We start from the raw sequence: 47897 nt of genomic DNA, 5'->3' as shown, positions 1-47897 counted from the left end.
ATAAACTGAAGCTAAAGGTCAACTACGAGAAGTCGAAGTATGATCGTCCTTGGAACAGAACGTTTCTCGGCTTTAGTTTCATGATGTCAGAGAAGAACCTGAAGGTTCGACTGGCTAAACAAACGGTGAAGAAAGTAAAGAAACGAATCAGGGAAATGACCTCGAGAAAATTACCGATACCCATGGAACTCCGAATAAATAAGTTAAAGCAATACCTTAGAGGGTGGATGGGGTATTTCGCACTCATTGATACTCCGAACGTATTGAAGAATTTAGATTCATGGATTCGAAGAAGACTCAGGATGTGTCTATGGAAACAATGGAAGTTGCCAAGAACCAGAGTGAGAAAACTCAAAGGACTAGGCGTCCCATTTGGAAAAGCATATGAATGGGGAAATAGCAGAAAGGGTTATTGGCGCATTGCGCATAGCCCTATTCTAGACAAAACCCTTAATAATGCTTATTGGCAACATCAAGGGTTAGAAAATCTATATGAACGATATACAAAACTGCGTCAGACTTAAACTGAACCGCCGTATACCGAACGGTACGTACGGTGGTGTGAGAGGTCGGAGGCTAGGCGCCTCCTCCTACTCGATTTTTTCCGGACCCTAAATTAGTTTTCTGCCAATATATTTGAGTGGGTGGGGAGTGATGAGTATGCAAGACTCCTTTCTTACAAGACCAGTGTTTTACATTCTCTTTCAAATTCAATTATGTTAATATTAGAAGTTGCAACAGCAACATTTGAAGCGATATTTAAAAGAGAGTCCATCATAGATACAAAACATGGAAGGTGAAACCATGATTTATTTTGACAATAGCGCAACAACAAAACCATATCCCGAAGTAATCGAATCGTTCGTAAAGGTTTCTTCGGATTATTTTGGCAACCCTTCTTCACTGCACGGACTTGGCGTACAATCCGAAAAGCTTCTTTCTGCTGCGAGAAAGCAGATCGCAGATTTATTAAAGGTGAAGAGCTCGGAAATATATTTCACATCCGGAGGAACGGAAGGGAATAATCTTGCCATTAAAGGAGCCGCCCATTCTCAGGGAAATCGGGGCAAACACATCATCACGACAGCGATTGAACATCCTTCCGTTGAAGATGCATGCGAATCATTGACGAAAATGGGTTATGAAATCACATATCTGCCTGTTAACGAATTTGGGCAAATTGAATTAACTGATCTTAAGAATGCAATGAGGGAAGATACCGTTTTAGTGTCCGTCATGCATGTTAATAATGAGGTTGGCTCCATACAACCAGTAGTTGAAATAGGAAAAGTGTTAAAGCAATATCCACACGTGCTCTTTCATGTAGATAATGTGCAGGGGGCAGGCAAAGTTTCATTATCATTACGTGATGCAAATGTGGATTTATGTACAATTTCAGGACACAAGGTACACGGCTTGAAAGGGACAGGCATCCTTTATATTCGTGAAGGCGTTCGGATCGATCCGCTATTCCACGGTGGAAATCAAGAAACGAAACTCAGAAGCGGCACCGAAAATGTCGCGGGAATCGTCTCTCTTTCGAAAGCTTTTCGTATTAGTATGAACAATCAATTGCTGTATCATGATAAGCTGCAGCAAATCAAACAATATTTATATAAAGGGTTGAACGAAATGGACGGGGTGATGGTTAACACTCCTGAGGAAGGTGCAGCCCATATTTTGAATTTTTCCGTTCCGGGACTCAAATCAGAGGTATTGCTGCATGCTCTTGAATCGGATGGAATATATGTTTCGACGACAAGTGCATGTTCTTCGAAAAAAAGGACGGTAAGCAAAACGGTGGATGCGATGTTCCATAATCAAGCCCGTTCCGAGAGTGTCATCCGGATCAGTACTACCTATGGGAATGAGATGGAAGAAGCGAAGCAAGTTCTGGCGGCGATACAGAAAATAGTCGCTAAATTAGAAAAAATAATGAGGGTTGCTAAATGAAATTCGATCATATAATTATTCGTTATGGAGAGATCTCCACGAAAAAAAGAAACCGCAAAGGCTTTGTTGACAAAATGAAGGCACATATCCGCTGGAGTTTAAAGGATATTGAAGGCGTAGTCCTTACAGCCAACCGGGAGCGGATGTACGTTCTTTTGAATGGGGTGGATCATAAGCCTGTCATAGACCGATTGAAAGGTATTTTTGGGATTCAGTCTTTAAGCCCTGCGATAAAAATCGAGCGTGATTTAGAAGTGATGAAAACGGCAGCGTTATATTACCTTAATCACACGCTTGAAGATGTAAGCACGTTTAAAATCACGACAAAACGCGCGGATAAGGATTTCCCATATAATACCGATGAAATTAACAGGGCACTCGGCGGTCATTTGCTTCGAAATACGGAAGATTTAAAAGTGGATGTAAAGAACCCGGATTTGAACCTGTTGGTTGAAGTGAGACGCGAAGCCGTGTATTTGACGGGTGAAATCATCCAGGGGGCAGGCGGGCTTCCATTCGGATCGAGCGGAAAGGCAATGCTGATGCTTTCTGGCGGGATTGATAGCCCTGTTGCGGGGTTCCTTTCAATGAAACGCGGATTGGACGTAGAAGCGATCCATTTTTACAGCCCTCCCTTCACAAGTGAGCGTTCTCGTCAAAAGGTCATTGATCTGGCGGGCAAGCTTGCTGAAATAAATGGAAGCATGAAAGTGCATATTGTTCCATTTACGGAAATTCAATTACTGATTCAAAAACAGATTCCGGAAAACTACTCCATGACGACAACTCGTCGTTTGATGATGAGAGTCGCCGATCGAATCCGTGAAAAAGAAGAAGCGATGGCACTCATTACAGGCGAAAGCCTTGGGCAGGTAGCGAGCCAGACGATGAGCAGCATGTTTGCCATCAATGAAGTGACGAATACACCGATCCTGCGTCCATTGATCACCATGGATAAAACGGAAATCATCAAAATTGCCAGAGAGCTTGATACTTTTGAAATATCCAATCTGCCGTACGAAGATTGTTGTACGGTCTTTACGCCGGCAAGCCCAAAAACGAAACCGAAACGTGAAAAAGTCAATTTCTATGAAAGCTTCGTCGACTTTGAATCATTGATTGAAAAAGCGGTTTCCGATACCGAAATATTGACGGTTAGACCGGGACATACATTCAATAAAGATGAGGCTATGGATGACTTATTTTAATTCCTGTAATTACCAATAAAATTTTGCGAATGAAGCCATGTGTTTTAACACATTCTATAATCACAAGGAGGTGAAAAACACATGGCAAACAACAACAGCTCAAACGAATTATTGGTACCTGGAGTAGAACAAGCTCTACAACAAATGAAATACGAAATTGCAACAGAATTCGGCGTACAACTTGGTGCCGATACAACATCTCGCGCTAACGGTTCAGTTGGTGGAGAAATCACAAAACGCCTTGTTCAAATGGCTGAACAACAATTAGGCGGAGGATTTAACCGTTAATTTAATAAATATGGCTACAGAGAGCAGGTTTATAACCTGCTCTCTTTATTTATTTGTAAAAATACATAGAAATATTAGAGAAGTATCTTGTATAATGAGTAGGTACTAAGAGTTCATAATTGGAGGGGAAGAAAATGAAGCGTGAAGATTTATTAGCTCCGGAACATTACAACTTAGTGAGTGAAATGGAACGTTTTGCAAAAAATCCAGAAAAGGTTGCGGTACTTTGGGAGAACGAATCCGGAGATAAAAAGCAACTTACATATGAAAATTTATTAAAAAGTGCAAATAAAATCGGAAATGCCTTCAAGAAAAAAGGACTGGGAAAAGGGGATACGGTCCTGATCATCATTCCTCGTCTAGTGGAAGCTTATCAGGTTTATTTAGCCGCATTGAAAATAGGCATGATTGTCATTCCATGCTCCGAGATGCTTCGGGCAAAGGACTTGCAGTATCGTATTAATCACGGTGATGTTAAAGGGATAATCAGTTATCATGAATATACACATGAATTGGATGAAGTAGAGGGGGCGGCAAGCCTTCTGAAATTCTCGATCGGAAAACGAATGGAAAATTGGCTTGATTTGAATGAGCTTGCCGATGCGGAATCGGATCAGCTGTCCATGGCCGCCACGAAGAGTGAGGATATGGCATTCTTATCTTATACTTCCGGAACGACAGGAAACCCAAAAGGGGTCGTCCATACACATGGCTGGGCTTATGCCCATTTGAAAACGTCTGCTGCAAACTGGCTGGGCATCAGTGAAGGGGATGTGGTTTGGGCAACGGCAGGTCCGGGGTGGCAAAAGTGGATCTGGAGTCCGTTCTTGGCTGTTCTTGGAACGGGAGCAACCGGTCTTGCCTATCATGGGAAGTTCGAGGCCAAGAAATATCTTCAGCTTCTGCAGGATTATAAAGTGAATGCGTTATGCTGTACACCAACCGAGTACCGATTGATGGCCAAGGTGGATAACCTTGATGACTATGATTTATCCCATCTTCATAGTGCTGTATCAGCGGGCGAGCCATTAAATCAAAAAGTGTTCGAGGTGTTTAAAAATCATTTCCATATCGAAGTCCGCGATGGATATGGACAAACCGAAAATACCCTTTTGGTAGGTGTCACAAAAGGCATGGCAATTAAGCTGGGCTCCATGGGCAAACCGACTCCAGGCAACCATGTTGAAATCATTGATGATTCCGGCAATCCTTGCTCTCCTGGTGTAGTGGGGGACATTGCCGTGCACGTCGATACGCCTGCTCTCTTTAAAGAATACTTTAAAGATCCCGAGCGGACATCGAAGCAATTCCGCGGTGATTATTATGTCACCGGCGATCAGGCGAAAAAGGATGAAGATGGTTATTTCTGGTTTGAAGGTCGTTCTGATGATATCATCATCAGCTCAGGGTATACCATTGGACCGTTTGAAGTGGAAGATGCACTCGTTAAGCATCCATATGTGAAAGAGTGTGCCGTTATAGCCAGCCCTGATGAAATAAGGGGGAATGTGGTTAAGGCGTATGTTGTCTTAATGGATGATATCGATCCATCAAGCCAGGACTTGATCAAGACCCTCCAATTGCACGTAAAAGAATTGACGGCTCCATATAAATATCCAAGGAAAATAGAATTTTTAGAAGAGCTTCCCAAAACAACATCCGGTAAAATCAAACGGGTGGATTTACGGAAAAGGGAAGAAGCACTCCTTAACAATTGATCGAAAGCATTACCGTCAGCCCCCAAGGCTGGCGTTTTTTTATATAACAAGGGGCTTGCATAAAAGCATAAATATGTGAATTCGTGATATGAGATGGTACACTTACTGCATATCTGTACAGTAACAATCATTTAATAAGGAGTGTAAAGCCAGAATGGGAACGTTATGGTTCAATGGGTCGATTTATACGATGATTAAAGAAAACGATCGAGTGGAGGCAGTCTTCACTGAAAAGGGGGTAATTGTCGATACCGGCAGCCCTGACTATTTAAAAAATGAATATGCAGGCAATATTTCCAGGGAAATCGACTTAAAAGGACAAACGATGCTGCCTGGGTTAGTGGATAGTCACCTCCATTTGGTCGGGCATGGTGAACGATTGCTTCGTCTAGACCTCTCTTTGATGGATAGCAGGGAGTCCATATTGAGTTCCTTGAAAGAAAGATGCGCAATGACACCGGCTGGAAAGTGGATTGTCGCTGAGGGTTGGAATGAAAACGAATGGCCTAGTCCTGAATTGATATTGCGTGATGAGCTTGATGCGATATCGACAGAGCATCCCATCGTATTGAAAAGAATATGCCGTCATGCCTTGGTGGTTAATTCTTGCGCCCTTAAAGAAGCTAATATTAAAGAGGATACGAAAGAACCGCCAGGCGGGGTTATCTGCCGTTATCCTGATGGAAGGTTAAATGGTTTATTTAAGGAGAACCAGGCGCAGAACCTTATTTTAGACAGCCTACCCGGCATTGACCAGGAGTATATCGAAAACGCGCTTACAGAGGCGATACAGGACGCCTATAAGGTAGGATTGACTGGCGGGCATACAGAAGACCTCCATTATTACAATGGCTTCATGCCGACTTATCAGGCGTTTAAATCTGTCATCGAGGACCGGAATATGGTCTTTCGCGCCAATTTACTCGTCCATCATGGAGCGTTTGAAGAGATGCTGGCAGCAGGCGGTCGTTATCAAGAAGGTACGCGATATATCAAATTCGACAGCATGAAGATATTTACTGACGGCTCCTTAGGAGGCCATACAGCCCTGTTGAGCGAACCATATGTAGATCAAAAAGATACGAATGGCGTGGCGATATTCACCGAAATGGAACTTCAGGAATGGGTGCAAAAAGCAAGGCAGGTTGGAATGCCGATTGCTGTCCATGCCATTGGTGATCTTGCTTTTGAATATGTCTTGAATGCAATGGAAGCTCTCCCTCCAAAAGAGGGACTGAGGGATCGGCTCATCCATGCACAAATTGTCCGGCCGGAACTGTTGGAGCGCGCGGCAAAACTACCAGTCATCTTTGATATCCAACCAGGTTTCGTACCTTCCGATTTTCCGTGGGTGGAAGAAAAGGTTCCGGCAAATCTATTGGAATCCTCCTACGCCTGGAAAACATATTTGAATATGGGAATTATTTGTGCGGGAGGATCAGATGCTCCGATTGAGCCGTTAAATCCAATTTTGGGCATTCATGCTGCCGTCACAAGGACGAAAATCAACAGTGAGGATGGCCATGTATATGGCTTGGATGAAAGACTTTCCGTATATGAGGCATTCGCACTTTATACAAAAGGGAGTGCCGCAGCAATAGGTCAAGAAAAACGTCGTGGTCAGATCATTAAAGGGCATGATGCGGATTTTACCATTTTTGATCTTGATGTCTTTGCAGTTGAGCCAGATGATCTGCTAAAAGCTGAGGCGGTCATGACAATCATTGATGACAGAATCGTGTATGATAAAAAATAACAATTGCAAAAAAAGAAATGGGTATGCAAAATAGTTAGATGGATTTCGATAAAGGAATGTAATTAGAAAGAAGGCAGGTTATGAAAGTGGATGAACAAAAAGAAGGGGCAATTTATGCCGCCCTTTCTTATATGATGTGGGGAGTTGTTCCGATTTACTGGAAGTTTCTTCAGGGAGTCGGTGCAACAGAGATTTTAGCGCAGAGGGTATTATGGTCTTTCGTCTTCATGCTGGTTTTATTGATGTTCATGAAAAAATGGCAATCCTTCGTGGATTATGTCAAAAACATATTGGGAAATCCCAAACTCTTTGCGGCATTACTTACGGCTTCGCTGCTCGTTACAGCCAATTGGGGAGTGTTCATCTGGGCCGTTAATTCAGGACGAATCCTTGACACGAGCCTAGGTTATTATATCAATCCGCTAGTCAGTGTATTATTGGGAGTGATTGTCTTAAAAGAAAAATTGAGCGGAGCCCAGATCTTGTCGTTCCTGCTTGCGGGGATCGGAGTCTTGATCCTTGGCATTCATTTCGGCACCATTCCTTGGGTCTCTCTCGTCTTGGCCATGACCTTTGGATTATATGGTTTGGCAAAAAAAATGATCAAGGCCGAATCAGCGATAGGGCTGACGCTCGAAACGATGATGGTAACGCCTCTTGCCCTGGGTTACCTCATATATTTGATGACGCAATCAGACATGCAATTCTTTACGGCGGGAAGCACAGGCTTGCTGTTGGTCGGCGGTGGGATTGTCACGGCTTTACCTCTTTTATATTTTGCGAAGGGGGCGGAGAAAATCCCGCTATCGATGCTTGGCATTTTTCAGTATATCGCTCCGACCTTATCCTTATTTATCGGTGTATTTGTTTATCATGAGAGCTTTACCAAAGCACATCTTTTAGCCTTTTTGTTCATATGGTCAGCCTTGGCCGTTTATACGCTATCCATTACAAAATGGGGGCAGGCAAGTGCCCGCAGGTTTAAAGGTAAAAGGAATATTGGTGCGTGAATAAGAAAAAATGCTTGGCGGATCTATCCGCCAAGCAATTTTTTTATGACGAAATTCAAAGAAAACGGGTTTACATTACGTAAACTGCCAGGGTCATGAAAGGTAAAGCGTTTGACCTATTTCAGATACAATCAAATCGGAGAGGCTACTGGGACTGTGCACGGGGGTTACTCGGGGGATATTGGTTTGGAATGGACGATAGTAGGAACTATCCAAGCTAATAATATGCTGGGTCAGGAATGCTGATATGCTGGCATTCGGCTTTCTATTGCCATTTAATTCATCGATGATTCCCTGTGAATTGGTAATCCCAATCCCGTGGCCATAAAATTGGTTTTGTCCTAATAATATGGCATTTTCCCCTTGCCATTCAGGAGTGTCCTCATCGTGATCCGGGTTTTTGAAGTAAAGATTATCCCCCGGTAAATAATCTCTTCCTTTATGGACAAGCAGAGCCATATTCTTTGGAGGGTGCCAGTCATATAGAAATAGGTCTTTAAAAAGATAGTCAAAATCCCTCGGACCGATTAAATCCAAAATCGCCTTTAAAAAAGTGACGACTATTGCTGTACCGCATTCGAAAGCGTATAGCCTTCCATTCAAGAAGATGTCTACAATTGCAACATGTGGAGGAACCCTTGGCAGAAGGGTGAAGGTGCCATTCTTTGAAAGGTGCCAATATTGTTTATTGGATAGCGATTCCTCAAGTGTTGAAAATTCTGCATGACTATTTTCTAACGAAATGGCCGCCTCTATGACTCGAAGCCTCAGTTGTATCTCGAATTCAAGCTCACCCAAGCTCGCATATTCATAAACGTTTGGATACCCCGCCAGCAAATGGAGAATTTCCAGCGATTTAGCGGATTGTATGACTGGTTGGATTTGACTGACATCTAATACTTTGTTATTAATCTTTATCATGATCATATCCACCTTTTGCTTATTAAGTTAAGGATTTATAAAACCAGTACACTGAATTGTCTACAGGTAATGCTCATTATATGAATACCTGCACGGAAATGACTATTTGAAACGTGCCATGCACCGTTACAAATGAATGATAATCGACTTGATCCATACATGTATAAGGATATCTACATTTTTTAAGATGCGTTGCTGGATTTCCCAAACTGCTAGGAAACCTTTCCAATTAGTGAGAAGAAGCAAATTAGTATTCCCTTTTCGGTCTGAATTGATATAATGAGAGAGAAAAGTTCATATGTGCGAGAAATGTAGGGGGGCCAGTATTGCTGGCTGAGATTGCGTCCTTTAGATGCTGACTCTTTGAACCTGATCTGGATGATGCCAGCGGAGGAAACATACATATTATTACTGTCTTTCTGTTTTTGTATGTTAACGTCCGAATTCATCTTCGGGCGTTTTTTGTTTTTTATTTGAATAGAACCTGGCGTCCGTTATAGTTCCGGCATATCGATCTTATATAATGTGTAGGAGGGTAAAGTCTTGAGAAAATTTTTGCCACTGGTAACTTCGTTGTTCCTTTTAGCTGGATGTGGTGCAGGCGGAACGAATGAAAAAGAAGAAGCATCTAAAAATGAAAACCATAAAGAATTAAAAAAAGTATCGGTCGTGCTGGATTGGACACCGAATACAAACCATACAGGATTGTATGTAGCAAAGGAAAAAGGATATTTTAAAGAACAAGGTCTGGATGTGGAAATTATCATGCCTGGTGAAGCTGGTGCTGATAAGCTCGTTGCTTCAGGGAAATCTGAATTTGGCGTGGGCTACCAGGAGGGAATCACGCAGGCTCGTGTGCAGGGCGTGCCAATTGTTTCGCTAGCTGCCGTCATCCAGCATAATACCTCAGGTTTCGCTTCCCCTGAGTCAAAAAACATTAAAACTCCCAAGGATTTTGAAGGGAAAACGTATGGTGGCTGGGGTTCTCCAGTTGAAAAGGCCATTCTTGATTCACTCATGAAAAAAGATAATGCGGATGTAAATAAAGTGGATATAGTGAACACAGGGGACACAGATTTTTTCACTTCAGTTAAAAGGGATATAGATTTCGCCTGGATTTATTATGGGTGGACAGGTATCGAGGCCGAGTTGAGAAATGAAAAGCTGAATATGGTTTACTTAACCGAATACTCTGATAAGCTTGATTACTATACGCCTGTTTTGACCACAAATGAAAAGCTGATTAAAGAAGATCCTGAAACCGTTAAAGCATTTGTTCATGCAGCTTCGAAAGGGTACCAGTTTGCGATTAAGAATCCCGATGATGCAGCAGACATGTTAATTAAGGCTGCACCGGATCTTGATGCTAAACTAGTGAAGAAAAGCCAAGAGTGGCTTGCAACCAAGTATCAGGATGATGCTCCGCGTTGGGGTGAACAAAAGCTTGAAATTTGGAAGAATTACAGTGATTGGATGGCTGAAAATAAGCTTCTCGAAGGTGATTTCGATCCTGAAAAGGCATTTACCAATGAATTTTTACCAAAATAGGAGGAAAAAAAATGGCCAATTCATTAATTAGTATACAAATTATCCCTAAAGGGGAAAATGTCATCCCTATGGTCGATGAAGCAATCAAGATCATTGATGAATCAGGTGTCAAATATGAGGTTCACCCGCTTGAAACAACAATGGAGGGTGAGCTTTCCGAACTTTTCGCCGTGATAGAAAAAATGAATGTAAGAATGATTGAAATAGGATCGCCGAATGTCATTTCCCAAGTGAAAATATTATATCAGCCGAGCGGAATTACCATGGATACGTTAACGGAGAAATATCGGGCATGATCGGAAGGATAATTTGGAAGAAGGGGGCTCCCTTCTTTCTTTTATTATTGTTGCTGATAGTATGGGAATCAGTGACAGTCTTATTAAAAGTTGAAGAATGGCTGCTTCCTGCTCCATCAGCCATTTTGACTGAAGGAATTGAATCGTTTCACAATCTTTCGGGACATCTGATATCAACTACTGAGCTTGCGTTAACCGGTTTTTTTATAGGAAGCTGCATCGGCTTATTAATTGCGGCAATCTTACACCTGTTTCCTGGTGTAAAAGAGGCGGTTTATCCCCTGCTCATACTATCACAAAATATTCCAATCATTGTTCTGGCACCGCTTTTAGTGATCTGGTTTGGTTTTGGAATGCTGCCAAAGCTAATTGTGATTTCTCTCGTGTGTTTTTTTCCAGTTGCCGTTGCTTCATTAGACGGGTTTCGCCAGACACCATATGAACTTAAGCATTATTTCAAGATGATGGGGGCGGGGAGAAACCAGTTATTTTGGAAGCTGGAGCTTCCTCATTCGATTCCGTTCATTTTCTCAGGATTGAAAATTTCGGCAACATATAGTGTAATGGGTGCGGTTATTTCGGAATGGCTTGGAGCTAAATCGGGGATCGGCGTTTATATGACGCTAGCTTCCTCTGCATTCAGGACAGATCGGGTGTTTGTTTCCATTTTCCTCATTATGGGAATGAGCCTTCTCTTTTTTGGAATCATTAACTTACTGGAGAAATACTTTGTTTCATGGAAGAGAAAGGAGGGTGAAAAGGATGAAGCTGGAAATTAAAGATGTCTCCTATTCTTTCGATGGTAAACAAAATATTTTAGAGAATATACATTTCCATGTAGGTGATGGGGAGTTTGTCACGATCCTTGGACCATCCGGTAGCGGTAAAAGTACATTGTTCCACTTGATCGGGGGCATTTTGAAGCCGAATCAGGGCATCATTTCGCTTGATAGTAAAAAAATAAATGGCTTAAAAGGCCATATAAGCTATATGCCCCAACAGCCTTCCCTTTTACCTTGGAGAACGGTATTGGAAAATGTCTTGCTTGGAAGTGAATTGGCTGGCATTAGAGACAAAGAGATGGCAAAAGCCCTTTTGGTGAAAGCGGGATTGGAAGAGTATGAGAAAGCATATCCGCATGAATTATCTGGAGGCATGAAGCAAAGAGCCGCATTTATTCGAAGTATCTTAAGTCCACAGGAATTGATGTGTCTGGATGAACCTTTTTCTGCATTGGATGAACTGACAAGATTGCAAATGCAAAAATGGCTGATGTCTGTTTGGGAAGAAAATCGGAGATCGGTGCTTTTTGTTACTCATAGCATTGATGAAGCGGTTTTCCTTTCCGATAGAATATATGTGTTATCAGCAAAACCCGCTACTGTCATAAAAGAGGTTGTTGTTCCATTTCCAAGGCCAAGAAGGGAAGAACAGCTCCTTAGTGATGAATTTTTTAATTTGAAGAGAGAACTATATGCAGCACTAAAGCCGACTGTTACTACGTAAGGAAGGAGAAAATGAAACATGAAAATCATCGATAGCCATATCCATTTGGATAGGTATGATGAATGGAAGCAGAAGCAGATCCTTATGGATATGGAAAAGGTTCATTTGGAATCTTTGCTAACTGTTTCCATGAATTTGACTTCTTCCATAAACAATTATCATCTTTCACTCAAAGATTCACGAATTAAGCCGGCCTTTGGTTTTCATCCCGAGCAGCCACTCCCAAGTAAAGAAGAAATGGAAGATTTACTGAGTTGGATGCGGAAACATCACCACGATATGTTTGCTGTAGGTGAGGTTGGGCTGCCCTATTACTTAAGGCAGGAAAATCCCAATATGGATACGTCAGAGTATATAGAATTACTGGAGAGGTTCTTGGTGTTAGCTAAAGAAATCGAAAAACCGGTTATTCTTCATGCCGTCCATAATGATGCATCTATTGTTTGTGATCTGTTGGAAAAACATCAAATCACAAAGGCACATTTTCATTGGTTTAAAGGTGATATCCACACAATCGAAAGAATGGCCAAAAACGGTTACCTCATTTCAGTCACACCTGATGTATGTTATGAAAGAGAAATACAGGAGTTGGTTTCTGTATACCCACTTAAGCAAATGATGATTGAAACGGATGGCCCATGGCCGTTTGAAGGGGTTTTCAAAGGGAAATGGACACATCCGGGCATGATGCATGACAGTGTGCGTCAAATTGCTTCAATTAAAGGCTTAGCCATTGAAATTGTGTATGAAATCCTTTATCAAAATACAAAAGATTTTTATAGTTTATAAAAAGGTACCAGATAGTAGATCTGGTACCTTTTTAGTATTTTTTATAGAAAGGTTCTTTTTACCTTTTCCCAAAAGGAATTGTCCTTAAGCTTAACGGTTTTGATGACTTTACCGCTTAATCGGACCTGGATCTTCTCGACATGACTGATGCTCAAGGCTTCATTGTCCATTCCGATGATTGGATAGCTTGGCCCATTTTGCTCCAGGTGGACGTTCAACGTCTTATCTCCGCTTAGTATGAAAGAAGAGCCTAGCGTCCGATATGTATTGTTATTGATTGAAGCGAGCTCGCTCACTTGAAAGCATGGGAGAAGGGGGTCCACAACGGCCCCATTGACCGATTTATTATAGGCGGTGCTTCCGGTCGGAGTAGCAATGATAATTCCGTCCCCGCGAAAAGTTTCAAAGTGAAGTTGGTCAATGAAAATATCCATGATGAACGTCTTGGTGATGGAAGTCCGGATACTGAGTTCGTTGAGCGCAAAAAAGGATGGTTGACCGTCCAATTGTATATCGATGGTAGGATATTTACGAACCTCGATTTGCTCTCTTGTCATGGCATCGATCATTTTGTCCGTGTCTTCCAAGTGGAAATCGCAATACATATTCAAGTTTCCTGTGGTGGAAATGCCAGCATATAAACAGTCATCCCTGAATCCGGTTTTTCGGACAGCCTGTAAGAATGTCCCGTCATCACCAATACTTACGATAATGTTGGCTTCTGTGAAATTTTGGACGATTTCATATGAATGTTGCTTTGCCAACTCGGCTAGACGTTTCACCTTGTTTTGCATTTCTGAATTTGAAGCATGGAAAAAATAAATGTTTCTTCGACTCTTCATCATGATCCCCCCTAGTATGAATAGTGGTGAAAAGGCTTTCTTTTATTTCCATAAGAGAAAGCCGACAGTACAAAGAATAGCTGCATTGCGAACAATATTATATGACTTAGTCTATCATGGAATGAAGGACTATTGTTAACCGTTTGGGGACGCGTTGTCGAAAGGAAAAACCGACATTGAAAAGGCTTGGAGAACAGGCGAATCTAAAGGACTTACTCATAAACAGATCAGTAACGAGATTGTGAAAGCGATAGGGACAGTATGTTCTGTATTGTTAGAGAAACAATATTTTAAAGGTGTTACCATGACCGGCGGCGATACAGCCAAGCAAATATGCAATCTATGGGATGTAAAAGGATTCGAATTGCTAGATGAACTGGAAATAGGAGTCCCTATCTCCAAGTTCTTGGGTAATGACGCTATTTATGTCGTTACGAAAGCAGGCGGCTTTGGTACAGAGGACGTATTTATACATGCGATGAGAAAGTTGAAAGGGGAGAATTCTTGATGAGACCCATTATTGGAATTACCATGGGAGATGCCGCGGGAATCGGACCAGAAATTATCGTAAAGGCATTGGGACATGAAGAGGTGTATGAACAGTGCAGGCCGCTTATTATCGGAGATGCAAAAATAATAGAAAAGGTAAAGCCTATCGTAGGCTATGCGGGGATTGTACATTCCATAAAGGACCCTTCTGAGGCGAAGTATGAGTTCGGTTCGATAGATGTTCTGGATTTGGACATCCTTCCGTTTGGAGAGGTTTCCGCTCTAGCGGGAGACGGCGCATTTCAATACTTGGCAAAGGCCATCGACTTGGCGAAGGAAAAGAAAATCGATTCGATCTGTACCGCCCCTTTGAATAAAGAAGCGCTCCACAAAGGAGGACATATGTATCCGGGGCATACTGAGATTCTTGCTGACCTTACGGATACAGAAGACTTTTCGATGATGTTAACTACCCCCAACTTAAAGGTCATTCATTTGACGACACATATGGGACTGATTGAAGCAATCGAAAGCATTAATCCTGAGCGGACGTACAAAGTGATCAAGCTTGCACATGAAACACTGACAAAAGCGGGTTTCAAAAATCCTAGCATCGCTGTATGCGGGATAAACCCTCATGCAGGGGAAAACGGTTTATTCGGAAATGGTGAAGAAGAAGAGAAACTAATGCCCGGAATAGAAAGGGCACAGAATGAGGGAGTCAATGTAACAGGGCCGCTTCCTGCAGATACATTGTTCTTCAGGGCTGGCCGTGGAGATTTTGATATTGTCATTGCCTGTTATCATGACCAGGGACATGCTCCAATCAAGGTTATGGGAATTGAGGCTGGGGTCAATATTACCGTAGGGCTGAAAGGCGGAATTATCAGAACTTCCGTAGATCATGGCACAGCCTTTGATATCGCTGGGAAGAACATCGCTGATGAAAAAAGCATGCTTGCGGCCATTCAGTCAGCCATTGAATTAGCTCCAAAGAAATAAATGTAGAAGCTGCCGGGATGAATTCCGGCAGCTTTTTCTATTTATGCCATGGAAGAGCAAAACATGCCTATATGATTGAAAACAATCCGGAACATCGTTTGACATCTCTGAATTTGAAGTATGGAAAAAATAAATATTTCTTCTGTACATCATAATCCCTCTAAGTATGAATAATGATGAAAGGGCCTTCTTTTTTCTTTATAAGGGAAAGTCGATATGACAAAGTTAACTACACATTTCCAATTAGGGTATTATTTGCTACAATTTTAGATGTCTTGGTTTATCATGGAATGAAACATTTTTGTTATTAGTTCGTATGGTAAGAAGGATACATATATTTAAGGGGGAAAACAGATGAATGGAAAGCGTTGGGCAGCACTTGGAATCGCAGCCGTTTTATTTTTTGTCTCTATTGCTGTAGGGACGGCTACGACTCTATTTACAGCCGATACGGAAAATATTATTGATGATTTATTTGCTTCCGAAAGTGCATTTTACGAGGAAGTCATAGAAGGTGAAGATTTCTCTAATATTATTGCCGTATTTGATGTGGAGGGCACGATTCAAGATACTGGAGAAGCATCATTACTTAGTTCAGCAACATATAATCATCGTGCCTTCATGGATAAGCTGAAGATGGCAGAAGAAAATGATGATATTAAAGGAATCATCCTACGGGTGAATTCTCCTGGCGGCGGTGTCGTCGAAAGTGCAGAGATCTATGACAAAATCCTAGATATAAAAAAAGTGAAAAAACCTGTCTATGTTTCCATGGGGTCAATGGCGGCTTCAGGTGGATATTATATTTCTGCACCGGCCGATAAGATATACGCTAGCCCAGAAACGATGACAGGTTCACTTGGCGTCATCATGCATGGGTATAATTACGAGAAGTTAGCTGAGAAGTATGGTGTTGAGTTCGAAACGATCAAAAGCGGGCCACACAAAGATATTATGAGTCCGACCCGGGAAATGACTGGAGAAGAACGTAAAATACTGCAAGATATGATTGATAATTCTTATGATCAATTTGTAAAAGTCATTGCAGATGGACGCGGTATGACGGAGAAGGAAGTAAGGAAAATTGCCGATGGCCGTATTTATGATGGGCGTCAGGCGAAAGAAAACCATCTAATCGATGATTTCGGCCATTTGGATGATGTCATTGCCGCGATGAAAACGGATATCGGTAATAAAGATGCTCAAGTTATCCGTTATACAGATGAGGCAGGTTTCGGTTCGTTATTCAGTATGGGAGCGCAAAAAATGTTGGGAAATGATGTGGAAACGGCGGTCTTGACAAAAATCCTTTCCTCCTCAAATTCTCCACGCTTAATGTATTTGTATGCGGAATAGGGGGGCTGAAGGATGACGGAACGAAATGAAAACAATGAACAAATCGCTTCATCCAATCTAATGGCTGATCATGAGGTTCCCGTTCAGCAGGAATTTCCACATGCCGAGAAGACCGTGGATGATGGGGAAGTCAAGGGCGTTTATTTTGCTGGTTTTTGGATGAGATTTTGGGCTTATTTAGCGGATCTGTTGATTATCGGTAGTTTGAATCGTATATTGATTCATCCTATCTTTAAGTTTTATGAAGGAACAGATGACCTTTGGTTTTCCGCAGAGGGCTTTTTAACAGGAATCGTATTCTTCTTATACTTTGTTTTGATGACCAAGTTCTTGAACCAAACCCTTGGCAAAATGATTTTTGGACTGAAAGTCGTTGCATTGAAGGAAGAAACAAAAACCATTTCATGGGGTACGGTATTGTTCAGGGAGCTGATTGGCCGCTATATCTCAAAAATCACATGGATTGGCTATCTTTTGGCAGGCCTATTACCGAAGAAACAGGCTTTGCATGATGTCTTCGCAGACACAAGTGTGGTTTTGATCCGTAGATGATTTCTTTCATTTATAAATCTGTAAGAGCGTGATTTTTGCTCTTGCAGGTTTATTTTTTTTTGCATATGCCGATAATAATAGGCTGAAAGGATGTGGATGCATGAAGTGGCTTTTGTTGATTATGGGTATCCTCATTTTGGTGCTGCTTCTACTTATTTTCACTAAAGTAAGAGTGTACATTGATCTCAAACGTGTCCAAAAAAATGACCTAATACATATTAAATTATCAGCTTGGTATGGACTTTTTCACTATACTTTCAAAGTGCCGGTCATTAAAAAGGATGATGATTCGGCAGCGATAGTAGTAAAGCAAGAACAAGGAATTAAGGAAGAAGAAAAAAAAGAAGAAATGAAAAAAATCACTCCCGAAGATTTACGTAATGAATTCGCTGACATGAAGGAAATCCTTCATCATATCATCGGTTTTCATCGGATTGTCCGTCATTTCACAGGGAAAGTGCAAGTTAAAAAATTCGCTTGGCACAGTATGGTTGGTACTAAAAACGCCGCACACACCGGCATGTTAACTGGAGTATGTTGGGCACTTAAAGGTTCCATCATCGGTTTGTTAACTACCTATTTCAACTTCAGGATCATGCCCTCTTATTCCATAACTCCCGACTTTCATCGATGGCAGGCCAATACGACGATTTCATGCATATTACAATTTAGAATCGGGCAAGCTATGGTGACTGGAATAAAACTGCTTCGTTATTGGAAGGGCGGAAAGGCAAACTTCAAGTCCAGGAAATTAGCGAGGCTATCAGGTGATTCCAATAAACAATCGTTCTAGAGTGGAGGAATTTAGATGTCAGATCATCCGATCCAAGGATTAATGAAAGAAGCGATGGAAAATCTGAAAGAAATGGTCGATGTGAACACGATCATCGGAGATCCGGTGGAAACTCCGGATGGAAGCGTCATTTTAACCGTATCCAAAGTCGGGTTTGGTTTTGCAGCCGGTGGAAGCGAATTTGTGATCGATGGAAACCATCAAGGACAGCAAGGTGAGTCTAAGCAGCCATTTGGCGGCGGTAGCGGTGGTGGGGTCTCCATAACACCAATTGCCTTTTTGATTGTCGGTTCCCATGGCGTGAAAATGATCCATCTTGATGAAGGAACACACCTTCTCGAAAGAATGATGGATTTAGCTCCTCAGGTTGTAGATAAGATTCAATCCATGCTAGCCAAGAAAGACAAAAATCAAAATCAAGCTGGCAGTCAAGCAGCCACAATGAGATACCAAGAACCTAAACAGGATTTAGATTTCTAACTGCGACTCGGCATCCGCCGAGTTTTCTTTTTGCTGAAATATCCAAACTATTGAAAGAGACATGAACACAAACATTTTTCCCAATTCAATTAATTGCAAAATTCCGGTAAAACAAATATGATTATCCTTGTACATATAGCAGAAAAGGGAGGAATTTTTTAATGGCTTCAGTAACATTTAAAAACAACCCGATCACTTTAGTGGGACAAGAACTAAAAGTTGGGAACAAAGCACCTGATTTTACAGTATTGGCAAATGACTTATCGCCGGTTACATTAAGCGACTCTAAAGGTTCTGTCCGCATTATAAGCGTGGTTCCATCCGTGGATACAGGTGTTTGTGATGCACAGACACGTAAATTCAATGAAGAAGCGGCAAAATTGGATAATGTGAAAGTCCTGACGATCAGTAACGATCTTCCTTTCGCGCAAAAACGCTGGTGTGCTGCTAGCGGCTTGGACAATGTTCAAGTTCTTTCAGATCACCGTGACCTTTCTTTCGGTGAAGCTTATGGTGTAGTCATGCAGGAACTTCGCCTATTGGCGCGCTCTGTATTCGTAGTGAACAGCTCCGATGAAATCACATATGTAGAATACGTGAGTGAAGGCACTAACCATCCAAATTACGAAGGTGCAATCGAAGCGGCAAAAGCGGCAAAATAAGAGGCGAATTCTAAGAAACCGGGCGCAATCTGCCCGGTTTTTTGTTTTAGACGTTGTAAACGGATGTTGTTGATTTTCTTGATTAATCTTCAATGGAGCTTTAGTTATATTAATCTTTGAGTGTCGAACAATACAGTTCGTTTCTAATATACCGTTTTTTATTCATTAATATGCTGAAGTTAGTTATGGCTCTAAACTCGGACCATTTAGTGGTAATACAATCTTGCCAGACCACTCTTGACCATTAGGTGTACCAACTCTTATATCAATTTCATTAGGCCACGACGGCATTTGTCTTGGATATGGTCCTGGATGAGACCCCGCTTGTTGCCCTGCTCGATATCCATCTCGATACCCTTGTCGATACCCTTGCCGATATCCTTGGCGAAACCCTTGTTGGAACCCTTGTTGTTGTCTGTTAAGTTCATCATCTGACTGTATACCATGCTGCTGATTTATCGGATTAACCGGCCCATGATAGTATTGATTTTCATTATCCATATAATCACCACCTCATGTATGGTATTCTGTTTGGGAATTCAGTGAGCCTTTCCAAGTAATAAAAAATAAAGGGCAACAGCCCTGTATTTTGAGCCAAGTTCAACTGACCGTCGAGCTTCAAATGTAGTGCTAACTGACAAAGGTCAAAGTTTATTTATAGAAATCTTTCCTCAACAAGTTGAAGTAAAATCCGAAAATTCGTCTTATAGATAATGAGGGAAAAATACAGGTAACAGATCTTCTCAAAATGCTTGGTTTTGGTGCTAGTCAGATTAATAATTGCAAATTATTAAAAGAGTTTGGGACCATCTAAGATTGCGAACTGCTTAATCATAAATTAAATTTCAAAAGTAAAAGAAATTTAGAATCTTTATTAGTATCATCCAAAGTACACCCCCAACCACCTATTTATCCGCACTAGTAAATGAACAAATTTACCTTTTATTTAATCGTGGTTGAAAATTTTGAAAAAAGAGCTTATATGCGGACTTTCAAATTGGAAAACAGTACGTTAAACAAACGAAGAATCATCAGCAGGACGTACGGCTTGTATCTCTTACTTCTTACCTTTAAAATAAGGGCAGAAGCAAACAGGAGGAATTAATAAGTGAAGTCTACCCCAGTTGAACAATTATTTTATGAATTTGATGAAACAGCCCAAATATTACAAAGTGAACTCTCTTGCACATATCTGGATGCCCTAGGTGAAACGGGAGAGAATTTCTTCCAAGGGAAAGTCCTGCAGGAGGAAATTAGTGAAGTATCGAAGAAAAGGTTAATGAAACATTATGCAGACTTTTCACTCGAGAAATATGAGAAGGAAGCAATCCGTAAAGCCTATCAGCTTGCCATATTAAAAGGCATGCAGCAGAGCGTACAACCGAATCACCAAATGACCCCTGATGCAGTCGGCATGTTCGTCAGCTATTTAGTCGGTAAATTCGCCAAGGATCAAAAAGAGTTAGTCATGCTCGATCCTGCGGTAGGAACGGGGAATTTGCTATTTGCAATCTTGAATCAACTTCCTGATAAAAATATCGCTTCATATGGTGTCGAAATTGATGAAACCTTGATCAAGCTTGCATATGCAGGGGCGAACCTACAAGAACACCCGCTGCAATTCTTCAATCAGGACAGTCTGGAGCCGCTTTTCATCGATCCTTCGGATGTTGTGGTCAGTGATTTGCCGATTGGTTATTACCCGAATGATGTACGTGCAGCAGATTATGAATTGAAGGCCGAAAAAGGACATTCGTATGCACACCATTTGTTTATTGAGCAAAGTGTTAAACATGTGAAGGATGGCGGACATCTTTTCTTCATCGTCCCTAATAACTTGTTCGTCTCAGAAGAAGCGCAGAAACTCAATGATTTCCTGAAAAAACATACACATATCCAAGGGATGGTGCAACTGCCGCTTTCCATGTTTAAAAGTGAAGCGGCTGCGAAAAGTATCCTGATCCTTCAAAAGAAGAAAGAGGGGATCGAAGCACCGAAAAAGGCACTGCTCGTTCAACTTCCAAAGCTCTCGGATTTCGATGCAACAAGGTCTGTCATGCAACAGATGGACGATTGGTTTAAAGAGGAAAAATAGTAAATGAAAGCTGATGCCATTCGCATTGGCTTTCATTTTTTTTGTAAGAGTGATTATTTTTCATTTGGTTGTCATTCTTTACCATGATAAGATTGTACAATACACTGCGCGTTATTCGTTGAGATGATCATAGTTTGTTTGACTAGCTTTGAGTAAAGGAGCAGGATGGATGTCAAAAATCATGGCTATTAATGCAGGCAGCTCTTCATTGAAGTTTCAGCTTTTTGAGATGCCAAGTGAACAAGTGATTACAAAAGGTCTTGTAGAAAGAATCGGCTGGAAAAATTCCACATTTACTTTGAGTGTCAAAGGCGAAAAAGTTTCTAAAACGTCCCATATACCCAATCATGAAGTGGCTGTTGGACTTTTGTTGAAAAAGCTGATTGACCACCGCATCATTGACTCCTTTGAAGATTTGGACGGCGTAGGGCATCGTGTGGTGCATGGTGGTGAGGTGTTCAGTGACTCGGTCATGATCACGGAGGACGTGATAGAGCAAATCGATAAACTTTCAGAGTTGGCACCCCTTCATAATCCCGCGAATAGCACGGGAATCAAAGCCTTCAGGCAAATACTTGGTGATGTTCCGGCAGTTGCTGTTTTCGACACTGCCTTTCATCAAACGATGGCTGCAGGTTCATATTTGTATAGCTTACCTTTTGAATATTATGAAAAATACGGAATAAGGAAGTATGGCTTCCATGGTACTTCACATAAATATGTGTCACAGCGGGGGGCAAAAATGATCGGCCGGCCGATTGAGCAGCTTCGTTTGATATCTTGCCATTTAGGAAATGGTGCAAGCATTACGGCAATAAAGGGTGGTAAGTCAGTTGATACATCAATGGGATTTACACCGTTGGCCGGTGTTACAATGGGTACGCGTTCAGGCAACATCGATCCGGCGCTGATTCCTTATATCATGGAAAAAACGGGGAAAACAGCTGATGAAGTGCTGGATGTCTTGAATAAGGAAAGCGGCATGCTAGCCCTTTCCGGATTTTCCAGCGACCTGCGCGATATCCAAGTGGAAGCGGATAAAGGCAATGAACGGGCTGTACTTGCACTTGAGGTTTTTGCAGATCGGATTCACAAGTATATAGGTTCCTATTCAGCTAAAATGGGGGGAGTGGATGGCATCATTTTTACAGCCGGCATCGGTGAAAACAGTCAAACCATTAGAGGTCGTATCTTGGAGGGACTGGAATTCATGGGCGTTTATTGGGATAAGGATCTTAATCGCACCACTGGTAAGGAAGCGTTCATCAATGCACCTTATTCCCCAGTGAAAGTGATGGTCATCCCTACTAATGAAGAAATCATGATTGCCAGGGATACCATGGAGGTAGCTTTAAGAGGGAAATGAGAAAACATGCCTTCCTGATTTTTCTTAGAAAAATCTCCTTACATGATTTATGACTTCGGTAAGGGGATCTTTACTAGGATTGAATTATATTATTGTATAAAGTTGATGCAGATGATTGACCTTCAAGCCCCCTTCATATGGCTTTTTTTTTTGGATATCATACCAAGTGAGCTATGGCCTTGAAACACAGGAACAGCATCATCTATTCTTGAAAAGTCCTCCTCTATGGTATACTTAAGGGAGAATCCACCAATTCTGTACATAGGAGGCTTGATGCATGGAATTCACGAATCGGGAAATCAAAATTTGGAATGAAATTAGTGAATGGCAAGAAAATCTTTATCAATATGAGCCAACGGATCTGGCAGCATTGTATGATAAATGGTTAGAGCAGGGTTTTGCGCTGCTTCCAGAAAACGTCCAACAACAGTTTTTTGATAAGCTTGATACATGGCTTTTTCATTTGCATGCCATGGTCCAAAGCTCACAAGTTCAAATAGATGCAAGAGAGCGGATTTTAGCATCTGCGCGGGTGTTTAATGAAGATATCGAAATGCTTAGTGACTTGAATCTCTTATCGATCGACCAGTTGAATTACATAGCGAACCAGCATATAGCTAAGCATCGTTTATATTCATTTGCACAAGGAGGGATAAGCGGATCAGGAGGCCTTCTCCTGTTAGGGAGTGATATTCCGGCCATGACGGTCATCAATGTCCGGACGGTACAGCTGATTGCGATGTCATATGGTATTGAGGTGAATACGCCTTTTGAAATGATGTTGGCTCTTAAGGTTTTCAATGCAGGTGCGATGCCAAAGAGACTCCAAGGAATAGCTTGGGAAGAATTGATCCGGGAAGTCCAGACCGCTGAAGATGACTATTTTTATCTGGGAATTGATGAACTGACAAATCCTTCCTGGATGGAACAGCCACTGAAGCAACTGTTGAAGGCCATATCCATTACTGTTTTTCGAAAAAAACTGGTTCAGGGCATTCCATTCATTAGCATGGCCATCGGGGCTGGGGCCAATTATCAAATGACCCGGAATGTCAGTGAATTTGCCCAGAAGTTCTATCAATATCGGTATTTACAGTTGAAGAAGGTTAATGAAGAATGAGTGTCAAGAATCATAAACAAGCCATCACGGAGGCAATTCGCTGCATGGTGATAACCGTTAGCGATACTCGTGATGAAGAAACGGATAAAAGCGGTGCGCTGATGATGGAATTATTGAAGTCGAATGGGCATGAAGTGACGGAATATGAAATTGTGAAAGATGAAAGAGAAGCGATTCAAGAAGCGGTTAAAGCAGGCTGCAATAGCAACAAGGTCGATGTCATATTGACTAATGGAGGGACTGGCATCGCCAAAAGGGATGTAACGATCGAGGCGGTTAAAGAATTGATGACAAAGGAAATTCCCGGTTTTGGCGAGGTTTTCCGTATGCTCAGCTATCAAGAGGACATCGGTTCGGCAGCCATTCTATCCAGGGCCATCGCCGGAGTCGTGAAGGACAAGGCGGTTTTTTCCACCCCAGGCTCATCAGGTGCGGTTCGGCTTGCGATGAATAAATTGATTCTCCCGGAGTTGGGACATGTCATTGGTGAACTTCGAAAGGATTTATAAGGGGGATGCAAAAAAAAAGCCACAGTTTAAAACTGTGGCTTTTTTTTGCATGGAATAGGCCTTAATTATGCATCTTTTCACTCACGCCTTGATTGGCCCGATACCAAAGCCACAAGTCATTGATGATGGAAGCAAGTTCCGCAATTTCGGAATTGAACTGACATGATTTTGCGAAATTACTCTCATCGGAGAGCTGAAGCTGCTTTCGGTTTATCATGGATTCCAGTTCCTTGATGCGGTCTGGGATGCCCCCCCGGATATTCTCCCAGTGCACAAGTATTTGCTGTTGCTCGCCTTTTGTATATTCATCCCACTCCAGGCGCAGATCAGGAATGGGGATGCCAAGCCGTTCATCATAGGTAAATTGCTCTTTCATATTCCCTCCGCTTTTCGATTTTTCATACTCATAGTTTACTATATTTTAGTGGCTGTATACAATATATGAAATTCCCCGACAAATTAACATATTATTTAGCTAAATCTTTAAAATACCCCTTGTATTCCTTTTATAAAAATGATAAAGTACTAATCATAGAATGAATAAAAATAACAACAGATGAATTTTTATTCACATGAAAGGGACGATGAAAATGGCAAATCAAAAAGTGGTTTTAGCATATTCCGGAGGTTTGGATACTTCCGTTGCAATTAAATGGTTACAAGATCAAGGGTACGAAGTTGTGGCATGCTGCTTGGATGTCGGAGAAGGAAAAGATTTAGATTTCATTAAAGAAAAAGCGATAACAGTTGGTGCGGTTAGTTCATATGTGATTGATGCGAAAGATGAATTCGCTGATGAATTCGCATTGACGGCTCTTCAGGCACATACTTTGTATGAAGGAAAATATCCATTGGTATCAGCTTTATCACGTCCGCTGATCGCTAAAAAATTAGTGGAAGTGGCTGAAGCGGAAAATGCGGTAGCTGTTGCACACGGTTGTACGGGAAAAGGAAATGACCAAGTGCGTTTCGAAGTATCCATTTCAGCTTTGAATCCTAATTTAGAGGTTCTTGCACCTGTTCGTGACTGGAAATGGTCTCGTGAAGAGGAGATTGAATATGCAGCGGAAAATGGAATTCCTGTTCCAATCGGCTTGGCGAGCCCATTCTCTATTGACCAAAACCTTTGGGGAAGAAGCAACGAATGTGGAATCCTGGAAGATCCGTGGGCAGCTCCACCAGAAGATGCTTATGATTTGACTGCAAGTCTTGAAAACACGCCGGATACGGCTGACATCATTGAAATTGGATTTGAACAAGGTGTACCGGTTACATTGAATGACAAAAACTATAAATTGGCTGATCTGATTGTTGAATTGAATGAGATTGCAGGTAAGCACGGAGTTGGACGTATCGACCACGTGGAAAATAGATTAGTAGGAATCAAATCTCGTGAAGTCTATGAAGCTCCTGGGGCGATGACATTGATCGCTGCACATAAAGAACTTGAAGATATCACGCTTGTAAAAGAACTGGCTCACTTCAAACCAGTGATCGAGAAGAAAATGACTGAATTGATTTATGAAGGTCTTTGGTTCTCTCCGCTTCAAAAAGCATTGGCCGCTTTCTTGAAAGAAACGCAAGTGAATGTAACGGGTACAGTTCGTGTGAAACTATTCAAAGGTCATGCGATCGTGGAAGGAAGAAAGTCCGAGTACTCCCTATATGATGAAAAATTGGCCACTTATACAAAAGCTGACGAATTCGATCATGATGCAGCAGTTGGATTCATTAAGTTATGGGGACTTCCAACGAAAGTGAACAGCATGGTCAATAACAAGAAGGTGACAGTGTGAGTAGCAAGCTTTGGGGAGGAAGGTTCACGAAGTCTGCAGAAGAATGGGTAGACGAGTTTGGAGCCTCCATATCCTTTGACCAGGAACTTGTCCTTGAAGATATTCAAGGGAGTTTAGCTCATGTAACCATGTTAAAGCAATGCAGCATTTTACCTGAAGAAGATGCGGATCAGATTATTGCAGGTCTGAAAAGTTTACAGGAAAAAGCTGAAAAGGGTGAGTTGACTTTTAAGGTTGAGATGGAGGATATCCATCTTAACCTGGAAAGCATGCTTATAGACGAAATTGGACCAGTAGGCGGAAAGCTTCATACAGGAAGAAGCCGTAATGACCAAGTTGCAACAGATCTTCATCTATATATGCGGAACCAAACGAAAGTGATTCAAGAACTCATCAATGACTTGCAAGAAGCGATTTTGGGACAAGCGAAGAAAAATGTGGAAACACTAATTCCAGGTTATACACATTTACAGCGGGCACAACCAATCTCTTTTGCCCATCATTTAATGGCTTATTTTTGGATGCTTGAGCGTGATAAGCAACGCTTCACCGAGAGCTTCAAAAGAATTAATATTTCTCCACTGGGTGCTGGGGCATTAGCTGGGACGACTTTCCCGATTGACCGTGCTCTTAGTGCCGAACTATTAGGTTTTGATGGTATTTACGAAAATAGCCTTGATGCGGTAAGTGATCGTGACTTTGCCATTGAATTCATGAGCAACAGTGCAACCATGATGATGCATTTATCCCGTTTCAGCGAAGAAATCATACTTTGGTCAAGTCAGGAATTCCAATTCGTTGAATTGGATGATGCATTTTCAACGGGAAGCAGTATCATGCCGCAGAAGAAAAACCCCGATATGGCGGAATTGATCCGTGGGAAAACTGGAAGGGTTTATGGTAATTTAACAGGGTTATTGACTGTGTTAAAAGGACTGCCGCTTGCTTATAACAAAGATATGCAAGAAGATAAAGAAGGCGTTTTTGATACAGTTAAGACCATTGTTGGTTCGCTTAAGATATTTGCCGGCATGATTACAACAATGAAAGTGAAAACGGACGTCATGGAAAAAGCAACAAAAAATGATTTCTCGAATGCGACGGAATTAGCTGATTATCTAGCTTCAAAGGGAATGCCATTCCGTAAGGCACACGAAGTTGTTGGGAAACTTGTATTGTACTGTGTTCAGAATGGTTGCTATTTGGTAGATCTGAGCATCGAACAATTCCAGGAAGCTTCCGAGTTGTTTGCCGATGATATCTACGATGCATTAAATCCTTACGAAGCCGTTAAGCGCCGTAATAGTGCTGGCGGTACAGGTTTTGCACAAGTTCAGCTGGCGATTGAAAAGGCGGAAAAACTGGTAAGTAAATAATCATAAAAAAGCTCGTTCACCAATTTGGCGAACGAGTTTTTTTGATTATTTTTTATCCAATTTCGTACGCACGATGATTACATCACAGTTTGAATGGCGAACGATGCCTTCCGACACGCTGCCGATCAGGAAACGTTCGACTGCATTAAGGCCTGTTGCACCACATACAATTAGATCGATTGAATGTTTTTTCGCTAAATCTCTTGGGATTTGAACTTTGGGAGAACCATATGCCACTTCCGTTTGGACGTTTGCAATCCCAGATGCAATGGCGTCCGTTCTATACTTTTCCAATAGCTCGTTGGCAAAGGTATCAGAACGCTCACTGAGTGTCATATCATACGCTTCAATAGTAGGGAAATTCCTGGTGTCAACGATGTGTGCAAGCACAAGGGTCGCATCACTGAGTTTTGCCAAATAGATTGCCTTTTTTAAGGCCCATTCCGCCTCTTCTGAACCGTCCACTGCTACTAGAATATTTTTATAATCTATACTATTCATCGTGTATCTCCTCCTTCTATTCCATGCCTATTATACTACAATTTACCATATGGCTCTTATTTCAATTATAACAAATTAGCAAATGTTTTATCCTATGGATAGAAATATTGATTGAAATATTGTTTCATGATAGCGAACTTGTTATGACGAGGTCCACCGTTTCTTTCATTTAACTAGAGGGACCTTTTTTTTTGAGTGCTTCAAAATTATTAATGTAAGGAGTGTATCACCCACATTATTCCAGTTGTATTTTTCCTATTGTTTCAATGGATTTCCTTGAATGATACCGATTTACATAATAAAAGGATAACCCCGTCTCAAGTGAGGACGGGGTTATCCGAGTTCATTATCATTTTATGATTTGCAGGCTCTTCGGATATTTGGTCAAAACTTCACAGCCGGTATCGGTGATTAATAGATCATCTTCAATCCTGACACCTGCAACATTTGGAACATATATACCAGGTTCGATTGTATAAACCATTCCCGATTGAAGTTCAAGGGAATTCGTTTCGGTCAAGGAAGGGTATTCATGGACACTGATCCCAAGTCCGTGGCCGAGCCTATGAGGGAAGAATTCACCGTATCCTTTATTCCTTATGATGTTTCTGGCGGTCAAATCAATCTCGGAGCAGGAAACACCAGGTTTACTGGCCATAACGGCCGCTTCTTGTGCCCTAAGTACAGTTTCATATATATCTGCCTGTTTATCATTGATGTCTCCGTAAGCAACGGTTCTAGTGATGTCAGAGCAGTACCCTTCATGAACGACGCCTAAGTCAAAGAGGACTAGGTCGCCACGCTGTACTTTCGTATTTCCTGGTGTACCATGAGGGGAGGCGCCATTTTTGCCAGTCAGGACCATCGTAGAGAATGACATTTGGCTGACTCCGGCCTTTTTCAATTCAAATTCAATCGCTGCAAGGATTTCCATTTCCGTTTTACCTTCACGGATTTCGCTGACACCAACTTCAATTGCAAAATCGGCAAGTCTGCATGCTTCACGAATTTTGACCATTTCATCTTCCGACTTGATCATTCGCATCTCTTGGAGTTTTTCTTCTGCTGAAACGAGTTTTGGCTCTTCGAAGTGATGTTGCACTTGTTCATAGCGTTCTACGTTCATATGCTCTTTTTCAATGGCCATTTTATTAATCGTTAACCCGCGTTTCACGACTGCTTGCTTAACTTTTTCCCATGGATTTTCAATATCGGTGTAACCGATGATATCGCCGTTCCATCCAGCCTGTTTAGCATCTGGAACTTCCATTTGCGGGCAGACCAGGAATGGGTCGGCATTTGCAAAAACGGCCAGTGCAAGCAATCTTTCATGAGGGTCACTAAAAAATCCGCTTAAATAGAAAATGCTCTCCGTGGATGTAAGTAATGCGGCTTCCGCCTCATTGGCCTGAAGCCAATTTTGTAGTTCTGTCAAACGTTCATTCATGACGATACCTCCAGTAATAAGATATAATTACCTTAGCAATATTTAAAAGCATAGTAAATGGGAAAGTTCTAAGTTAGATTAATGATACTAAAAATTAGTGGGTATGCGAAAGGAGCATAAGAAATGAAAGTATCTTTTCATGGACATGCAATTGTAAAAGTCGAAACGAGTGGTAAAACGATTTTATTCGATCCGTTCATTACTGGAAACGAACTAACCGATTTGAAGGTGGAAGACGTAAAACCGGATGTGATCATCTTAACACACGGTCATAATGACCACGTCGGTGACACGGTTGAATTGGCTAAGAAACATGATGCACTTGTCATTGGCGTCGCAGAGATAGCTGACTACCTTGGTTCTCAAGGGGTTCGAACACACGGGATGAGCATCGGCGGAGCTTTCGAGTTCGAATTTGGAAAAGTGAAACTGACGCCTGCTTTCCATGGAACGGGATTCAGTACTGAGGATGGACAAATCATTTATTTAGGGATGCCTGCCGGCGTGTTACTTACAATAGAAGGGAAAACCATCTATCATGCAGGGGATACAGCGGTATTTTCCGATATGAAACTGATCGGGGAGCGACATCCGATTGATCTTGCATTTTTGCCAATCGGCGACAATTACACCATGGGGCCGGAAGACGCGGCACTTGCAGCGAAATTCCTTCAAGCTAAACAAGTTGTGCCGATTCATTACAATACTTTTCCTGTCATCAAACAGGATCCTAACCAATTCATTGACCTGCTTGAACAGGGAAATGGACTAATCATGGAAGCCGGAGATGAAATAGACTTATAAAAGCGGGAGCCTATGGGGCTCCCGTCAGACTGTAGACGAAACTCGATGATTATGGAGTTTGTCTACATTTTTTTTAGGTTTGTAAAATTTGACCGTTGATTTCCCGTCCAGGCACTCGCTTTCCGCGGGCAGTCCGACCTCGGCGCTTTTGCGCCTGCGGGGTCTCCCTTAGACGCGTATCTCCCGCAGGAGTCTCTCACACCCGTTCCAATCCACTCTGCATTAAAACGAAGATAGAACCTGTTGTTTTTCCAATTCAACTGCTTCCTGTTCTTCTTGCAATCTACAATCTACCTGTACAGTGAGTTTTTCGATTCTCCCCAAAAGTGTCATCCATATTTTTGAGATTCATTGGGATATATTTTGAACTTCTTTATTATCTGTTTGTTTAGAATCATTTTCCTCTGCCACTTTATCACCTGCTGCAGAACGCCAGCTATAGTTAGGGCGCTCAAAGCAACTATTATTGAAAGGATAAGTCTATTCAAAACTTTCCCTACTTAAGTATATCGAGTAAATATAACCCTCTTGAATGAAAGAGAATCAATACAAAGTGGATGTATCGGCAAGTAAATCTCATTCATTCAGTTCAGTCTTTTTTCCTTTCACAGGCATAAAATGAATAAATGGATAAAGGGGGGATTTGGATGAAACAGAGGTTATTACTATGTTTGCTTTTATGTGGTGTGATGCTGTATTATGCGGTGCCGCGCTTGTCGTTGGAAAGCGGCGGTTTGGAGAGCTTGTTTGCAGGTTCCTGGTTATTGTTTGCGTTGTTGGCGGTAGCTGGAAACCTGACGGGGATTCTATATTCTCCAAAAAAACACAAGGTAAAAAGACCGCTTGAACACAAAAGGTTGCGTCAACATTAGTAGTTGTTTGATAAACTGGGCTCTTTGACCTTATAATGGGGAATAGGAATACCGTGAAAAGGGTGAAGCGCTTGGCTACAAAGCATGAACAAATATTAAAACATATCGATGGGCTCCCTGTTGGCGAAAAGATTTCCGTCCGTCAAATTGCGAAAGCATTGAATGTTAGTGAAGGTACGGCGTACCGGGCAATTAAAGAAGCGGAGAACCAGGGCTACGTGAGCTCCATTGAGCGGGTAGGCACGATTCGCATTGAGAAAAAGAAAAAAGAGAATATTGAAAAGCTAACGTTTGCTGAGGTAGTTAATATTGTGGACGGACAAGTTCTGGGTGGGAAAACCGGACTGCATAAGACATTAAATAAATTCGTCATCGGGGCGATGAAGCTGGATGCCATGATGAGATATACAGGTGCAGGAAATCTGCTGATCGTCGGGAACCGTACTCAGGCCCATGAGAACGCGTTAAAAGCAGGTGCAGCGGTGTTGATCACCGGGGGGTTCGATACGGAAGAGCCTGTTAAAAGGTTAGCCGATGAATTGGAGATGCCAGTCATTTCAACAAGTTACGATACCTTTACCGTCGCAACGATGATCAATCGGGCGATCTATGATCAATTGATTAAAAAGGAAATCTTGCTGGTGGAGGATATTTTGACACCTGTTCAGGAAACGACCTTTTTAACAATCGGTGACCGGGTTCAGACTTGGCATGAACTCAATCAGGAATCAGGGCATAGCCGTTTCCCTGTTGTCGATGACAATATGAAGGTTCAAGGAATGGTCACATCAAAAGATATCATTGGTCAGGAAGAGTTGACGCTCATTGAAAAGGTCATGACGAAAAATCCAATGACTGTAGGCGATAAAACGAGTGTTGCATCATCTGCCCATATGATGGTTTGGGAAGGCATCGAGTTGATCCCTGTCGTTAATGACAGCCATATCCTAAAGGGGATCGTGAGCAGGCAGGATGTACTGAAGGCACTTCAAATGAGTCAAAGGCAGCCTCAGGTAGGCGAAACGATCGATGATACGATCACAAGCCAGCTTGTGATGACATCGAATCGTGGGAAGGGCGAGGAAGTGTATAACTATGGTGTCACTCCGCAAATGACCAATTATCTTGGAACCATTTCCAGCGGTGTGTTCACGACATTGGTTACCGATTCAGCGAACCGGGCACTTCGAAGCTATAAGCGCGGTGACTTGGTCGTGGAAAATATGATGATTTATTTCATCAAGCCAGTCCAGATCGATAGTACACTCGAAATCCATCCTCGTGTCCTTGATGTAGGGCGTAAATTCGGAAAAGTGGATGTCGAGGTATATAACCAAGGCAAGCTTGTCGGCAAGGCGATGTTAACTTGCCAATTGCTTGACAGATCATGAAAAATGAATAAATCAAAAAGGATAATCGAAATTCGATTATCCTTTTTGATTTGCGGCCTCTTCGATCGCATGCGGCAGGTAAAACTTATACATTTTATAGCCTCCCCAAACGCTGAATAGGCCAACAGAGATGAAAACGGCAGCGATGATATAAGTGGTGGTCGTGTGGAAGAGAAAAAGCTGATTGATTCCGAATAGTGCGACAAACGCACCAAGGGCAATGGAAGATTTCCCGGAAATCCACTTTTTCTCCATCGGCATTTTGGTGCGTACCGATTTAATTTTATAAAACAGATAGACCCCTAGTGAAAGAACAATCAAGGTGACAAGAATAGGCATCGTTTAAAATTCCCCCAATTTAACATATGTACCTTTTTATTGTAGCGGGAATTGAAATAGAATGCCACAGTAAACAAGATGAGTCTTCCTATTTCCCCAATTTTTTGATTAAATGAAATATATCATCTTTATTAGGCACGATACTACATATGTGGAGGGAGATCTATATGAAAGCTGAAATCTTAGCAGAAATAAAGCGTTATGATACTATCATTCTCCATCGTCATGTTCGTCCAGACCCGGACGCTTATGGTTCACAGGGGGGATTGGCAGAAATCCTGAAAGCATCTTTCCCTGAAAAGCGAATATTCACGGTTGGAAGAGAAGAACCATCATTGAATTACTTAAGAAGGCTCGATGAAATTTCGGATGAAACCTACCAAGGTGCTTTGGTCATCGTTTGTGATACCGCGAATACTGACCGGATTTGTGATGTACGGTATAAGACCGGGGATAAAGTGATTAAGATTGATCATCATCCGAATGAAGATCCATATGGAGATATGCGTTGGGTTGATACATCAGCAAGTTCCACTAGTGAAATGATTTATGATTTATACCAGTTTGGTAAAGAACAAGGCTTGAAGATGAGTGATGAAGCGGCGCGTCTTCTTTATGCAGGCATCGTTGGCGATACAGGACGTTTCCTATTCCAAAGTACGACTGAAAAGACATTTGCCTATGCTAGTGAATTGATTCACTATTCGTTTTCCCGCCCGCAGTTATATCAGGAGATGTATGATGTCAATGAAAGCATTGTCCGGTTGAATGGCTATGTATTGCAGCATTTCGAAATCCTCCCAAATGGAACGGGGAAAATGATCATAACGAAAGATATACTTGAAAAATTCCATGCCTCGACATCTGAGGCGTCTCAACTCGTTTCCTCGCTCGGTTCGATTAAAAATGTTAAATCATGGGTCTTTTTCATAGAAGAGGATAAAGAAATCCGTGTCCGATTCCGTTCTAAAGGTCCAATCATCAATACGATTGCCCGGAAATATAACGGCGGCGGCCATCCGCTTGCGGCAGGAGCTTCCATACACTCTTGGGATGAAGTGGATAATATCCTTGCTGATATGGAAGAGTTGAATAAAGCGGAATGAAAAACAGTAAATAGTTTTGTTGCATGATTTAAAGACCAAATCGTATATGATTTGGTCTTTAAATTTGGTGGAAAATTAAAAGGGCATTACCATATCGTCTACATTTAAGAAGTAGTCCTTTTCAGTTTGAGTTCAATGTTCATTTTTGTATAATACATGATTTCAACGACTTCAAGTTGATAACGCTTTTTATTGATGGTCACGATTTTATTTTCAATCGATTTTTTCAATAGCGACTTTCCGTTATATACGCTAACGACATCTTTGGCGAGAAGTGAGGAAAGGTCGTCCTCTATCACATCCTCTGCTTCGGCAATACTGAGCCGATCGAGGCTGTATTTTTCATTCGTAATGGTTACTTCAACTTCTTGAATTGTTAAGATCTCTTCGTTTTTCTGATTTAACTTTTTATAATCCTGCTCCCAAATGGAGATTTCTTCGTTTAGATCCTTAATCTCCTCTCTTTGTTCATGAAGGGTCCGGATCTGCTTTTCTTGCTGGACCCCATACATATAAAAGAAAATCACCCAGCTGAGCAATCCGCCTAGTGCAGCCCCGGCAAAAAAACGCTGCCAGGTGGGTGCCCGGTGATAAGGGGGAATCCTCATGATGAGATATGCTCCTGCGTGAACCAGTTGATGATCAGTGCTCCTGTCTGTGCACCGCCAAGTGCAGAAAGAATCAATAGGACCTGTTTGACGATATCCTTCGTTTCTCCGTGGAAAATACCGCGTTCGAAATTATAGACCATATCAAATGTACCCCCGATGGCAGCGACAATCGCCCAAATACGCAGGCTGTCCGATAGCCGGAACACAGTCGTCATCGGGGCTTGTCCCGTAAAAAAAGCGGCGAGGCCCCCAATTAACGAGCCGCCAAGCAAAACGCCAAGCGATATGAAAAAGCTGTTGAGAAAGGCTGGAACAAAGGCTTCATTCATGTATCATCATCCTTTTTAGCTTGATATTCTTCTATTCTATTTATATGGGACGTGCAGAGGTATTATGATAGTCGGCGGAAATCAGGGTGGGAAATTGCATTGGTAATGAGAACATATTTTCTTTTTTTGAAATAAACACTATAATGAAAAGAAACATGCCTTACAAAGGTGGGAGAAAAAACGTGTATACTCATCTCCATATTCAGAGCGGATACAGCCTGCTTACAAGTACGGTGAAGATCACTGAACTTGTGGCCAAAGCGAAAGCGGATGGCTGTACAAGTCTTGCCTTAACCGATCGAAATGTTATGTACGGTTCGGTCTATTTTTATAAAGAATGCAAGAGACAGGGAATAAAGCCGATCATCGGCATTCTTGCAGATGTCCTGGATGAACAGGAAAATGCACATGGACTTCTGTTATTAGCAAAAAATCTACAAGGATATCAAAACCTGCTTAAAATAAGCAGTGCCATAAAAACGAAATCTCCGTCAGGCATACCGATGAACTGGCTCAAAGCCTATTCCAAGGGATTGATAGCAATCACACCGGGAGCAGAGGGACAAATAGAACTGCTTTTGAGGGAAGAAAGGCCGGAGGAAGCCAAACAGGCAGCAAAGCGGTTCCAGCAGATTTTTGGGTCTGATAACTTTTATGTATCGATACAGAGACTGTCAATTGCGAATGAGGAGAAAGGGAACGAAGACATAAGTCTGTTGGCGAGAGATTTAGGGATAAAGACCGTAGCGACGAATCCGGTCTATTATTTAAACGAAACCGATGCACTCGCCCAAGAAGTGCTGCTGGCCATTGGAAATGGCGACAAGCTGGCGGATGAGGGGCACACGGTGCCTGAGTCCAACCAATTTTATTTAAAAAGCCGGGCTCAAATAGCAGAACTATTCCATGATAGACCTGATGCACTTGAAAATACGCTCCATATTGCCGCGCAATGCAATCTTGAAATTCCGTTTCATCTTTCCCTGCTGCCTAAGTACCCTACTGAAGCTGGCGTCACAGCTGAGGAAATGCTAGAAGCCGTCTGTTTCCAGGGATTAAAGAAAAGACTGTCAGAGCCATCGAGTCAATATGAAGAGCGCCTTCGGTATGAGTTGGATGTCATTGCCAAGATGAAATTCAGCGATTACTTTTTAATCGTTTGGGACTTCATGAAATTCGCTAAGGACAACCAAATCCTGACAGGGCCTGGAAGGGGATCTGCCGCCGGATCGATGGTCGCTTACGTCCTCTCGATAACGGATGTCGATCCAATCGAACATTCCCTGCTGTTCGAGCGTTTCCTGAATCCAGAAAGAGTCTCGATGCCGGATATCGATATTGATTTTCCTGATAACCGCCGTGAAGAAGTGATTGCCTATGTCGCGAAGATATACGGGGAACTTCATGTAGCACAAATCATTACGTTCGGAACTTTAGCTGCCAAAGCTGCATTAAGGGACACAGGACGAGTTTTCGGCTTGAATTCAAAGGAACAGGAAGCTGTATCGAAAATGATTCCAAATCGTCTGGGCATCACCCTTCCTGAAGCGTTCAAGGAATCGAAAAGGCTGCGTGAATTCGTTAATGAGAGTGACTTGAATCAAAAACTTTTTCAAACGGCGTTATTGCTTGAAGGCCTGCCACGACATGCGTCGACACATGCCGCAGGCGTCGTCATCAGCGACCAGGCTTTGACTGATCATATCCCGATTACTAAAGGGCATGACGGCATCCATCTGACTCAATATCCAATGGACCTCCTAGAAGAACTTGGCCTTCTTAAAATGGATTTTCTCGGACTCCGGAATTTGACACTACTCGATAATATTTTAAAAAATATCCAAAAGGGAACTGGGAAAAAGCTGGACTTATCCCATATACCAATGGATGATCCCGAGACGTTAGCCCTTTTAGGGAGAGGGGAAACAACTGGAGTGTTTCAATTTGAATCTGATGGTATCAGAAAGGTTTTGATCAAGTTGAAACCGAACCGATTCGAGGATATCGTCGCAGTCAATGCCCTATATCGTCCGGGACCGATGGAAAACATACCATTGTTCATCGAACGAAAACATGGATTGGTCCCGATTGATTACTTGCACCAGGATTTGAAGGATATTCTTGAGCCTACATATGGAGTCATCGTTTATCAAGAACAAATCATGCAAATTGCCTCTCGGCTGGCTGGGTTTACACTTGGGGAGGCTGACCTGCTGCGGCGGGCCGTCTCGAAGAAGAAGAAGGATGTTCTCGATCAGGAGCGTCAGCATTTTGTGAGCGGGGCGTTGAAACAAGGATATTCCGAAAAAACGGCAGATGAGATTTATACCTTGATCGTCCGCTTTGCTAACTACGGATTCAACAGAAGCCATGCGGTCGCATATAGTTTCATTGCCTATCAGCTAGGTTACTTGAAAACCCACCATCCGGAATATTTCATGGCAGCCCTCATGACATCGGTGATTGGGAACGAGGAAAAGATTTCCCAATATATCCGTGAGGCAAAAAAGAAGGGGATAAACGTTCTGACCCCATCAATTAACCTGAGCGGCTACCCTTTTTTACCGGAAAAGGAAGGGATCCGCTTTAGCCTCGGAGCCATAAAAGGGATAGGCGGTACAGTTTTAAAAGAAATCTTTGCTGCCAGACGGCAAAAGAAATTCGTTGATTTATTCGATTTCTGTTTGCGGGTATCGGGGAAAATCGTAAATAGAAAAGTGTTGGAGGCGCTAGTGCATTCAGGTGCATTTGATGAATTCGGTGAAGACCGGGCCACATTGTTGGCTAGTTTGGACGTAGCGATCAGCCATACGGAACTGGTAAATCCAGACGATGATCTATTTGATATGTTTTCGGATGGCGAGTTTTCACTCAAACCGAAATACAACCGTGTCGAGCCAATTCCAATCGAACATAAACTGTTCTTGGAAAAAAGCGCTTTGGGCCTTTATTTATCGAATCATCCGGTGACAAGCTACAGGGAACTTTTTCAGTACTTTGGCTGTTTGACCATAGACGAAGCGACAAATAAAAAGGAGTCAAAAGTCTTACTAGGCGCATATATTACGTCTGTAAAAACGATAAGGACAAAAAAGGGCGATGTGATGGCCTTTTTGAGCGTCAGTGATGAAGAGGGGGACATTGAAGCCGTAGTTTTCCCCAATGTGTATAAAAACCATTCTGCAGATTTGAACCATGGACAACTCATTATGCTGCAGGGTACGTTGGAAGAACGGGATGGAAAAACCCAGCTCCTGATCAGGAACATCTACCCGCTTGAAAAAGTGAAGCAGATGAAAGAGGAAAGAAATGGAACTATTTTCCTGAAAATTGAAGCTGACAAGCAAACGAAGGACACGCTACAAAAAATAAAAAAAATTTTAATGCAGCATAGCGGCGAAGCGAAGGTCATGCTTTTTTACGAAAGGGAAAACCGCTATGTTCAGCTGTCTTATTGGGATTGGGTCAATCCAACAGACAGTCTGATTGCCTCATTAGGTAATGCTGTTGGAAAAGCGAATGTCGTTTATAAGAGAGAATAACTGTTTTACAACTTTAATAGATATGTTATATTGAGAACAGGCCGCTGTGGTCTGACCACTAGATTTCAGCATATAGTTTCGGGTTTACCAATTTGTTTAGGAGTGAAAATATGACATTAAGAGAAGAAGCATTACATATGCATCGCTTGAATCAAGGGAAATTAGAAACTGTTTCAAAAGTACAGGTTAGGAATGCCGAAGATTTAAGCCTAGCTTATTCTCCTGGTGTCGCAGAACCGTGTAAAGAAATTTACGATAAGCCAGAAACCGTATATGACTATACGATGAAGGGGAATACTGTCGCAGTAATTTCTGATGGAACTGCAGTGTTGGGACTTGGAAACATTGGCCCTGAAGCCGCTTTGCCAGTTATGGAAGGTAAAGCCGTATTATTTAAAAGCTTCGCAGGAGTAGACTCTTTTCCAATTTGTTTAAAAACGACGGATGTGGATAAAATTGTAGAGACCGTTAAATTACTCGAGCCAACATTCGGGGGAGTGAATTTAGAGGACATTGCCGCACCGAACTGTTTTGAAATTGAAGAAAGACTTAAGAAAGAAATGAATATTCCTGTTTTTCATGATGATCAGCACGGTACAGCAATTGTAACTGTTGCCGGTCTTGTAAATGCTTTACGTCTTGTGAATAAATCAATATCAGAAATTAAAGTGGTAGCAAATGGAGCCGGCGCTGCTGGAATTGCAATCATTAAATTGCTTTATAGCTATGGAGTTCGTGACATTATCATGTGTGACACGAAAGGTGCCATTTATGAGGGCCGTTCGTCAGGCATGAATGAAATAAAAGAACAAGTGGCGAAAGTGACTAATCGAAATAAGCTTTCAGGTCCTTTGGAATCGGTCATTCATGACGCGGATGTATTTATAGGTGTTTCAGCCGCAGGTGCGTTGACTAAAGAAATGGTTTCTACAATGAACCGGGATGCGATCATATTCGCGATGGCTAATCCAGATCCGGAAATCATGCCAGAGGAAGCGAAAGCAGCGGGTGCCAAGGTTGTTGGAACAGGCCGTTCGGATTTTCCGAACCAAGTGAATAACGTTCTTGCTTTCCCAGGAATTTTCCGTGGTGCCTTGGATGTACGTGCGACTCATATCAATGAAAAAATGAAAGTAGCTGCAGTACAGGCCATTGCCGGTTTAATAGAAGAAAATGAGTTAAATGAAGACTATGTTATTCCTGCTCCTTTTGATGCGAGAGTAGCTCCTGCCGTTGCAGCTGCAGTTGCCAAGGCAGCGATGGAAACGGGAGTGGCTAGAATTCATGTGGATCCTGAGGAAATTAAAGAAAAAACAAGGAAATTAGCGATCATTGGAAAAAGTGAGGAATAATTAATTTGGCAGAACGTACTTCTTCATCCAAAATTTATCTCGAAGTTGTTGAGAGCCTACGCAGCATGATTGAAGCGGACAGCCTCCTGCCGGGAGATAAAATCCCTTCAGAAAGGGAGTTATCGGATCGGTTGAATGTTGGTCGTTCCTCAGTCCGTGAAGCACTCCGTGCCTTAGAGTTATTAGGGTTAATTGAAACAAGGCGTGGTGAAGGGACGTTTATCAGGGATTTCCAGGAGCATAAGCTAGTCGAGCTTCTGGGAACCTTTTTTTTGCAAGACAAAAAGGTACAAGAAGATTTGGCTGAGACGAAAAGGTTGATTGAAATAGATTGTTTAAGGATCGTCGCCTTTTTTGCTACGGCTGAAGACATCAAACGATTAATTGCCTGGGTCAGAGCAGGTGAGTTTCGTGATGATGATTTCTTCTTAAGAATTGCCATATTGAACCGCAATCGATTGCTGGAAAGAATTTGGCGCATTATCAACAGCTACGCGAGAACATCAGAGATGGTACAAGGTAATGTAAGAAAAGAAGAATATCTGGCACTTCTTACATATTTGCTTGAACGGGATGAAGAAAAAGCCATCGAAACGTATCTTATTAGAATTAGAAATATGTCGAAGGACGAGTGACACCTTTTTACACGATACTAATTTTATTTCTGATATAGTTTGTACCAAGTATCATAAAAATAGATAATTGGTGGTAAAGGGAGGATTAAGCTTGCTTAAAGAGCTATTTGCGAAGTCTAAGAAGAAGTATGCAACGGTTCCTTTAGATCGGGAGAAACAAGATGTACCAGAAGGAATTATGACAAAATGTCCCGGCTGTAAAAAAATCATGTATACAAAAGAATTAGTGAAAAACAAGAAAGTCTGTCTGCATTGTGGGTTCCACCATTCGATGTCTTCCCATGAGCGTATCGAAAGTTTATTCGATGCCGGCAGTTTTAATGAATTTGATAAAGAAATGATTTCAGTTAATCCACTTGAATTTCCGGATTACTTGGATAAATTGGAAAAGGATAAAAAGAAAGCCAAAATTAATGAAGCAGTTGTTACAGGAGTCGCGAGCATCAATGGCTACCAAGTATCAACCGCCATCATGGATTCCAATTTTCGGATGGGAAGCATGGGCTCCGTTGTTGGGGAAAAAATCACCCGTGCCATTGAACGTGCAGGTGAATTGAAGATTCCGTTTATCATATTTACGGCATCAGGCGGCGCTCGGATGCAGGAAGGTGTTTTAAGCTTGATGCAGATGGCCAAGACAAGTGCTGCACTAAAGATGCTCAGCAACGAAGGCGGTCTGATCATTTCAATGATGACCCACCCTACCACAGGCGGGGTTTCGGCAAGTTTCGCATCACTTGGTGATATTAACCTTGCCGAACCTGGAGCCCTGATTGGCTTTGCGGGGCGAAGAATCATTGAACAGACGATTCATGAAGAGCTTCCTGAAGACTTCCAAACGGCTGAATTCTTGATGAAGCACGGCCAATTGGATGCGGTCGTTAAACGTACGGAATTGAAAGAAACCTTAACGACGATCCTTAAAATCCATGCCCCGGGGGGTGAATGGTAATGATATATGAATTAGAGTTCGAGCGTCCTGTTACGGACCTGAGAAATAAGATTAAAGAGCTGAAGGCAATTACGAAGGATGCTGAGGTAGATCTTACGGTTGAAATCGAAACGTTGGAAAAACGATTAGAGAAGCTGGAAGTGGATATTTATAACCATTTAAAACCGTGGGATCGTGTTCAGATTGCCCGGCATCCGGCCCGCCCGACGACGCTTGACTACATCCCGCTATTATTCAACGACTTCCTAGAGTTTCATGGTGATCGTTATTATGGGGATGATGAAGCGATCGTTGCTGGAATTGCGGAGTTTGATGGACGGGCTGTTACAGTCATCGGTCATCAAAGGGGTAAAGATACGAAGGAAAACATCCGTCGTAACTTTGGTATGCCCCATCCGGAAGGCTATCGAAAAGCTTTGCGCCTGATGAAACAGGCGGAAAAGTTCAATCGACCGATTATTTGTTTTATTGATACGAAGGGTGCTTTTCCTGGTAAAGCTGCTGAAGAGCGCGGACAAAGTGAAGCTATTGCGAAAAACCTTTTCGAAATGGCAGGGCTGAAAGTGCCGGTCATCAGTATTGTCATAGGTGAAGGCGGAAGCGGTGGTGCATTGGCACTTGGAGTTGGAGACCGAATTTTCATGCTTGAGAATTCAACATACTCGGTAATTTCTCCTGAAGGAGCTGCGGCCTTGCTGTGGAAGGATGCTTCGCAGGCTAAGAGGGCTGCGGAAACGATGAAAATCACGGCTCCTGACTTAAATCGCTTAGGTGTCATCGATGAGATCATTCCTGAAGTGAGAGGCGGCGCCCACAGGGATGCCAATTTACAGGCAGAAGCCATCAAGGAAATCCTGACACGTTCATTTAATGAACTATTGCCATTGAACAGTGATGAACTTATTAATCAGCGTTACATGAAATTCAAGAAAATCGGTGAATATGAATTTGAAAAGCAACCTGAGGGGAAACCTAAGGAAGTGGAACAGCATTCATAAACATTTAGCAATAGAAAAAACGTGGTGCCTTGGGCAACACGTTTTTTCAGCCTTTCATTGGAAGTATATGTATGCATTAATGGAAATCATAGAATACGTCTTGTGTGAAGTATGTAAACTTTTGCGCCATTTTACTTCAATTTCTGAAGAGAATCGGTTAGGCTTATAACATCAAGTGTGGCATAAGTGGGTAATTACTGCTTATTGAAGCTTGAAAAAGGGTACAATGATATAACGAAGGTATTGTGAGCTTAAAATCGATTAGTGCTGTAGAGAGGTGACTTTTATGAAAAGAATAGGTGTATTGACAAGTGGGGGAGATTCTCCAGGTATGAATGCAGCTGTCCGTGCGGTTGTCCGGAAAGCAATTTTTCATGAGATGGAGGTCTTCGGAATTTACCATGGCTACCAGGGTCTGATAAATGGCGATATAAGGCAGCTTGAATTAGGATCGGTCGGAGATATCATTCATCGCGGCGGTACAATGTTACATACGGCTCGTTGTCCGGAATTCAGGACAGAGGAAGGCCAGCTAAAAGCTATAGAACAACTTAATAATCATGGTATTGAGGGAATTGTCATAATAGGTGGCGATGGTTCATACAGAGGGGCGAAGGCTTTGACTGAAAGGGGTTACCCTTGTATCGGAGTTCCTGGGACCATTGATAATGACATACCGGGCACGGATTTTACCATAGGTTTTGATACCGCCTTAAATACAGTAATCGATGCGATCGACAAAATTCGGGATACCGCGACTTCTCATGAAAGAACTTATGTGGTTGAAGTAATGGGGAGAAATGCCGGCGATATTGCGCTTTGGGCCGGATTGGCTGGCGGGGCGGAAACGATTCTTTGTCCTGAATATGATTACGACATGGATGAGCTGATCGGGAAGTTGAACCGCGGACATGACCGTGGGAAAAAGCACAGCATCATCATAGTTGCTGAAGGTGTTGGAAGTGCTGTTGATGTCTCCAGGAAAATTGAGGAGAAAGCAGGAGTTGAAACACGTGTTACGGTTCTAGGCCATGTTCAGCGCGGTGGATCTCCTTCGGCAAATGACCGGGTATTGGCAAGTCGACTTGGAGCAAGAGGTGTGGAATTGCTGCTTGATGGAAAAGGGGGCAGGGCTGTAGGGATAGAACAAAATCGCCTTGTAGATTATGATATCATCGAAGCCCTTGCTAAACCGCATACAATTGACAAGAAAATGTATGATTTATCCTCGGAATTATCTATTTAATCTGTTAAGACCCATATTTGCTTTTTTAAGAATTATTTATTAAAAAGAAGAGACAAATAACCATACTACGCCCCTGACTTTTAAAAGGTGGGCAGGCGGCGAGTTTTCCTTAAAGGAGGATGACACCATGCGAAAAACCAAGATTGTTTGTACGATTGGCCCCGCAAGTGAAAGTATAGAAAAGCTGGTTGAATTAATAGAAGCGGGGATGAATGTAGCTCGGCTTAACTTTTCTCATGGCAATCATGAAGAACATGCCGCAAGAATCCGCAACATTAGAGAAGCTAGTGAAAAAGCAGGGAAACAGGTTGCTATCCTGTTGGATACAAAAGGACCTGAAATACGGACAAATAACATGGAGAATGATTCCATGGAGCTGGTAGCTGGCAATGAAGTCATTATTTCCATGAATGAAGTTTTGGGAACTCCCGAAAAATTCTCCATTACTTATGAAGGGCTTCTACATGATGTCCATGAAGGATCCAAAATCCTTTTGGATGATGGATTGATTGGACTTGAAGTGTTGAAGATAGATCAGGTCAGAAAAGAAATCCATACCAAAATATTGAACAGCGGCACACTGAAGAATAAAAAGGGCGTAAATGTGCCAGGTGTTTCGGTGAATCTGCCAGGCATAACGGAGAAGGACGAACAAGACATCCTGTTTGGAATCGAACAGGGTATTGACTTTGTGGCTGCATCATTTGTACGCAGGGCTTCCGACGTGCTTGAAGTGCGTGAATTACTGCAGCAAAATCGAGCGGAACATATTCAAATCATTCCTAAAATTGAAAATCAAGAAGGTGTTGACCGACTTGATGAAATCTTGGAAGTTTCAGACGGCTTGATGGTAGCACGTGGAGATTTGGGTGTGGAAATTCCTGCAGAAGAAGTGCCGTTAGTCCAAAAACAAATGATCAAAAAATGTAACAATGCCGGGAAACCGGTCATAACGGCTACACAAATGCTCGATTCGATGCAACGTAACCCAAGGCCTACCCGTGCAGAAGCAAGTGACGTAGCCAATGCCATATTTGATGGAACGGATGCCATCATGCTTTCTGGTGAAACAGCTGCAGGAACCTATCCTGTCGAAGCTGTGCAAACTATGCATAACATTGCTTCACGTGCAGAAACCGCGCTTAATTATCGGGAAATATTATCAGTAAGAAGTAAACTGAACCGTTATAATGTAACGGATGCCATTGGTCAGTCCGTTGCTCACACTGCACTTAATCTAAATGCCGGTGCAATCATCACTCCTACCGAGAGTGGCCATACGGCAAGGATGATTTCCAAATACCGCCCTAAAGCACCGATCATTGCCGTTACATCCAATGATCATGTTTCAAGACGGCTTGCACTGGCTTGGGGCGTTTACCCGCAGATTGGTCCAAAAGCGACGACTACGGATGAAATGCTTCAAACTGCAATCGATGAAAGCTTGCATTCAGGCTTAGTTTCCCATGGAGATTTAGTCGTCATAACAGCCGGTGTGCCTGTAGGTGAAACAGGTACGACTAACTTGATGAAAATTCATGTGTTAGGTGAGGTTCTTTTGAAGGCTCAAGGAATCGGCAGGAAATCATCGAAAGGTGAAGTGGTTGTAGCCAAGAATGCCAAGGAAGCTTTGGAAAAAGTGAAGGAAGGCTCTGTATTGGTTACAATCGGTTCGGATCGCGATATGATGCCAGCGATTGAAAAGTGTGCCGCATTGATAACGGAAGAAGGCGGTTTAACAAGCCATGCAGCTGTTGTAGGGGTCACTTTGGGTATTCCTGTCATCGTCGGGGCGGAAAACGCGAGCAAAATATTCACGGATGGACAAAGAATAACGGTCGATGCCGGTCGTGGAATCATCTATGATGGCCATGCTAACGTTTTATAAAACGAATTTTTGGCTAAATTCCGGTCGAATGAGGTAAGATGGATGTACCGCACCAGAAATGGGCTGTGCAGGAGGAATGTAGATGAAATATTTTTTATTGTTTATCATTGCGATGCCGGTCGTTGAAATTATTGTCCTATTGCTGTCAGGCAATGTAATCGGTTTTTGGCCAACGCTGTTCCTGATTGTAGCCACTGGTTTAATCGGAGCCTATTTAGCTAAAAAGCAAGGGATGGAAACATGGAAAAAGGCACAGGAACAGATTCGTTATGGAATGATGCCTGGAAATGAAATCATTGATGGAATCTGTATCTTTATCGGAGCTGCACTGTTGTTGTCCCCTGGGCTCATCTCGGATATCATGGGATTGATCCTTGTGTTTCCGCCAACTCGGAACCTCCTTAAGCCGATTGTTATCCGTTTCATGATGAATAGGATGAATAAAGGAAAGGTCACCATCATTCGGCATAAATAGTAAAAGGCTGTCTAAAGCTTCAAGCTTTTAGACAGCCTTTTTGGTCTGTTACAGGAAAAAGCATCCAGGGTTTCACAATGGATGCTTTTTTGCATTTCACCAAAAATGGGAGGACGTTTTAATATGAATGGTTTCCCTCTGTTTCATCTTAAAAGTTCATGATAAAGGGTTGGGAATTGATGGTGAAGACAGAATTGTTAAATTATTTTCGGGGCGAAACGTTGATAAACCAGGCTTTTCTATGCTTAATATTCTTTTTTTTGAATTTTTTAGAAAAAACTGGTGACAAATTTATTCTGTGTGTTATATAATACAAACAGGAAATAAAACAACTGTATTATAACATGAATAGTTGGAAAGGATGTGGAGAGGCAACATGATTACGGAGGCAAAAGGCCTGCAAATTACTGGCACCATTAAACCAGGATATGAACAAATACTTACAACGGAAGCTCTTCAATTCATCGAAAGAATTGAACGGCATTTCGGTGAAAGAAGAAAAGAGCTTTTAGAACGGCGCAAATGCGTTCAAGAAGACCTGAACCAAGGCAAGCTGCCTGAATTCCTTGAAGAAACGAAGCATATTCGTGAAAGTGATTGGACCATTTCGCCCCTCCCGAATGACTTGCAAGATCGCAGGGTTGAAATCACCGGACCGGTTGATCGTAAGATGATCATTAATGCCATGAACTCAGGTGCCAATGTATTTATGGCTGACTTTGAAGACGCCAACTCGCCGACTTGGGAGAATTGCATGGATGGCCAACTGAATCTGCGCGATGCCATCCGGGGTACCATTTCCTTTAAAAATTCAAATGGAAAAGTATATGAATTGAATCAAAAAACAGCTGTTCTAAAGATAAGGCCCCGCGGCTGGCATTTAGAAGAAAAACATGTCCTTTTAGATGGACAGCCAATATCAGCCAGCATTTTTGACTTTGGCCTATACTTTTACCACAATGCAAAAGCATTGATCGAAAAACAAAGCGGTCCATACTTCTACTTACCAAAAATGGAAAGCCATCTGGAAGCTAGATTATGGAATGATATATTCGTATATGCACAGAACGATTTAAGAATCCCGCAAGGATCAATTAAGGCAACGGTCTTGATCGAAACGATTCTTGCCGCATTCGAAATGGACGAAATTCTATACGAGCTGAAAGAACATTCCGCAGGCCTGAATTGTGGCCGCTGGGATTATATCTTTAGCTTCCTGAAAAAATTCCGTCACTCGGATGATGTGATTTTCCCTGATAGGTTACAGGTCACGATGACTGTCCCGAACATGAGAGCGTATTCCTTATTGGCAATCAAAACATGCCACGCTCGGAATGCTCCGGCGATTGGTGGGATGGCAGCGCAAATCCCAGTGAAAAATGACCAGGCTAAAAATGATGAGGCATTTTCGAAGGTCCGTGCAGATAAAGAGCGCGAGGCGAGAGACGGTCACGATGGGACATGGGTTGCCCATCCAGGTATGGTAAGCACGGCAAAAGAGGTATTTGACCTACTAGTTCCAAAACCGAATCAAATATACCGAAAACGTGAAGATGTCCAAGTAACCGCACAAGAATTGCTGGAGGTGCCTAAAGGAACGATCACAGAGGCAGGATTAAGGACAAACATTAACGTAGGCATTCAATATATTGCCTCTTGGTTAAGTGGTAGAGGAGCAGCACCCATTAATAACCTGATGGAAGATGCAGCAACGGCCGAGATTTCAAGAGCTCAAGTCTGGCAATGGATCCGTCATCCAAAAGGGATTCTCGAAGATGGCAGGAAAATAACCGAAGAATTATTCCATCAGATCAAAGAGGAAGAATTGGCAGTCATTAAATCGGAAGTAGGAGAAGAAGCTTTCAAATCAGGAAAGTTCGAAGAGTCTACTAAACTATTCGAAGAATTGATTGAAGCAGATGAGTTTGCTGATTTCTTAACAAATCCGGCATACAAGCAATTATCTTAATATTTAGAA

The 47897-nt window shown here is 42.2% G+C and carries 47 protein-coding genes and 1 riboswitch; of the genes, 38 read left to right on the top strand and 9 right to left on the bottom strand.

Going from position 1 to position 47897, the window contains the following annotated elements; genetic code table 11:
- The 7 genes from ACFWE9_RS10610 to rarD all read left to right on the top strand — a co-directional run.
- The coding region (locus tag ACFWE9_RS10610) for a group II intron maturase-specific domain-containing protein (protein WP_377356699.1) at positions 1-524 on the top strand (524 nt) is incomplete at its 5' end.
- Between the two features lie 280 nt (positions 525-804).
- Entirely contained in the window at positions 805-1953 is a 1149-nt protein-coding gene (locus ACFWE9_RS10605) for a cysteine desulfurase family protein (RefSeq protein ID WP_230154627.1), read from the top strand.
- The gene (gene thiI, locus ACFWE9_RS10600; protein WP_230154629.1) at positions 1950-3161 is read left to right on the top strand and encodes a tRNA uracil 4-sulfurtransferase ThiI; all 1212 of its coding nucleotides are present in this window, start codon (positions 1950-1952) and stop codon (positions 3159-3161) included. The genes ACFWE9_RS10605 and thiI overlap by 4 nt, the downstream gene beginning before the upstream one ends.
- Positions 3162-3242: 81 nt before the next feature.
- Positions 3243-3449, top strand: coding sequence for an alpha/beta-type small acid-soluble spore protein (locus ACFWE9_RS10595; RefSeq protein WP_034309203.1), 207 nt, complete (start codon positions 3243-3245; stop codon positions 3447-3449).
- A 134-nt stretch (positions 3450-3583) separates the two neighbouring features.
- Positions 3584-5167: an acyl-CoA synthetase MbcS gene (gene mbcS, locus ACFWE9_RS10590; protein ID WP_377356696.1), complete on the top strand. Its 1584-nt coding sequence runs from the start codon at positions 3584-3586 to the stop codon at positions 5165-5167.
- Between the two features lie 154 nt (positions 5168-5321).
- Entirely contained in the window at positions 5322-6923 is a 1602-nt protein-coding gene (locus ACFWE9_RS10585; protein ID WP_230154633.1) for an amidohydrolase, read from the top strand.
- Between the two features lie 80 nt (positions 6924-7003).
- The gene (gene rarD, locus ACFWE9_RS10580) at positions 7004-7933 is read left to right on the top strand and encodes an EamA family transporter RarD (RefSeq protein WP_377356694.1); all 930 of its coding nucleotides are present in this window, start codon (positions 7004-7006) and stop codon (positions 7931-7933) included.
- A 93-nt stretch (positions 7934-8026) separates the two neighbouring features.
- Here the strand turns inward: rarD and ACFWE9_RS10575 are convergent, their stop codons facing one another.
- A complete protein-coding gene (locus ACFWE9_RS10575) occupies positions 8027-8854 on the bottom strand; it encodes a protein-glutamine gamma-glutamyltransferase (RefSeq protein WP_377356692.1) in 828 nt (275 codons plus the stop codon).
- Positions 8855-9157: 303 nt separating this feature from the next.
- Positions 9158-9267, top strand: a riboswitch (TPP riboswitch).
- 130 nt (positions 9268-9397) lie between these two features.
- Between ACFWE9_RS10575 and ACFWE9_RS10570 the strand changes: the two genes are divergently transcribed.
- The 5 genes from ACFWE9_RS10570 to ACFWE9_RS10550 are packed head-to-tail and all read left to right on the top strand — an operon-like array spanning position 9398 to position 12993.
- Complete coding sequence (locus tag ACFWE9_RS10570; RefSeq protein WP_377356690.1) at positions 9398-10402, top strand: ABC transporter substrate-binding protein; 1005 nt, start codon at positions 9398-9400, stop codon at positions 10400-10402.
- Positions 10403-10413: 11 nt separating this feature from the next.
- Positions 10414-10698 carry a thiamine-binding protein gene (locus tag ACFWE9_RS10565; protein WP_377356688.1) on the top strand — a complete coding sequence of 95 codons (285 nt, stop codon included), beginning with the start codon at positions 10414-10416 and terminating at the stop codon, positions 10696-10698.
- Positions 10695-11477 carry an ABC transporter permease gene (locus ACFWE9_RS10560; RefSeq protein WP_377356686.1) on the top strand — a complete coding sequence of 261 codons (783 nt, stop codon included), beginning with the start codon at positions 10695-10697 and terminating at the stop codon, positions 11475-11477. Before ACFWE9_RS10565 ends, ACFWE9_RS10560 begins: the two co-directional genes overlap by 4 nt.
- The gene (locus ACFWE9_RS10555; RefSeq protein WP_230154645.1) at positions 11461-12204 is read left to right on the top strand and encodes an ABC transporter ATP-binding protein; all 744 of its coding nucleotides are present in this window, start codon (positions 11461-11463) and stop codon (positions 12202-12204) included. Before ACFWE9_RS10560 ends, ACFWE9_RS10555 begins: the two co-directional genes overlap by 17 nt.
- An 18-nt stretch (positions 12205-12222) precedes the next feature.
- Positions 12223-12993, top strand: coding sequence for a TatD family hydrolase (locus ACFWE9_RS10550; protein ID WP_230154647.1), 771 nt, complete (start codon positions 12223-12225; stop codon positions 12991-12993).
- Between the two features lie 41 nt (positions 12994-13034).
- Here the strand turns inward: ACFWE9_RS10550 and ACFWE9_RS10545 are convergent, their stop codons facing one another.
- A complete protein-coding gene (locus tag ACFWE9_RS10545) occupies positions 13035-13835 on the bottom strand; it encodes an NAD kinase (RefSeq protein ID WP_230154649.1) in 801 nt (266 codons plus the stop codon).
- Positions 13836-13989: 154 nt separating this feature from the next.
- Between ACFWE9_RS10545 and ACFWE9_RS10540 the strand changes: the two genes are divergently transcribed.
- The 7 genes from ACFWE9_RS10540 to tpx all read left to right on the top strand — a co-directional run bounded on the left by ACFWE9_RS10540 (position 13990) and on the right by tpx (position 19169).
- Positions 13990-14343 carry a nucleotide-binding domain containing protein gene (locus tag ACFWE9_RS10540; RefSeq protein ID WP_230154651.1) on the top strand — a complete coding sequence of 118 codons (354 nt, stop codon included), beginning with the start codon at positions 13990-13992 and terminating at the stop codon, positions 14341-14343.
- Positions 14343-15326: a 4-hydroxythreonine-4-phosphate dehydrogenase PdxA gene (gene pdxA / locus ACFWE9_RS10535; protein WP_377356683.1), complete on the top strand. Its 984-nt coding sequence runs from the start codon at positions 14343-14345 to the stop codon at positions 15324-15326. The genes ACFWE9_RS10540 and pdxA overlap by 1 nt, the downstream gene beginning before the upstream one ends.
- 354 nt (positions 15327-15680) lie before the next feature.
- Positions 15681-16682 carry a signal peptide peptidase SppA gene (gene sppA, locus ACFWE9_RS10530; RefSeq protein WP_230154655.1) on the top strand — a complete coding sequence of 334 codons (1002 nt, stop codon included), beginning with the start codon at positions 15681-15683 and terminating at the stop codon, positions 16680-16682.
- 12 nt (positions 16683-16694) lie between these two features.
- A complete protein-coding gene (locus ACFWE9_RS10525) occupies positions 16695-17234 on the top strand; it encodes an RDD family protein (protein ID WP_230154657.1) in 540 nt (179 codons plus the stop codon).
- 100 nt (positions 17235-17334) lie between these two features.
- Positions 17335-18027: a DUF2953 domain-containing protein gene (locus tag ACFWE9_RS10520; RefSeq protein ID WP_377356681.1), complete on the top strand. Its 693-nt coding sequence runs from the start codon at positions 17335-17337 to the stop codon at positions 18025-18027.
- Between the two features lie 15 nt (positions 18028-18042).
- Entirely contained in the window at positions 18043-18507 is a 465-nt protein-coding gene (gene ytfJ, locus ACFWE9_RS10515) for a GerW family sporulation protein (protein WP_230154661.1), read from the top strand.
- Positions 18508-18668: 161 nt separating this feature from the next.
- Positions 18669-19169: a thiol peroxidase gene (tpx, locus tag ACFWE9_RS10510; protein ID WP_230154663.1), complete on the top strand. Its 501-nt coding sequence runs from the start codon at positions 18669-18671 to the stop codon at positions 19167-19169.
- Between the two features lie 183 nt (positions 19170-19352).
- Here tpx and ACFWE9_RS10505 read toward each other — a convergent pair whose 3' ends face one another.
- Entirely contained in the window at positions 19353-19670 is a 318-nt protein-coding gene (locus tag ACFWE9_RS10505; RefSeq protein WP_230154665.1) for a hypothetical protein, read from the bottom strand.
- Between the two features lie 607 nt (positions 19671-20277).
- On the opposite strand from ACFWE9_RS10505, the gene ACFWE9_RS10500 reads away from it, so the two are divergent.
- The 4 genes from ACFWE9_RS10500 to ACFWE9_RS10485 all read left to right on the top strand — a co-directional run bounded on the left by ACFWE9_RS10500 (position 20278) and on the right by ACFWE9_RS10485 (position 24259).
- Positions 20278-21264 (top strand): class I SAM-dependent methyltransferase, encoded by a 987-nt coding sequence (locus ACFWE9_RS10500; RefSeq protein WP_230154667.1) that lies wholly within the window; start codon positions 20278-20280, stop codon positions 21262-21264.
- 169 nt (positions 21265-21433) lie between these two features.
- The gene (locus ACFWE9_RS10495) at positions 21434-22630 is read left to right on the top strand and encodes an acetate kinase (RefSeq protein ID WP_230154669.1); all 1197 of its coding nucleotides are present in this window, start codon (positions 21434-21436) and stop codon (positions 22628-22630) included.
- 277 nt (positions 22631-22907) lie between these two features.
- Positions 22908-23750, top strand: a complete 843-nt coding sequence (locus ACFWE9_RS10490) for an EcsC family protein (RefSeq protein ID WP_230154671.1) — start codon at positions 22908-22910, stop codon at positions 23748-23750.
- Positions 23747-24259 (top strand): MogA/MoaB family molybdenum cofactor biosynthesis protein, encoded by a 513-nt coding sequence (locus ACFWE9_RS10485; protein ID WP_230154673.1) that lies wholly within the window; start codon positions 23747-23749, stop codon positions 24257-24259. The genes ACFWE9_RS10490 and ACFWE9_RS10485 overlap by 4 nt, the downstream gene beginning before the upstream one ends.
- Positions 24260-24320: 61 nt before the next feature.
- On the opposite strand, the gene ACFWE9_RS10480 is transcribed toward ACFWE9_RS10485, so the two are convergent.
- Positions 24321-24635: a hypothetical protein gene (locus tag ACFWE9_RS10480; protein WP_230154675.1), complete on the bottom strand. Its 315-nt coding sequence runs from the start codon at positions 24633-24635 to the stop codon at positions 24321-24323.
- Between the two features lie 214 nt (positions 24636-24849).
- On the opposite strand from ACFWE9_RS10480, the gene ACFWE9_RS10475 reads away from it, so the two are divergent.
- Both ACFWE9_RS10475 and argH read left to right on the top strand, forming a co-directional pair.
- Positions 24850-26055, top strand: a complete 1206-nt coding sequence (locus ACFWE9_RS10475) for an argininosuccinate synthase (protein WP_230154677.1) — start codon at positions 24850-24852, stop codon at positions 26053-26055.
- The gene (gene argH, locus ACFWE9_RS10470; RefSeq protein WP_230154679.1) at positions 26052-27431 is read left to right on the top strand and encodes an argininosuccinate lyase; all 1380 of its coding nucleotides are present in this window, start codon (positions 26052-26054) and stop codon (positions 27429-27431) included. Before ACFWE9_RS10475 ends, argH begins: the two co-directional genes overlap by 4 nt.
- Before the next feature lie 45 nt (positions 27432-27476).
- Here the strand turns inward: argH and ACFWE9_RS10465 are convergent, their stop codons facing one another.
- Both ACFWE9_RS10465 and ACFWE9_RS10460 read right to left on the bottom strand, forming a co-directional pair.
- On the bottom strand, positions 27477-27932 hold the full coding sequence (locus tag ACFWE9_RS10465) for a universal stress protein (protein WP_230154681.1): 456 nt from the start codon (positions 27930-27932) through the stop codon (positions 27477-27479).
- Between the two features lie 349 nt (positions 27933-28281).
- Positions 28282-29379: a M24 family metallopeptidase gene (locus ACFWE9_RS10460; RefSeq protein WP_230154683.1), complete on the bottom strand. Its 1098-nt coding sequence runs from the start codon at positions 29377-29379 to the stop codon at positions 28282-28284.
- 123 nt (positions 29380-29502) lie between these two features.
- On the opposite strand from ACFWE9_RS10460, the gene ACFWE9_RS10455 reads away from it, so the two are divergent.
- From ACFWE9_RS10455 to ACFWE9_RS10445, 3 genes are all read left to right on the top strand, one after another.
- Complete coding sequence (locus ACFWE9_RS10455; protein ID WP_230154685.1) at positions 29503-30183, top strand: metal-dependent hydrolase; 681 nt, start codon at positions 29503-29505, stop codon at positions 30181-30183.
- Positions 30184-30830: 647 nt separating this feature from the next.
- Complete coding sequence (locus tag ACFWE9_RS10450; RefSeq protein WP_230154687.1) at positions 30831-31055, top strand: hypothetical protein; 225 nt, start codon at positions 30831-30833, stop codon at positions 31053-31055.
- Between the two features lie 71 nt (positions 31056-31126).
- Positions 31127-32446, top strand: a complete 1320-nt coding sequence (locus ACFWE9_RS10445) for a DRTGG domain-containing protein (RefSeq protein WP_230154695.1) — start codon at positions 31127-31129, stop codon at positions 32444-32446.
- Between the two features lie 36 nt (positions 32447-32482).
- Here ACFWE9_RS10445 and ACFWE9_RS10440 read toward each other — a convergent pair whose 3' ends face one another.
- Positions 32483-32785 carry a YtpI family protein gene (locus tag ACFWE9_RS10440; protein WP_230154697.1) on the bottom strand — a complete coding sequence of 101 codons (303 nt, stop codon included), beginning with the start codon at positions 32783-32785 and terminating at the stop codon, positions 32483-32485.
- A gap of 167 nt (positions 32786-32952) precedes the next feature.
- On the opposite strand from ACFWE9_RS10440, the gene ACFWE9_RS10435 reads away from it, so the two are divergent.
- A complete protein-coding gene (locus ACFWE9_RS10435; RefSeq protein WP_230154700.1) occupies positions 32953-33891 on the top strand; it encodes a DHH family phosphoesterase in 939 nt (312 codons plus the stop codon).
- Positions 33892-33995: 104 nt separating this feature from the next.
- Here ACFWE9_RS10435 and ytrI read toward each other — a convergent pair whose 3' ends face one another.
- On the bottom strand, positions 33996-34499 hold the full coding sequence (ytrI, locus tag ACFWE9_RS10430; protein WP_230154702.1) for a sporulation membrane protein YtrI: 504 nt from the start codon (positions 34497-34499) through the stop codon (positions 33996-33998).
- A complete protein-coding gene (gene ytrH / locus ACFWE9_RS10425) occupies positions 34496-34831 on the bottom strand; it encodes a sporulation membrane protein YtrH (RefSeq protein WP_230154703.1) in 336 nt (111 codons plus the stop codon). The genes ytrI and ytrH overlap by 4 nt, the downstream gene beginning before the upstream one ends.
- 182 nt (positions 34832-35013) lie before the next feature.
- Between ytrH and dnaE the strand changes: the two genes are divergently transcribed.
- The 9 genes from dnaE to aceB all read left to right on the top strand — a co-directional run bounded on the left by dnaE (position 35014) and on the right by aceB (position 47888).
- Positions 35014-38373, top strand: a complete 3360-nt coding sequence (dnaE, locus tag ACFWE9_RS10420; protein WP_377356675.1) for a DNA polymerase III subunit alpha — start codon at positions 35014-35016, stop codon at positions 38371-38373.
- Positions 38374-38483: 110 nt separating this feature from the next.
- Entirely contained in the window at positions 38484-39725 is a 1242-nt protein-coding gene (ystJ, locus tag ACFWE9_RS10415; RefSeq protein ID WP_230154705.1) for an NADP-dependent malic enzyme, read from the top strand.
- Between the two features lie 5 nt (positions 39726-39730).
- On the top strand, positions 39731-40360 hold the full coding sequence (locus ACFWE9_RS10410; RefSeq protein ID WP_290370499.1) for a FadR/GntR family transcriptional regulator: 630 nt from the start codon (positions 39731-39733) through the stop codon (positions 40358-40360).
- Between the two features lie 91 nt (positions 40361-40451).
- Complete coding sequence (gene accD / locus ACFWE9_RS10405) at positions 40452-41312, top strand: acetyl-CoA carboxylase, carboxyltransferase subunit beta (RefSeq protein WP_230154707.1); 861 nt, start codon at positions 40452-40454, stop codon at positions 41310-41312.
- On the top strand, positions 41312-42310 hold the full coding sequence (gene accA, locus ACFWE9_RS10400; RefSeq protein ID WP_377356672.1) for an acetyl-CoA carboxylase carboxyl transferase subunit alpha: 999 nt from the start codon (positions 41312-41314) through the stop codon (positions 42308-42310). The genes accD and accA overlap by 1 nt, the downstream gene beginning before the upstream one ends.
- A 286-nt stretch (positions 42311-42596) precedes the next feature.
- Entirely contained in the window at positions 42597-43556 is a 960-nt protein-coding gene (gene pfkA / locus ACFWE9_RS10395) for a 6-phosphofructokinase (RefSeq protein WP_230154712.1), read from the top strand.
- Positions 43557-43683: 127 nt separating this feature from the next.
- On the top strand, positions 43684-45444 hold the full coding sequence (pyk, locus tag ACFWE9_RS10390; RefSeq protein ID WP_377356670.1) for a pyruvate kinase: 1761 nt from the start codon (positions 43684-43686) through the stop codon (positions 45442-45444).
- Between the two features lie 82 nt (positions 45445-45526).
- Positions 45527-45919: an FxsA family protein gene (locus tag ACFWE9_RS10385; RefSeq protein WP_230154723.1), complete on the top strand. Its 393-nt coding sequence runs from the start codon at positions 45527-45529 to the stop codon at positions 45917-45919.
- Positions 45920-46295: 376 nt separating this feature from the next.
- On the top strand, positions 46296-47888 hold the full coding sequence (gene aceB, locus ACFWE9_RS10380; protein ID WP_230154725.1) for a malate synthase A: 1593 nt from the start codon (positions 46296-46298) through the stop codon (positions 47886-47888).
- Positions 47889-47897: the final 9 nt, after the last annotated feature.

Origin of the sequence: Peribacillus sp. NPDC060253, assembly GCF_042727425.1 — a bacterium.
Classification (GTDB): Bacteria; Bacillota; Bacilli; order Bacillales; family DSM-1321; genus Peribacillus.
Note: the sequence above shows the minus strand (reverse complement) of the source record. Positions and strands in the feature narration are given on the sequence as shown.

What these genes read in the sequence shown, in the direction of transcription:
- ACFWE9_RS10605 (WP_230154627.1), top strand. Translation starts at nt 805, where the DNA reads ATGATTTATTTTGACAATAGCGCAACAACAAAACCATATCCCGAAGTA.
- thiI (WP_230154629.1), top strand. Translation starts at nt 1,950, where the DNA reads ATGAAATTCGATCATATAATTATTCGTTATGGAGAGATCTCCACGAAA.
- ACFWE9_RS10595 (WP_034309203.1), top strand. Translation starts at nt 3,243, where the DNA reads ATGGCAAACAACAACAGCTCAAACGAATTATTGGTACCTGGAGTAGAA.
- mbcS (WP_377356696.1), top strand. Translation starts at nt 3,584, where the DNA reads ATGAAGCGTGAAGATTTATTAGCTCCGGAACATTACAACTTAGTGAGT.
- ACFWE9_RS10585 (WP_230154633.1), top strand. Translation starts at nt 5,322, where the DNA reads ATGGGAACGTTATGGTTCAATGGGTCGATTTATACGATGATTAAAGAA.
- rarD (WP_377356694.1), top strand. Translation starts at nt 7,004, where the DNA reads ATGAAAGTGGATGAACAAAAAGAAGGGGCAATTTATGCCGCCCTTTCT.
- ACFWE9_RS10575 (WP_377356692.1), bottom strand. Translation starts at nt 8,854, where the DNA reads ATGATAAAGATTAATAACAAAGTATTAGATGTCAGTCAAATCCAACCA.
- ACFWE9_RS10565 (WP_377356688.1), top strand. Translation starts at nt 10,414, where the DNA reads ATGGCCAATTCATTAATTAGTATACAAATTATCCCTAAAGGGGAAAAT.
- ACFWE9_RS10560 (WP_377356686.1), top strand. Translation starts at nt 10,695, where the DNA reads ATGATCGGAAGGATAATTTGGAAGAAGGGGGCTCCCTTCTTTCTTTTA.
- ACFWE9_RS10555 (WP_230154645.1), top strand. Translation starts at nt 11,461, where the DNA reads ATGAAGCTGGAAATTAAAGATGTCTCCTATTCTTTCGATGGTAAACAA.
- ACFWE9_RS10550 (WP_230154647.1), top strand. Translation starts at nt 12,223, where the DNA reads ATGAAAATCATCGATAGCCATATCCATTTGGATAGGTATGATGAATGG.
- ACFWE9_RS10545 (WP_230154649.1), bottom strand. Translation starts at nt 13,835, where the DNA reads ATGAAGAGTCGAAGAAACATTTATTTTTTCCATGCTTCAAATTCAGAA.
- pdxA (WP_377356683.1), top strand. Translation starts at nt 14,343, where the DNA reads ATGAGACCCATTATTGGAATTACCATGGGAGATGCCGCGGGAATCGGA.
- sppA (WP_230154655.1), top strand. Translation starts at nt 15,681, where the DNA reads ATGAATGGAAAGCGTTGGGCAGCACTTGGAATCGCAGCCGTTTTATTT.
- ACFWE9_RS10525 (WP_230154657.1), top strand. Translation starts at nt 16,695, where the DNA reads ATGACGGAACGAAATGAAAACAATGAACAAATCGCTTCATCCAATCTA.
- ACFWE9_RS10520 (WP_377356681.1), top strand. Translation starts at nt 17,335, where the DNA reads ATGAAGTGGCTTTTGTTGATTATGGGTATCCTCATTTTGGTGCTGCTT.
- ytfJ (WP_230154661.1), top strand. Translation starts at nt 18,043, where the DNA reads ATGTCAGATCATCCGATCCAAGGATTAATGAAAGAAGCGATGGAAAAT.
- tpx (WP_230154663.1), top strand. Translation starts at nt 18,669, where the DNA reads ATGGCTTCAGTAACATTTAAAAACAACCCGATCACTTTAGTGGGACAA.
- ACFWE9_RS10505 (WP_230154665.1), bottom strand. Translation starts at nt 19,670, where the DNA reads ATGGATAATGAAAATCAATACTATCATGGGCCGGTTAATCCGATAAAT.
- ACFWE9_RS10495 (WP_230154669.1), top strand. Translation starts at nt 21,434, where the DNA reads ATGTCAAAAATCATGGCTATTAATGCAGGCAGCTCTTCATTGAAGTTT.
- ACFWE9_RS10490 (WP_230154671.1), top strand. Translation starts at nt 22,908, where the DNA reads ATGGAATTCACGAATCGGGAAATCAAAATTTGGAATGAAATTAGTGAA.
- ACFWE9_RS10485 (WP_230154673.1), top strand. Translation starts at nt 23,747, where the DNA reads ATGAGTGTCAAGAATCATAAACAAGCCATCACGGAGGCAATTCGCTGC.
- ACFWE9_RS10480 (WP_230154675.1), bottom strand. Translation starts at nt 24,635, where the DNA reads ATGAAAGAGCAATTTACCTATGATGAACGGCTTGGCATCCCCATTCCT.
- ACFWE9_RS10475 (WP_230154677.1), top strand. Translation starts at nt 24,850, where the DNA reads ATGGCAAATCAAAAAGTGGTTTTAGCATATTCCGGAGGTTTGGATACT.
- ACFWE9_RS10465 (WP_230154681.1), bottom strand. Translation starts at nt 27,932, where the DNA reads ATGAATAGTATAGATTATAAAAATATTCTAGTAGCAGTGGACGGTTCA.
- ACFWE9_RS10460 (WP_230154683.1), bottom strand. Translation starts at nt 29,379, where the DNA reads ATGAATGAACGTTTGACAGAACTACAAAATTGGCTTCAGGCCAATGAG.
- ACFWE9_RS10455 (WP_230154685.1), top strand. Translation starts at nt 29,503, where the DNA reads ATGAAAGTATCTTTTCATGGACATGCAATTGTAAAAGTCGAAACGAGT.
- ACFWE9_RS10450 (WP_230154687.1), top strand. Translation starts at nt 30,831, where the DNA reads ATGAAACAGAGGTTATTACTATGTTTGCTTTTATGTGGTGTGATGCTG.
- ACFWE9_RS10440 (WP_230154697.1), bottom strand. Translation starts at nt 32,785, where the DNA reads ATGCCTATTCTTGTCACCTTGATTGTTCTTTCACTAGGGGTCTATCTG.
- ACFWE9_RS10435 (WP_230154700.1), top strand. Translation starts at nt 32,953, where the DNA reads ATGAAAGCTGAAATCTTAGCAGAAATAAAGCGTTATGATACTATCATT.
- ytrI (WP_230154702.1), bottom strand. Translation starts at nt 34,499, where the DNA reads ATGAGGATTCCCCCTTATCACCGGGCACCCACCTGGCAGCGTTTTTTT.
- ytrH (WP_230154703.1), bottom strand. Translation starts at nt 34,831, where the DNA reads ATGAATGAAGCCTTTGTTCCAGCCTTTCTCAACAGCTTTTTCATATCG.
- ystJ (WP_230154705.1), top strand. Translation starts at nt 38,484, where the DNA reads ATGACATTAAGAGAAGAAGCATTACATATGCATCGCTTGAATCAAGGG.
- accA (WP_377356672.1), top strand. Translation starts at nt 41,312, where the DNA reads ATGATATATGAATTAGAGTTCGAGCGTCCTGTTACGGACCTGAGAAAT.
- pfkA (WP_230154712.1), top strand. Translation starts at nt 42,597, where the DNA reads ATGAAAAGAATAGGTGTATTGACAAGTGGGGGAGATTCTCCAGGTATG.
- pyk (WP_377356670.1), top strand. Translation starts at nt 43,684, where the DNA reads ATGCGAAAAACCAAGATTGTTTGTACGATTGGCCCCGCAAGTGAAAGT.
- ACFWE9_RS10385 (WP_230154723.1), top strand. Translation starts at nt 45,527, where the DNA reads ATGAAATATTTTTTATTGTTTATCATTGCGATGCCGGTCGTTGAAATT.
- aceB (WP_230154725.1), top strand. Translation starts at nt 46,296, where the DNA reads ATGATTACGGAGGCAAAAGGCCTGCAAATTACTGGCACCATTAAACCA.